Raw genomic sequence first — 40,830 nt, forward strand, 5'->3', positions numbered from 1 at the left:
CTTTAGATTATCTCTTTGAATCATGGAAAAGGGGTACTAAGGTCTTTTTCTTTTCTAGGATACAAGATGATATTGAGTACCTTAAGAAAAAAATTAAAGAATACATTGATGACATAGGAGAATCGGAAAGACTAGTATCAAAAACAGATATTTTTAACTTTTATTTTGGGTGCTCTAAAGAAATAGAAGAAGATTTTGAAATAGTTAATGGCGATAATTTAGAGTACTTTTGGGAAAAGTTGGAACACCTTGGAAGTATAGTCCCGTTTAATGCGGAGCAATATAGGGTAGAGCACATTAACGAAGAAGATATTATTGTAAAGGCTGGTGCAGGAACAGGCAAAACATATTTGCTGGTTTCGCGAATAGCTTATTTGTGTTGGAAAAAGAAGTATGACGAGAATGATATATTAAACAAATTAATTCTGATTACATTTACCAATGATGCTACAGATGAAATGAAGGCTAGATTGGAGGCATATTATAGCAAGCTTTTTGCGCTTACGTATAGCCCATTATATTTCAAATATGTTGAAAGCATTGAGAATATGCGGATTAGTACAATTGATTCATTAAGTCTGAGCATAATAAAATTATATGCGTATTATCTGGGATTGGGTACAGAATTATCTATATCAAATGCAACGCTTATAAAGAGAGATGCAATAAGAAAGCTTATTAATACTGTAATTGAGAAAAATGGCAGTACTAATTTATTAGATAGCTATCAATTACAGAAGATAATAAAAGACATCATAGATAAATTTGAGAATAGAAATGTTGACCTTAAAACTAATAGCAAAATATATTTTGGTGAAGATGTTTTAGGCGATAACGAGATTACAGATTACCTAATGGCAATACCGGAAACGGTTGAGAGTATTGAGGTAGAATGCGAAAAGCGAAACAAGATTACCACGGGCCATATTATTGTTTATTTGCATAGACTTGCATCAATGATGGATAGTGGTGTTATCACGCCTAAGAAGTCATTGGATGTTGAACATGTCTTCATCGATGAGTTTCAGGATACAGATGATACGCAGATCCAATTGGTTGCGCTATTTAAAAAGTTTTTTAAATTCGATCTTTTTGTTGTAGGAGATGTGAAACAAAGTATCTATAGGTTCAGAGGTGCAGATGATGATAAAGCATTTACCACTCTAGTAGAAAAATTGGGGTATACAATAAAAGAGTACCCTTTAAAGAAGAACTACCGCACAAATAGCCAATTGCTTGAATATATGGATGGTGTATTCGAGAAGATGTCAGCGAAAAAACTATTGAAGTATTCTGGGGACGATAAATTAGTAGGTGTAATCAATCCGCAAATTCCTGCCAGTGTTGTCGGTATAAACGTTGTTTCCGAAGAGGAAAGGGAACAAAAAATTATCGATGTGATAAGGAAATTTGAGCAGGAATATTCTCAAAAGGAAGGCCCAAAGGAAGAGGAAAAGAAAAAGGAAAAGAAATTAGGTATTCTTGTTAGAAGAAGATCTGAGATACTGAAGCTAAGAGAGATTTGCGCAAAAAATGGAATAAAGAATATTGATATTGATATTGGAGGAAAGCTATATAAATCTGAAGCTGCGATAGATTTATATAAATTGCTTTTGGCACTTCGTGATTGTGGTGATGAAGCATCCATTTATAATTTATATTCAACCAATTATGTTAAAGACTGTTTGGATAAAACAAAACTTATTGGTAAGCAAGGCGCTTTGATAAGCTTATTCTCTAATGACTTACCAAGCTCTTTGAGCAAATGGGGAGAATATCTGGAACGCTTAAAACTGGAGCCAATTCTTAAAGTTTTGAAGGAAGTAACAGAAGATGTTAAACCGTGGAACATATATGCCATCAAATCGGAAGCACCTGAAGAAGAGGTTGAGAAATATGCGCTTGATTATAAAGCGAACCTTGATAAGTTATTTGAAAAAATAGCCATTGAATTTGAAGGAGATTATTTGACTTTAAATTCTCTAATTGATTATCTGTCCATAATGATTAAAACGGAACAAGAGGAAGAAGAACGCTCAACTACAGAGGAATCAATGATCCAGTGTAGAACAGTTCATAGGGCCAAAGGTAAAGAGTATGATTGGGTATTTATGCCATTTAGTGATATACAGATTACTGGAGGTGGGAGCGGTAGTAAGTCGGATTATATTATTGATGAATACGGATTTGGTTACCGCATAGTTTTGAGTATGGACAAGGAAACACATAAAGTGGATTCCATTTCTAATTCTTTTTATGAGAATAGAAAGAAGATAGAAAGAAATGATCAAAGCTGTGAAGAGGCGAGGATACTTTATGTCGCTATTACTAGGGCAAAAGAAAGTATTATTTTTGTAAAGAAGATATCTGAAAAGAAATCTAAAGACTTAAAGTGGCAAGATTTGATGTGATGGAGGCAATGACAGCTTCATGGAAAGCGAAGTAATGTTTAATTGGAATAACCCACCAAGAGTAATTACATATTCTGATCCTAAGCGCATTTTTGACAAGGTAGACCGCTCTTTGATCAAGAAATATCCACATGTTTGCGCATCAGATACATTAATGCAAGGTCTTGAAGAAAAGTATGGAAGAGAATCATTTTCGATTATTGGTTCAGTGAGTCAGTTTATTTCTAGTATCTTCAGAGGTGGCCTCGATGATCCAAGTGACGACTTGCAATTGTATTTGAATGTTTCGAATGCAATTGATTCGATTGATGAACATGAATCACTGGCAGAACTGGGAGATTACTGTAAGAAAGCTTTCATTCATAATAAATCTCAGTTGATTGATGCAGTTAAATTGCTTGTGTTTGCTGGAGTTGATAAGGGTTTTGATAAGTACTGTCATAATGAGGAACAAGAAGTTTTTTATAATCAGGTATTTCTGGAAGTAAAAGAAGATTATGAGCGTACTATAGAAAAGGCGATAAAAAGCATCACAAAGAGTTCTATTAAGGACTCAATGACTGATGTGCTTTTGAGCGAAATAAATTATCAGCTAAACAAGAATTCTAAAGAACGAATCAAAACAAAGGAAGAAGCTTTAACATTTTTAAAGGCTCTTTGTGATGGGGATGATACAAAAATCTGGGATAAGAAAAAAGCTAATAATTTCATAAATGTACTGAATCAATTGGAAACATATGACTATGGTACATTTGTGTTCCATGGGATTTTGCGGTTTACGCCTGAGATAATAAAGACGCTAGAAGTATTAGATAGATTGGGAATTCATATTATCTTTTTGATCAACTATGTTGATAATCTAGATAGTATTTATGGAGTGTGGAAAAAGTCATATTCATGGATTACTAGTGATTTTGAAAATGTCGATTCACTTAATTTAGGAAAAGGATCAGATGTAGGAAGAAGGATTGCTGATGTATGCAGCGGCATTAGGATTAAAGACCAGTCTACTGCACAGTTTAGGGAATATCGTTATCTAACAGAATTTACTGATCGGATAAGAGATGAGTATTCTTCCGCACAGAAAAAAAATAAAAATAACACATTGGCTAGCATGGGAGTACAGTTCTATGCAGTTAAGCCAGACAATGTTAATGATATACTTAGAAATTATTTTCCAGATCAGTTCTCAGATAAACCGTTCATGGCATATCCAATTGGCCGTTTTATCAAGGGAATATATTCGATGTGGAATTTTGATGATTCCAAGATGGAAATTGATTTTAAAGAATTAAAAGAGTGTTCTGTTGTAGGGATTGGACATAATAACTCTAAGATGATTTCAGTAATTGATATGATTCAATTATATTTCAAAGGGTTAACGGATGTAGAGGCTATACTTGCGAGAGGTGAAGAGTTAAAAGCTAAGAATAAAATGATAGATGAGTGTCATGAAGAACAGTGGAGATATCTATCTTTTTATTCTTTACAAGATGCAGATATTGACGGCTTCCTTAAGTTTATATGTACGCTTAATGGCATCTCAAAAGATCTGTTTATGGGATTAGCTAAGCGAGATGTGGATTATAAAAAACATTTTAGCGATACTATGCAGCTGGTAAGTAGTGCGACAGCTGAGAATACTCTAATTAGTGAAAAAGAGTTGGAATTGATCAGCATGCTGTTGGATTGTTTGAGACTTACAGGGGACTCGGATGTCCATGGAGCATCAAGTGATCTTGAAGATGCGTTGCAATTTTATCTTTCGGCCAAGAGAAAAAAGAGCGGAAGCGATTGGATTGTTAGAGGCTTTGATCAATTAGATGGAGCACCTTTCTTGTGTGAGCGATCACATAAAACATATGAGTTTTCTTTGCTATCTATGAAAAACATGACAGCTAACGGTAATGATATTATTCCATGGCCACTTGATGAGGAAATGTTAAGCAACTGTCATGAATGTAGTATCTATCTTAGTCAAATGAAAAATATTGTGGATACAAAGAAAGACTACTTACTATTCTATCTGTTTTATGGGACCTTCTTTTCGAAAGCCGGTATTACATTTAGCTACGTTAAAGATGAAGATGATATTAAGCAACGTCCTTTTTTTGTAGTGGATATGATAAGACCAATAAAGCCGCTTAAAAGAAATGGGGAATTAGATGAAGGACAGACAGGACAGTTGGATTCTGCAGTGTCATCTCAAAATGAGAACTACAACTTAGTATTAGATAAGAGGGATGAACGATTATACTCTATTTGTTCATACAAATATTTTATTTCAAAGGTATTAGGTAGGGGTGTTAATTATCTTGATGAATACCATATCAAATATTTCATTGAGAATGAAGCTTGTTATTGGATAAGTGAAAAGTGTGAATACAGTAGAAAGAATATTGATAGAGAATTTAAGGCTTTGAGAGAAAGACTGCTGTATTGGTTTCCTTTTTTGGATGAAGCTGATTTATCTGATATTAAGAGGTTTGTTAGTGAAAAGTTTTATTTGTCTAAACCGCAGCTTGATTATATTCAGACAAAAAGAGACTTTTTGATAGCTAAATGGGAAGAAGATGGTGTAAATTACATGAACTTTAAGGCTGCTACCAAGGAGGATATCAGGAAATATCTTATGAGTAGTAGATTGGAAAATGATACTTTACCACATAAAAAGGTATGCCAGGAATGTAATTATAATCCTATTTGCATGAAGTATTACTATGATAAGGTGACAGAATAATGAAATTTCTATCTGTAGCTGTTGAAACTGGGAAAGACAGAGATTATTTATGGGGAATTGATTTGAAAACAAATCAATTTGTATATTGCGAATTGCGGGATTCTATAAAAGAAAAGCTTACGACAATAGGAGATGTTCTTGTTTTCAAAGAGGAGTATCTCAAAGGTTCACATGAGGTGAAAACCATTGATCAGATTGAAATAGAGAAAAGTAGTAGGGATACCATGATAAACATACTTAACAGCATGGCATCATATCCTGCCTGTGTTGAGCAAAACTTTGTAAAGAATAATGTATTGAAAATACGCAGGATAAATGGATTGGAAACAATTGGAAATCGTGTTGCCGCAAATGTGGATATTTGCGGTATAGAAGGACAATATAAAGCAATCATAAATGATGCTAAATGGGTGAATTTTTGGAAGAATGAATCTGATAATGATATTACCAATGAGGACCTCATTCTTGCTTTGAATGATATTAAGAATCGATTTCTGATTCTTGATTATAGGCAGCAGTTTTTTGGAAATGAATTAGTATTTTCTGGAATGGTTGTAGATTATGGCTAAGGTGAGTTTATACATTGAAAAAGACAATTATAAAGTCGTAAACGATAATACAGAGCGCTCCTACAAGGACCCATTGTTAAACAAAATTATAGTAGATTTGATTGATGGATATGTGGCGGATAATGTGATTGAAGTGAATGACATAGATCTCTTTTGGGATGATCTATCCAATTATAGATTTGAAATGTATGAAAACAGGATAGATAACGGGGTGCAGAACCCAGAGATAGCTACGCTTATGGGAACCTTTACAGAATATATAACTAATACATCTTTGGACGTCGGTTCAGCATCAAATAGAAAACTGATAACGGAAGAATTGGATGATAGAATTGCTAGGATTTTAGATGATCAGATATTTCCAGTTATGATGGCTAAAGTGCCTTCTAAAGATATTCAGCTATGTATAGAGGATAGCTTTGGAATTGTCGGGACGATAATGATAAAGCTCTTGCGGGAATATGGATACAAACTTGAAAAAATAGATAAGAAATCAGATGATCTATGCAAAAGTATAAAAGTAGAATACGAGAATAGCGTGGTTTTGGATATTAATAATGGTCAGGGAATAAGACGTGCAGTATGCAAAATCGAAAATGATGTACAACCGTTTATCTTATTCAAAGTTACCACAGTACATACAGAGTCTATAAAAGTCTTTTTCCCTTTCTTTAATGTAGGAGATCTCATTGAATTAACAGTTGAACAGGAAAATGAGTATTTTAAGTTACATGCTAAGAATGAGATGACGGGGATAAGAGTAACAAAAAAGATATGGAGTAATTAGCAAAAATGTTTTCTATTGGAATGTATGTAAAATTTAGAGCAGAGAATGCCAAAGGTGAGGAAAAGACAATCCTTGGACAGGTGGAGAAGGAATTATCTGATGTTGCGATTGTGCTTTGCTATGAAAGAAATAGCAATAGCATGATGATGAAAAGGACGCGAATCGCTCTAAAAGATTTAACGCATGCAAGGATAAAGAATGGTTCAGCGTGTTTGATAGATGGAAAAACAGTTAGAATTATTGAGAAGTCAAAAAAGGTAACAAAATCAGGATTATATGGATATTATTGCGAATTTTATGGAACGAAGACAGTTCGGTTGGTCAGTGAAGCTAAAATAATAGCAGATTATGAAAGTGCTGCGGTAACTACAGTTGATCTTGTAAAACAAGAGCTTATTAGCAATTATTCATTGTGGGAATCCAGAGAAAATATAAGCGATTATTATACTAATTCATCGTTAGTAATGGAGGGGTTCGACATAGCAATTAACAGCAAAATTGAAATGTATGAACACCAATTAGAAACTGTACGCAGTATAGTTTCAAGTAGGCCATATAGGGCAATGCTATCTGATGAAGTAGGACTTGGAAAGTCTATCGAAGCTCTGGTGGTTTTAAAATACGCTATAAGAAATGGTCTTGTAAATAGAGCTATTATTGTAGTTCCAAGCCAGCTCGTTCAGCAATGGAGGTTAGAAGCTACTAGCAAATTTGCATTAGATGCACAAGCTTTTATTTATCATTCTTATATTGTTCAGAGGAAAATCCCTCAGGTATTAATAATAGGATTTGATGATTACAAAAAATATGCGACTGATTATTTTGAGTATTCAAAGTGGGATTTTGCAATTATAGACGAAGCCCATAAAGTAATACGTGATGGGAAATTGTATGCTAGCATAATGAAAATTAGCAAAACAACTGAAAATTATCTTATGCTGAGTGCAACACCAATTTTGCAAAGAACAGAAGAATACTATAATTTATTGCGTTTATTATTCCCGAGCCATTATACATCCATTGGAATAAACAAATTTAATTCAGTAATGAAGCTTAGGGAACAAATCGTTAATGATGTTAATTATCTATCAGATAACCTAAGGTATTATAACGAATATAACTTATTTGAGGATTATGCTACTAGGTTGAAGGAGATAAATGCTGTAATAGAAGATGCTTATTTAGGGGAATTATTGGATCAGATGAGTGAACAGGAAGATAATTCATACAAAGTCGCATATACAGCAGTAAACTATTTGTCGGCAACCTATGAGATAGATTCAAAATTCATCAGGCATAGAAGGCAATCCGTGCTTGATCCAACTACTAAAAGAGTGTTATATGATGCTATTGCAATTGATACAGATCTTTTTGATTATGGTCTGGGTGAGCGAGATCTTAAGAATCAAGTTATCAGTGAATTAGATGAAAACATAGCCAGCGGATCAATTAAAGTAGATAAAGCTATGCAGATATGTAATGCTTTATTCAGCTCTATTGGTGCACTATATGGGGTGATAACTCGTAATAAATTGGAAAAATGTTTTAAATCAAGTTTTGGGGTTATCAGTAGAAATGCGGACAAAGAACAGTTTAGACTGGCAAATTCAAGGCTAAATACCATTGTTCCAGTATTGAAAGAACTAATCCAAACAGGCGATAAGATTATTGTTTTTTCTGATTATTTTGAGTCGGTGAGCTTAATATACGACAGATTAACTAAAGAATTTGGTGAAAAGAAAATTTCGAAATTCACAAGTGAATTAAGCCCTGCTGGAATGCAAATAGCTGTAAATAAGTTCAAACATGACAAGGCATGCCAGATTCTCGTATGTGATAAATCTGGGGGAGAAGGACGTAATTTCCAATTTGCGGAATACATTATTCATTATGATATGCCCTGGTCTCCTGCAGATGTTGAGCAGCGCATAGGAAGACTTGACAGAATAGGAAGACAACATAATCACAATGTTAAGAATATAGTCTTTTATGAAAAGGACACTGTTGAAGAGGATTTATTTAATCTCTATAATGATTCACTTAGAATTTTCGAAGAATCTTTATGCGGAATAGAAATCGTTTTTGAGGATATGAATGCTGCTATAAAAGAACATATCGAAAGAGGCGTAAAAATAGGGTTTGAAGATTTATCAGATACATTATGTGACCTGAAGCAAATAGCTGAAGATCAAATTAGTTGCGAAAACTTGTCTATAATGTTACAGCAGTCGGATGATTTATATAAAAACTTAGAAGAAGATGTTATGAAACACTTTAATGAGTCTTCAACTAAGAGGTTCCAAGATGCTATTGCTTCTTGGATAGATCTTCATGAAATAGGAGATTGTTCGTTTACTTCTAAGCCATATCGAAAAGCCAATATACATATATTTGAAAACGAAAGACATAACAATTGTGAAGTTGAGGGAACTTTTTTTGTTAAAGATGCGTTGGAATATGAGGATGTTGATTTCTTAACATGTCAGCATCCGATTATTAGAGAACTGTCAGAGGAGGTTATTGATAGCAATGATGGCAGATTTTCTGCTGTAAGGGTTACTGACGCAGGGGTGAATTGGAAAGGGCTTATTCTTTCGTGGAATCTTGACCTTAAAATCCCAGATTATTATTCAGGAGAATGGGATCAGGATCTGTTACCTCTTACAAATGAGTTCATCACCAATAATAGAGTGAAAATTGTTTATCCAATGAATGATTCCGAAGAGATGCTTCTTGAAGATATTATTAAGAACATCGAAATTGGAATGAGGGATGATTCATGTGAAGATTTATCGAGAGATGAAATTGAAGACTTGTTGGATTTTTCTGATTTGGAAGAGGATGTTAAGAAAGCAATTAAAGTAACCAAGAAAGAATATGCTGAACAAGAAAAGAGTAATTTTGTCCAGGCACTGCTAGATAAAAAAATAGAAGATATGGAATTTAAATGTCAACTAAATACTCAGATGAAAGTTAAGAATCCATATGAAGAAAAGAAATTGGAGCTATACCATGCGCTTAATAAAGCTATGATGGAGACAAATGGTGTTTTAGATAGCGTTTTGTTTGTGTGCTTGGAAGAATAATATGATGATTACAGAGATAGTAGAAAAGTATATCAATGGACAAGAAACAGCGCAGCAAAGTATTAGATTGCTGAATGCAAAGTATTCACAGGATACATCTTTAATATCTCCTGCTATAAGATTTATAAAGTGTATTGAGAATAAGGCGAATTATGATGCTATTGGCCATTTGAGACAGGTATTGATATATGAGAATACACATATAAGTTTGCCTCAAAACTTTTATGAGTATATAAGAAAGTTTGGCGAGGATTATGATTTTTATTATGACGACGCACAATGCTCGTTGACAGTTAAGCCGTGGTCATTAGCCGATGATCCTAACCTAAAGTATTCGTATTCATTTGAATATAGAAGGAATAATCAGGGATCATATCCTGATGGAGATTTGATGAACTACTTTGGGTATGATTCATATATAAGCCTTCAGCAAAAGATGATGATTCATTCGCTAAAAAAAATGAATCCTGGAGACTGTTTACTGGCATGTTTGCCAACTGGAAACGGAAAAAGTCTGCTTTGGCAATATGCTGTGGCTAGTGGCATTTTTAAGGGCTTGACTGTTGTAATAGTACCCACTGTTGCACTTATATCGGACCATTTAAAAAGCGATAAGAAAGTTTTTGGTAGGTTGCCGTGGATAACATCAATATCTTATTCAGCTAAAAAAAATGAAAGCTCAGAAAAATATATATCCGAATTATGTAATTACATTAAAGAGGCAAATCAGACCATATTATATATTTCTCCAGAAAGCTTAACCAATTATAACATTGTAAAGGCACTAGACTATTCTGCAGCTCATGGAAGATTGTCCGCAATAGTAGTAGATGAAGCGCACTTGATTGTTGATTGGGGAATGAATTTTAGACCGGAGTTTCAGTTTATACCCGCGCTCTGCGAAAAGTATAATAGACTTGAATCGAAGATTTACACCATATTAACGTCTGCGACAATTACTGAAAGTGATTCGGATACGTTAAAGCGTATTTTTAAATCGGGTAAGTTTGTTGAATATCGTGGTGACTCGTTAAGACCAGAAATAACATATTTTTCAAGCCATTGCTTAAACGAGAATGAAAGAAGAAGTAAACTCAAACGTCTAGTAATATCTGTTCCTAAACCGGTTATTATCTACGTTGGAACTAAAAAGCAAAGTGATGACTACTTTGAACTTGTCAAAAGTTTAGGTATAACTCGTGTGAAACAGTTTACTGGTGACACATCAGATAATGAACGTGAAAATTTAATTGAGCAATGGAGAAACGACGATATTGATGTTATGGTAGCGACTTCTGCGTTCGGAATGGGAGTTGATAAAGCGGATGTACGAACGGTCATCACGGCCTATATGCCAGAGAGCATTAGCCGCTTCTATCAAGAAGTTGGAAGAACAGGCAGAGATGGCAATTCATCATTGAGCTTTACATTGTTTTGTCCGGTTGTGGATAAAGGCTATGCTTCGGATATTACAGATAAACGTTTGTTGAGATCTGTAAATATTATTGATAGGTGGAATGATATTAAGACTCATGCTGTTGTTGGAGATGAGCCTGATTGTTATGTGATAGATTCTAGCATAGCACCAGATCATTTGAAGTATTCTAAAACTGGACAGAAGAATAGCGGCTGGAATCAAAACGTTTTGTTGTTTTTGATAAGATGCGGAATACTAGAAATATTAAGTGTTAAACGTTCATATTCAAGCGGATATAAGTCATATACTATTACGGTTCGCCAAAAACAGTTTTTTTATTCTAAAGATAATGAAGCTTTTGAACGAGCGGTTGAGGAACAAAGAGAAAACGAAAGACAATCAATATTGCACGCAAGAGAAGTTGTAGAGCAAATGTTATCAGATGAAAATGAAGATTGTTTTTCCTATTATTTCCAGATTGAGTTTCCATATACCGATGGAGGATGTAACGGATGCCCTGTTTGTAGAAGAAACGAGTATTCAAACTGGTTTTCAGAAGGAGGAATTCATCTTTTATACGATGGAGGGATAAAGGCCGCCAAAAAGTATCCATTTTCAAATAGTTGCTCTATGCATATGAAACTTAAGAGTAAGGGAATGTTCTATTTTGAGCAGAGCATGAACGAAAATGATCAGAATAAACTTATTGAGCATATGATTGCTTCTGGCGTAGATATCATAGTTAGTGAGCGCTTTTCAAAAAACTTGAAGAAAAAGTTAGTAAACTATATGACAAATGAATACCTATTGCTGAGTTACGATGAATTTGTGAAAATACCTTGTGATTATATTGTAGGTACTGTGGTGTTGTTTCTTGATCCTGGAAAAGAGCACAAGCAAATCAGAGCTGCAGAAAAGACTTACGGCGATGGTGTAGACTTAAACATTATTTATGTTTGTGAAAAGGATTTTTATTATGAAAAGGAAGAGCATTATTTTAAAGATTTGGTTGAATATGCTATTCCTATTTCTACAATACTATTGGAGGATATTGTATGTTAATACCGGATTCATTGAGACAAGAAAACATGCCAATGATGGTATATTATTTGTGCAAAGCAGTGGCATCTGGCAAATATAGCGAAGATGAAATAAAAGAAAACATTACTGCATTTAGGGATGATAAAACTAGTACTGATGCATATAATCGAGTTTTTAAGTTTTCTGAGAATGTATTCATATTTAAGGATAAAAAAACTAATGAGCTCTCTTGTGTGTTTGGCATGGATGAATTGGCTGATTATAGTTCTTTCTCAAGTGCACTTTTAGAGAAAATTGAACTCAATCAAACAAATAAGTTTAGCCAGATGTTGATGTGGTTGATAGGCTCTGAAAATCGTAAATTAGATAAATATCCAAGGGCAGAGGATTTTGTTCCGGCTATGGGAATTAATGGGATAGACCAAAATAATGTCCATGGATTTTTATTTTGGTGTGAGATGCTGGGATTGATTTCATTTAGCTCATATCGAAGTGGTAGAGTGGCATATTCACTGGATTCAGTACTGAGTAAATATCTCGAGAAACATGAAGAATTAAAGCAAGAAGGTTTTATTCCGGCCAAGAAGTTTTTTGATTACTTAGCGAAAGATATCTTTTTTATTAAGCTTTGCATTCATGATAATAACGTATCTTATCCCTTGTCACAGGCTATAAGGATGTTGGAGCAAGCAGAGCTAATCAAGCTTGAAACGATGAAGGATGTCGGAGATGTCTGGCATCTAAGCAAATCCGATGTAATGGTAAAGGGTAATAATTTTACAAATATAAAGGTGTGTTGATATGGCAAAAATATCAGAGCAAAGAATTGAAGAGGTAATTAATACTACGGCGACGGAGTGTAGCGAAGCTGATTTTATGCTTACTCACATGCCGTTTAATTCATTAGTTGACTATATAAAACCAATAGATAGTAGTACGCAGCATTTGTACATTGTTGATAGTGTTTATGAAAATGCAACTGTATTCAGCGAAAATGAATTATTAGATGATATGATGGCTAATACTAATAGTCATCAATTTATTATGATACAAGGTAAAAATGGATGTGGAAAATCTCACTTAGTCAGATGGCTGTACTATCAGTTTAAAAAGAACAATGATGAAAATGTTGAGAAAAGTATATTCATTCCCAGGTCAAAGAATACTTTAAAGGCTACCATTAAGACTATTTTAGATGCAGATATATTACCTGAAGATAGAAAAAAACACTATTTGGATCAGATTGATGCAGGCACAACTGATATGTCCGATGTGGAATTTAAGGACACGGTTTTTTCTGTATTGAAGGTTATTATTAAAAACTATGAAGGTGAAAATATTGATAAAATTCTCAAAGTAAAGTTGCATCACTATTTGTCAGATCCAGTCGTGGAAGAACAAATATTTATGTGTGATGATGGTCCAATAGATAAACTGTGCAAAAAGATAAATGGAAAGATTGTATTAAAGGATGGCGAAGAGATTTTTGAAGAGGAAGAAATCTTTTTTTCACCATCTGATATAAATAAGAATTTGTTCTCTTCGAGCCATAGAGCTGATAAGGAAACACTGGAATTAGCGAAGATTCTTGCTACACAAAAAAAAGAGCGAATCAAAGTTGCGCAATACCTTAATTCGCTTGTTGAAATAGTGATAAAGAGGACATTACCGTTTTCTGGAAGTGATTTAAGAGAAGTTTTTGATGAGATTAGAATTGAGTTAAAAAAACACGGACAGAAATTATCACTTTTTATAGAAGATATTAATATTTTTACTGGAATTGATAGCGAGATCATTGAGGTCCTAATTAATAAACATACTGATGTAGGTAATGATAAACTATGCCGTATTTTATCTGTAATTGGTTCCACGGATGCTTTCTTTGATAGATTTCATACTAGTTTACAAGAGCGTTTAACTAGAAATGTTGTTATTCTAGAGAAATCTTTGTTAAAGAAAGAGGACTGGATTATTGAATTTGCAGCAAAGTATATTAATGCCATAAATCTGTCTTCAGATGATAGTGAAAAATGGTATAGGAATGATGGAGAAAGCATTCCTGTTTGGAAATGTGCATATGATTTCTCGGATGTAATGGTTCATGGAAAGAAAATGTCCGTGTTCCCATTTAATAGAAATGCACTGATAAATCTATATAAACTTCTTCCAGAAAGTTCAAAGTCTCCTAGATGTTTTCTGAAAGATGTAATAAAGCATGTTGAGTTAAGATGGTTAATGTTTGGACCTAAAATTATCAGTGAAGAGAGGTATTTCTATAATTCCAGCATCGCCACACTTGGAAGGATGAGTGATAAAGATGAGGTGCTGAATGAGAGCTTTGAGCCTATAAGCGAACAGAAAGAGCGAGAAACTCTTATTAAAATATGGGGAAATGGAACATTCTCTCATGGAGAAAATGGGGAAATAGGAGACGTATCTCCAGCAGTATTTGAATTTTTTGGCTTACACTTGGGTAATGATAGCAATGTTGTATTACCTAGAAAGGAAGAGAAAAAGCCAGTTGATAAAACTACTGACCAGACAAGTAATCAGGGCTTTGAAGCTGGTTCGACCACAACAGAAGTAAAGTCAGAAATCAAGAAGGTTAAATCAAAAGAGGAAGAAAAACTAGAAGAAGATATTAGTGCTATAAAGAGATGGTATGAGAACCCGACAGAGACGTTGAAACTGGTACGTGAGCCGAAAGAGTATATCGGTTCATTTGTTCTTAATAATATTACCTGGGAGCATGAGGGATTAACCTACAGCCTGGCATCTAAGGTTTTGGGAGAACGCAGAAATATTTTTATTGAAGGACAGAGCGTTTCTGGTACTGGAATAATAAAAATAGATAGAAGCCTAGAAACGTACCAATTATTAAGAGCATTGTATTATTACTCATTCAATAAAGGATGGGATTTTGAGAATGGCGACGAGCAATATATTAGAGCAAAAGCGTGGTTAATTAAACATCGTCGTGAGTTGGTTGGTGTTATCAAAAACGAGGTGTTAGGTGAGCAGGATATAGATTATATTGCAGTGAAAGCTGCAATAGTATATTTACTTGTTAAGGGAAGAATAACAACGCTTGATGTAAAGACAATAATAAAAGAGTTGTTTGCTTTCAAAAAAACAAGTGGAGAATGTATAAAAAAAGAGCAGAAGTGGTTGGACGTTGAATCACGAATGGACGATGTTTGTGATGAGATATTTGATTTGATCAATATAAGGTTTAGGGCACTTGTTGGAAGTAGTAATGATGGTGCATACTTCTTTGTTGATGGAGAACGGCTAAATGCTGTGGTAAAAAAAGTATTAGATGATGGAATAGTGTCTGACTTAAAAATTAAGGGAACTCTACCAAATGATGCGTTGGCAGTAAATGCTCTTAAGCTATTGAATGTTTTTTCTGAAGCTAAAGATGAGCTGATTGATGAGGAACGTCAATTCACAAAAGATGCAAAGAAAAAACTAACAACGTGGCTAGGCGAGGATATTAACGAATCAATAATTAACAAAACAAATATGGAGATGATTCGTTATCTGAGATTTATAAAGGATGATTGTAATTTGCCATATGAGGACATTTCATTAAAGATTCTTTATGATGATCTCTTTACTAGCCATTTATTAGACTTGATCAATTCTTCTAATAGAGTAACTACGTCGAGCAGTATTGATGAAGTTTTTCTCCTCTTGGCTAAGTTAGATACAGAAGCTCTCGCAAAATATATAGAAGCGTTTGAAGCTTTTGGCAAATTGTTGACAGAAAAGAACAATTACTTTTCGTCCAATATTGATAAGTCATTGGAACAAAAGGCAACTAAGATAAAAGAAGTAATAAAGACTAGCCTAGATAGTGTTAGTAATATGTGAGGGATGACATGTTAATAGATGATATTGCATATTCAACAAAGCAAGGGAGAAAATTTCAGGATTCAAAAACTGCTAAAGATTATGTTGGAGATTTGGAAAGGATTCAGCTTTCATTAACCCCGCTTATAGCGGATGTTATCAAATTACATACTCAGAGACGATTGTTTGAAAAAATAGAAGATTTGGAAGAAGACAATATTAAATCAATAAAGTCGTGTATAACGAGTATAGAAAAAGATCTTGATTCCGATAAAATTGAGCAAGTGTTTGCCAGCTTATCTCAGCTTAATGCTAAAATATCGGATGAGAATAAGTATTTAGTACAAATATGGCGAAGCTATAAAAACGAAAAAATCAATTCTTATTCAAATCTGATAAAAGCATTGGCGAATATTATTGATGATGCCACTGTTTTAGATGACCTTGCGGCTTTGAAGATTCAGATTGATAAGGCTGAATTGGGAAATGATAAGGATATTAGTAGAATAGCTGAGTATGTAGACAAGAGTAAGAGCCTAATAAAATCACTTTCTCTAGATGATGATACTGAGAATTTCATTATAAGTATTACTAATGGTAATGAGGTGACATTGGCAGATGTTCAAGAGTCTACTATGAATTGGCTGAAAGATCACAATCTGTTAAAAAGAATAAAGCTTGGAATCTAATATTAATTGACAAGGGATACCCTACTTAAGTATACTACTTAAGTAGGGTATTTTTATGGAGGACACTATGAACTTTTGTTATAAATTTCCGGTGGTGAAAGGCTTACAGGCTGGCAAAGAATACTATATAGCAATGGTACCATTGAAAATGATTTCTGCATTATTTCCCAATGATGAAGAGTATGTATTGCCTGAACACAGAGCGCAGAGAAAACTAAATGAAGCGAGAATACCAGAAATAAAGCGCTATATGTTAGAGAATAGAGATTCTTATGTGTTCTCTGCATTGGCAGCAAGTATTGATGGTAAGTATAAATATGTACCATCAGAGCAGGAAGATTTAGGAATACTTGAAGTTTCTATGGATGCACATTTCTTAATAAATGATGGACAGCATCGTAAAGCTGCTATATTAGCTGCGGTTGATGAGGATCCATCAATAGGAGATGAGACTATTTCTGTGGTGTTTTATGAAGATCAAGGGCTAACACGAAGTCAACAGATGTTTACCGATCTTAATAAGCATGCTGTTAAGACCTCTAATTCAATTGCTGAGTTATATGATTCAAGAGACGAGCTTGCTGTTCACACTAGAGCGATAGTGAATGCTGTGCCATTTTTTGATGAGTACGTGGATAAAGAAAAGGATATTCTTGGTAAGTTTTCTTCATCTCTATTTACTCTGAATAATCTGTATATGGCAAACAAAAGGATTTTGAAGAGAAATCCATGCGATGATGTATTTGAAGACTTTTGCATTAAGTATTGGACTCTTGTTGCAGAGCATATGGTTCCATGGAGGGAAATGCAAGAAAGGACAATTAGTAAAACAGAATTAAGAGAGAAATACATAGCTGCACAAGCAGTGGTTTTATTGGCTTTAGGCCGGGTTGGAGGCTTCCTATTTGAGAATATAAGTGGGGAAGAAATTGATAAATATTTAGCTGGGTTAGAATCTATTGATTGGAAAAGAAATCATTCAGACTGGCAACAAAGGGTAATTAAGCCAAATGGCAGGATGATAAATAACGAGAAAGCAATTATTCTGGCAGCTAACCTCATTAAGAAAAAAATAGGCCTTCCGCTTTCTCCAGATGAAGAAGAAACAGAAAAAGAAATTAGTAGATAAGAGGTGTGATTTTTTTATGGAAGTAAATTCTAATAATTCAGAGCCAAGGAAAACAGCCACAATAACAAAAGATTCAATTGAAGGCTTAATGGATACAGTAAGAAATTTATATTTGTGTGACGATATTCCGTGGGTAATTGGTTATTCCGGAGGAAAGGACAGTACTGCAACAGTACAGCTCGTATGGTTGGCACTTAAGGGATTGCCAAGAAGTTTAAGAAAAAAGACAGTTCACATAATTAATACGGATACTTTGGTAGAATCTCCTGTGGTTTCAAAATGGGTAAAGAAATCGCTAGAGTGTATGGATGAAGCCGCTGATGAGCAGGGTATGCCTTTTGTGACGCATCAGTTAACTCCTTCAGCGGATAATACATTTTGGGTTAATTTCATAGGAAGGGGATATCCGTTTCCACGAAAAAAGTTACGATGGTGTACTGATCGATTGAAAATCCAGCCAATAAATACTTTTGTAAAAGATAAGATAGCTGAGCATGGCGAGATAATAATGGTAATTGGGACCCGTAAGGCTGAAAGTGCCAGACGTGCTAGGACAATGGCTTATTATGAGAAAAAGAGAGTTAGAGAACTATTAAGCCCAAATCAGTCTATGGCAAATGAACTGGTTTTCTCACCATTGGAAGATTGGACTGATGATGATGTCTGGGTATTTTTAATGCAATATGCTAATCCATGGGGGTATTCAAATAAGGAATTACTTACACTGTACAAGGGAGCAACAGCAGATAATGAGTGCCCTTTGATGGTGGATAAAGGATTACCAAGTTGCGGAAGAAGTCGTTTTGGATGTTGGGTATGCACCATGGTAGAAAAGGATAAGTCCATGGAAGCTATGATAGCAAACGACTCAGAAAAAGCATGGATGTCTGCTCTTTTGGAGTTCAGAAGTCGCTTTGGTGATGAAGAACACGATCGTGAAAGAAGAAGCTTCAGAAAGATGGCAGGTTATCTTCAAGGAAGCTATAAACAGTTATATCATGGCCCTTATACAAAAGAGTATAGAGAGATGTTCCTCCGAGACTTATTAGAGGTTCAGAAGGATATTAATGAGAATGGGCCTGAGGAGTTTTCGGACCTTAAGCTTATTACTATGCCTGAACTGCGAAATATTAGAAGAATATGGGTCAATGAAAAGCATGAGTTTGATGATTCTTTACCTAGAATATATGAGGAAGTAACTGGTAATGAGTTTGATGATCCGGAATGGATTGATATTCCAGCATTTAAAAGTGAAGAATGGAATATTCTAAAAGAAGTTGTTGAGGAGCTTTATCCGGACGAAGAGCTTGCCTTTGAAATGGTTTACAGTCTTGTGGATATTGAAAATAAATCCAGCGGATTAAATCAAAGAAAGGGAATCGCGGATGCTTTGGAAGGCGCTATAAAGCGTACTTTTTATAAAAACGAAGAAGATGCTAGACAGTTTTACTTAAGTCAGACAGAAAGAAAGAGGGACCTTGGAGGAAAGTATAATGCATTAGCATTAGACGATTCATATGATGAACCATATGTTACTGAAGGGGACGAGGAAACAGAGGAATGATCATAAAGAAACTTACGATGCATAATTTTGGAGTTTATGCTGATACAAATGTGATGGAATTTACTGGAAACAAGCCGGTAGTTCTTATTGGAGGAATGAATGGGCGAGGAAAGACTACAATACTTGAAGCTGTATTGCTCAGCCTTTATGGCTCCAATTCTTTTGCATATTCCGAGAGTAAATATCAATCATATGGACAGTATTTAAAGTCCTATGTGAATAAAAAAGATGGTACTTTAGAGTCATTTGTTGAAATACTGTTTTCAATGGATAGTTCCGAAGAGGAAGTATACCAGGTTCATCGTGAATGGGATGCTAAAGGACAGAGAGTGCATGAGAAAATATGGGTTAAAAAGAATGGAGAAGATAGCGCATTTCTGACAGAAAATTGGCCTATGTTTGTTGAAAGTATTCTTCCAAGTGCGCTTTCCAATTTCTTTTTCTTTGATGGAGAGAAGATAGCTGAATTAGCTGTAGAAGATACAAGTGTTCAGATGAAAGAATCGATAAAAGCAATGCTTGGTATATCTGTCCTTGATGTCCTTGATACAGATATAGGAAAGTTAGTATCGAAGATAGGTAAAAAAATATCAAACAATCAAGATTTGAGAAAGCTCGAGGAATTAAGAAATGAAAAAGAGGCAGCCATCGAAGAACTCAGAATGTTCGATGAGCAGATAGCTGAGCTTGAACAACAAAAGAATAGATTAACAGTTGAATTAGAAAAACTTAATTCTGAATATCAAGTTAAAGGTGGAGATATTGTAGAACAAAAGCATGAATTAATGCAGGAACGTTCCGAAAAGATTACTGCATTAGCAACTAATCAGGAAAGTAGATATGATGCTGCTGCTAGTGAATTGCCGTTGGCTTTGGTTACATCGCTTCTTGATGATATTAGGGTGGAAGGGAATATTGAACATGAAAGACTAATTTCATCCTTAGCATTGAATAAAATCAAGGATGCGTACGGAAAATATTATGTTAAGGATAAGAATACTGAAAAGTTTATTTCGTTCATGCAGGATATTGTGGAGCAGGATAAAAAAGAAAATGTATATAATTTGTCTGATGCCACACTATATAAAGTGGGATTCCTGTGTGACAAGGGGCTTAATGATGCAAAAAAGAATTTAAAAAAGCTCATCAAAAATGAACAGGCGTTTCAGACTAAAATTGATGAAATTGACGGGTATTTGTCCGTAGATATCAATGAGAAAGAATTAGGAGAGCTGTTTAAAGATATTAAGAGATCAGAGAAAGATCTTGCTAATTGTGATGTGGAATTAGAAGATTGTCATAGAAAACGTTCCAGTTTGAATAATAACGTTATGATGCTTTCTTCTGAGTTTAGCAGAATGGCTGAAAGAGTACTTTCATCGTTGGAGGCGGTCGATTCAGATGAGAGAGTAGTTAAATATGCGCATATGGCTCAAGATATCATTGAACAGTATCGAATTCGCCTACAGGCAAGAAAAACTAGTACATTGGCTCGGACAATGACTGAGTGCTATAAGAAATTGGCAAACAAGAAGAACTTGGTAAACTGTATTGAGATGGATCCTGAAACTTTGGATTTGACATACCTTAACAAAGAAGGGGATGTTGTTTCTAAGGAGCGATTATCCGCTGGTGAAAAGCAGCTAATGGTTATTTCACTTTTGTGGTCATTGGCTATTTGTTCAAAGAAAAAATTGCCGGTTATTATTGATACTCCATTGTCTAGGTTGGATTCAGCACATAGGGAATCACTTATTACTACATATTTCCCGCATGCTAGTGAACAAACAATTATTCTTTCTACAGATTCAGAAATTGATGAAAGATATTATGAACTTATGCAAGATAACGTTGGCGATAGATTTACGTTGGAATATGACGATAATGAAAAAACTACGTCATTAACAAAAACATATTTTGGATGGTAGTAAATATGATAGTTAAACAGATAAAACTCTCGAACGCTTCAAAAGAAAAATTGGGTAGATTAAAAGGCAAGACGGGTATAAAAAACTGGAATATTCTATGCAGATGGGCACTGTGTTTTTCTTTGGCAGAAAACACGATTCCGACAGATATACCTATTATTGCAGATAGTAATGTAGAAATGTCATGGTTTACTTTTGGGGGAGAATACAGTGATATTTATGATGCACTTATGATTGCATGGTGTAAGAAAATGGATCTTTCAACAGATGAGGAAACGCTTGCTAAGTATTTTAAGTTGCACTTAGAAAGAGGAATAGCTTATCTTTGTGGAACCAATTTTATAAAGAGTCTTGATGATCTTTTGAATCTTGCTATTGAGGAGTAAACTATGGGGATATATCTCGATTACAATGCGACTACACCAATAGATAAAAGAGTTTTAGATTATATGGTAGAGGTGTATTCTAATAACTTTGGTAATGCAGATAGTAGAACACATGATTATGGCGACAATGCTAGAAAAGTTGTAGAAGCAGCCAGACAGAGCGTTGCTGAGTTGCTTGGCATAGACAGAACAGAAGTCTTTTTTACTAGTGGCTCAACTGAAAGTAGTAACATTGCAATTAGGGGATTAATAGAGTATGGCAACACCTCAGGGAAAAAACATGTTATAACTTCAAGCATAGAGCATAAAGCAGTATTAGAAACAGTGAAAAACTTGAAAAATGAAGGCTTTATAGTAGACATAATTGATCCAGAACATGATGGAAGGATAAGTACAGAAAAAGTTCTTGGATTAGTTAGGGACGATACTTTACTGGTAAGTATCATGCATGCAAATAATGAAACCGGGGTAATACAACCTATAACTGAAATAGGCGATGTGTTATCTCAAAGAGGGGTACTTTTTCATGTTGATGCCACACAAAGCTGTGGCAAACTGGTTGATGAATTAAGAAATACAAAATATGATATGTTATCCCTTAGTGCGCACAAATTCAATGGTCCTCAGGGAGTGGGAGCTTTGATCTTGAGAAAAAAGAGATATAAGCTTCCTCCTGTAAAGGCTATTACTTTTGGAGGACAACAGGAGCATGGTATAAGACCAGGAACTATTCCGGTAGCACTTGTTGCGGGACTTGGTAAAGCAAGTGAAATTGCTGGTATGGAGTATGAGAAGAATTATGCTCATTGTATGGAAATAAAGAATGCAGTTACTAAGCTGATTGATGAGTCAGGGCTTCAATACGTAATTAATGGTAATCAGGAATTTTGCATGCCTAATACTCTAAATGTCAGTTTTATTGGTGTTGAGTCAGAAGCGTTGATGATTTCATCAAAACAATATTGCGGTATTTCTAATGGTTCAGCGTGTACTTCAAATGATTATAGTCCTAGTTATGTTTTGTCTTCGATGGGATTAGATAAAGACGTTTTATCATCAGCTATTAGAATGAGCTGGGGGGCGGATTCTGATGCTGTAGAGATATGTAATAATATAAAGAAATTGCTTGAAGTTGCAAAGGGATTAGCTATATAGAGGGTATTACATATTATTTGTACACAAAAATATGCTTTAACTGATTTTGATATTTTTTTATGGGAAGGATAATATGGAAAAACTTGATGGGTTACTTGGATTGCCATGGCAAGCGCTTTATGATAAAGCGCTTGTTCTTGGATTGGATCATAAGGAAGTTAAAGAATGTTCAAAAGAACAGCTTGCTCAAAAATTGGTGAAGCTGTTGGATCATACAGAAATACAAAACTTGATAGATGATTATGTGTACGGCGATAGGGTTACCTTTACATTGTGGAGTATAGCTTATGATAATCCTCTTACAAATAATGAGATAATCAAAAAGATAGAGTATAGTAGTGAAGAATTTATTACGGTAGCTGGTTTTAGAAAACTTAACGTTGTATCCGTGACTGAGTACGACGATAGAATTGAAATTGTATATACATATAGCAAGGAACATGCTTATATAGATGAAAGTGGGCATAATAGTTCCAATTGGGAAATGTCAAGAGGATGTGTATGGATTGGCACAAAAATAAGTTATATTGCAAGTATCGGTAAGCATGAAAAGATGGCATCATTCTTTATCTCTTATCTGGCATCAAAACTGCATTTATCAATTAAGCAGATTAAGCCACCCAAGAAGGCAATAGAAAGATGTACAAATAATGCTTTGATAAGTCGAGTTGTATTGCAGGGATTTACAGGAGAAAAAACTATAATCTCTAAATCTGATGGGTTAACACAAGATCAGATGGAAGAGATGCTTAGGATCAAAGTCGATAGAATTGATATTTCAGGTAGCTTACGCACAGAACTCATACAGGGAGTTTATGGCACAATAAGATATAACTTAAAAAAAGGTAGTATAGGAATTCATAAACATTTACCATCTAGTGTGTTGTTCTTGTGGACACAGGAAGCGATTAAAATAATATTTGAAGAGATAGATAATTTACGCGCTGAAGACGCTAGCAAAATCTTCCAAGAGTTAGGAATACAAGCAAAGTGGCCCAATACTCCGAGCAGGTACTATTCTTCACTAATGTGGATATTGTCAAAGGCTATATCTTCTACACATGCAAATAACACATTATGCTGTGGTATTCCGGATTTTGTTCGAGTTTGCTTAGAGGAAAGTGATTTATTCGCCATAATCCCACTTGTGTATTGTGATGAGTGTGAGTCTTTTGAAATCCCAATATGCGCTGACTGTGGAAATGTGATGAAAATAACTAGCAATGGTAGTTTGACATGCCAATGCGGGAATGAAAATAGAGTAACGTGTGGTGAAAATCATACAGGATGTAAAATTCAAAAAATATATTATCCAAATAGGAAATTGCAAGCTGCAATTGAGACTAACCTGAAAAAAATAAGTTTTGGGAATGATTATAGATGTCAACTATTTTTCTGTGATGATGAGTGTTGGATAATCGGAAATGTTGATTCCAATAAAGGGACTGAAATAAGATTTGACGATATTGATCTGTTTAATAGTGCTAGTACTAATGAAATTGAAGACAAAGCTTGTATTGAGAAATGTGCTGTTTGTCTTAATGAAAAATGTGGATCAACATGCTCTTACAGTAAAATAAATACGTGCATCCGGGATTCAAGTATGATGTGTCTTCCAAAGCTTTTTTATAATGTGATTCCGGGATATAGACCGCAGCCACATAGAAATGGTGAATATGGAGATGCTTCTGGTCAAATAAAGATTGGTAGTATTACATATGAAATGATATGTATTATAAAAAAGAATACTAAAAATACAAGAAATACAGATACTCAAAAGATGATAATAGAACCACTCAAGGCCACATCGAAAGCGGGTGAAGAAATTATACGTCAGTTTGTAGAGCAAGGGATTTCAGACAGTAGGGTAGAATTGATAGCGGTGATGGCACCACAATATTTTGATGCGGGATTAAAGGCTACCTTACGTTCTTTGGCAAAATTGGGCCGTAAGAAAATAATGTTTATAGAGTTGGATGCAGTCTGTAGATTATTGAATTACCAAAGGCTTATAAACCAGTGAGATACCTGGAGGATCAGTAGATGAATAAGAAAGATGTTCAAAGTATAACTGTTGAATATGGTGGCTTCTTTGGTGGTGAAGAAAAACGTGTCTTAAAACATGATGGCGACAAAATAGTTGTTGAGAGATTTTTCTACAATGGTGCTGCGGATGATGGTTTACTGCTTTATCAAGCTACATCATGGTCAGAACTACTTAAAAGCATATTTGGTCTTATAGAAAACTGGAAAGAAGAATATAATGATCCCGATGTGTTAGATGGTACTCAGTGGTCTTTGGATATTGATTGTGCAGACGGTGTGGAAAAACACTATTGGGGAAGTAATTTGTTTCCTGACAATTTCGATGATTTCCTAAAAGTTATAGAGATGGAGAGGTAGCGAATGGGAATATTTTCTCATAACAATAACAGCACTGGTGATATTGATTATGACAGACTCCGCAGAGATCTTGTGGACGAGTATGGCGCTCAGAGCGCAGCATTCTCAGGAGGTTTTGGCTTTCTTGAAATGTGCGATGCTGAGGAAGCTACAAATGAGCAGCTTCTTGAAATGGCACGCAGAGAAGGCTTTAATTTGACTAAATACAGGAAATAATAGAAATTCAATATTGCATTGGAAAAAGAAATATAAATATCTGGCCAAATGGTAAAAGGTGGAGGATTTACTGTATGAATCTAGGCACATGCCGTTTTGAGGGATTTGCTACAAAGATGAAGCTTGTTTCCTATAACAGGATAGATGGGAAGCCAACAAGAGCAATAGAGGAAACAGAGCAGCATTTCACATTAACAAGGGATGGCAGGATCTGGTTTTCAGGATACCGGAATGAGAATAATAGTCAGGAATAGCTCCGTCAATTTCAGGAGAAGATTTCACCTGAGGCGGCAAACTATTTCCTTGCCTGCATAGGATATGAATTATCACAGGCTGAAGTAGACTGGCCTGGTCCGAAGGACTCATACTGGGATCTTGAACTTTCTAATGAAAAAGGTGATACCTACAAGTATAGAGGTTTGTTGCCGACGACAGATAAGGTATTACGCGATATGTCTGATTGGATTAGAAATATGTTGGTCACAGATACTATCCATGCATTTGATGGAGAGGCAAGATTTGCTATAATAGCAAGACCTGAAGAGAAGATATTTGTTGCAGTAAAGTCCATAATAGATCCGAATGAAGAGCCATACTGGTATTTCTATGATGGCAATAATATAAATATCGGAGATCAGTTCCTGGCTCCTTTCAGAAATGGTCAGCGCTCCTATAATGTTGAGGTCGTGGATATAATCGTAGCAAAACCTGAGAATGGCCCGGTGCCATTAAGACAACAGAAAAGAATGATGAATCTGCAAGATAGTATGAGATCTCAGTTGCCAAATGAGTTTACTAATATGTTTAAGAAGATGAATGGATGGGACGTAGATAATACCTGAAAGAGGAGGCATATATAGTATGAGCTCCATAGAAATCAAGAAGATAGGAATAACAAAGTTAGATACAGAAGCAGTTGTAAATGCGGCTAACACAGGACTTTGGGAAGGCGGTGGAGTATGTGGCTTTATTTTTCGCGATGCCGGTTCAAAGGAAATGACGGCTGCTTGTCAAAAGATTGGCCATTGTGATGAAGGTTCTGCTGTCATTACGCCTGGGTTCAATCTTCCTGCGAAATATGTGATACATGCTGTGGGCCCGAGGTGGGCTGGTGGAGAGCATAATGAGCCTAAGCTCTTGTACAGTGCATATAAGCAATCACTTCTTCTTGCAAAAGAAAATAATCTGCATTCTATAGGATTTCCGTTGATATCTGCAGGAATATTTGGATATCCGGTTGATAAAGCGTGGCGAAAAGCTATCCGGGCATGCAATGACTTTATTCAGAAAAATCCTGAGTATGATATCAAGATCATCTTTGCAGTATTGGATGACAAGATCCTTGCAACCGGTGAGGAAACGCTTAAGGATATTATTGGAGACGAAAAGATAGAAGAGAGTGTGATTCGGTGGTGCCAGAAGTACTCTGTTCTTTTTCACTCGATATCTGAAGATGATGAATTGAGGACTTTTTTTGAGAAACACAGTGTTTATCAGCCGAACAAGGGCCATCACGGTCTTTATGATATTTTAGAAACCTGTTTCCATGAGGCTTATGACAGTAATGTGGTGATCACGGATTATGGACAGGTGATTGAGGACGGAAAACTGTTGGATCGGGATTTAGCTCAGCCAACGAAGGAGTGGTTGTATACACTCACAGCGAAACAGATCCTTGCGGTTATTGCATGGCACTTCAGGAGAGATCATTTCAGTGAAGGCAGCTGGATTGCTGATTCTGTGGCAGATGGACATATGGCAGTATTGGTTGACGAATTGTTGGATAGATGTAGATGAACAGGTAAAAAGGAGACAATCATGCAATTTCTTATAAGAGCATATGATGGCGAAGGAAAACTTGATAAGCGTATGGAGGTACGTCCTCGTCATCTGGAAGGAATGAAAAAGCTGAGCGAGCATATCATCAGTGCCGGTGGGCTGCTGGATGATAATGGAAAGATGAAAGGATCTGCCCTTATCATGGACTTCGAGAGCCGGAAGGAGCTTGATGATTATATTGCTAACGAACCTTATGTTGTTGAAGAGGTCTGGGAGAAGATAGAGCCAATAAATGTTGTTATTGCAAACAGCCTCGATAAATAAAGGAATTGTAACGAATATGAATAGTTCCAATAATATTTTTTCCTTAGGAGCAGATGGTTGTAATGGAGGATGGATCGTTGCTGTCCTTGGTATTGATCTCAGAATAGAAAGATTTTCTTCGATTGGTGAGATTCTGAAAGCATATCCGGATTACAGTGCGTTTTTGATAGATATGGTCATTGGGCTGCGTGATTCTGCGAAGCAACTAAGGCCTGATGATATTGCAAGAAAAGAGTTAAAGCCCAGAGGGGCTACACTTTTTCCTGTGCCTTCCAGAGAAGCAGTATATAAAGAAACTTATGAAGAGCAGAAGAAGGCAAATATCAAAACATTAGGAAAGAGTTTGCCAAAACAAGCTTCAGCTATCATACCTAAGATCCGGGAAGTCGATGAGTTTATGACAGCGCATCCTGAGTATAAGAACCGAATAGATGAGAGCCATCCGGAACTTGATTTTGCAAGACTGAATGGCTCTGTTTTACTTACTCGTAAGAAGGACGCTGCTGGTATTGAAGAGAGACTAAAGGTAATAAAGAAGTTTATACCGGGGATTTATATACCGGATCTTTATATTAAGGCAAAAAACTTAAGATGTAATGTTGATGATATAGCAGATGCTATCTGCCTTGCAGTGACAGCAAAGTTGAAATCAGAGGGCGTTTGTGAAACGATTCCGGAAAAACCTCAGATGGATAGTAATGGGCTGTATATGAAACTCACGGTGCCTAAGAGAGCTGTAAGCAATGAAATGGCAGAGATAAGCAGGCTGAAAAGTATAGTAGAGACGCTTCGAAGTGAAAACGGCTGCTCCTGGGATAAGGTGCAGACACATTCCAGCTTGAAAGCAGCGTGCATAGAGGAAGCAGCTGAAGTAGTTGGGGGAATCAACATTTTCGAAAAGACAGGGGATGCGGCAAACCTAAGGGAAGAACTTGGGGATCTGCTGTTGCAGGTAATGTTTCACTCCGTGATAGCGGAAGAAGAGGGCTTGTTTACTTTTGAAGATGTTGCAAAGACCATTTCGGATAAAATGGTCAGGAGACATCCACATGTTTTTGAAGGTGTGAAATATGCTTCCGAAGAAGAACTTCATGAAGCCTGGGCTGCGATAAAGAAGGAAGAGAAAAAAGGCAGAGAGTGGGAAGCAGATTACCTTGAAGGTGCTTTAAACGAGGCATCTGAGCTCATTGAAAAAGCTAAGGAACGTAAAGGATTTAAGAGCAAATGAGTAAACATAAGATGGTTGATGGCAAGCTCCTTCAGATGAATAAACGCTATAAGGATCTGAAGAACCGCCAGAAGGACAAGATTGCAGGCTGGATGTATGAGGCTTGCAGATATCCTTGGAACGACTGTTGAATATCTTGTCTGTGGAGTCATCAAGGCACCTGAGCTGGATGCCGATTCTGTTGAGCTTCTTAAGCTGTTTGAGGCTATGGACGAGAAGATCAGGCAGATCATGTTGGTACAGATGAGGGCTGTTGCCAGATTTTAATCATCTGGAGAGGTAAATGTGAGTGTGAAATGATAAAGTCAACTGTTTGAGATGGCTATTTAGAGATAAAATCTCTAAATAAGCAATTGAAATATTGAATTTCCCTAATTATCTAGATAGAAATTTCGTTTTTTTGCACCTGAGTATTATTTTGTGGTTTTTTTATATCTTTTTCATTTAAAAAGACTGAAAATCTTTCACTTAAACCATAAATCTGGTTTAGGTGAAAGATTTTGTGTTATAATATAGCTATGAAACAGTTCAAAAGGAGGTTGCCAGATGCTGATTAGCTTTAAATTCAATAACTTTTGCTCGTTCAATGTTGAGAGCGAATTTAGTATGGAGGCATCTAATAGCAAGGTTAAGACGAGATATCCTGACAACTATACTTCTACAGATGTGGATTACGATCTTCTAAAGACTGCAGTTATTGTCGGTGAGAATGCAGGTGGTAAATCCAATTTTATTGGGAGTCTTAAGTTTTTGAAATCTCTTGTAGACTTCAATTCCCAGGTACAGTCTGTTGGTGCATATGTTAATGCATCCAGTTTTCTTACGGAAAAAGATCCTGAACAGAGATTTGAGATATGCTTCATTTCAGAAAAGAAGCATATCTACAAGTATTGTTTGGGAATAGACTCTTATGGAATAACAAGTGAAGGACTTTATAAGCAGAGTAAGAGGAAAGGAACCTTCTCATGTCTCTTTTCTGTTATAAGGGATAAGTCCGGAAAATATGAAAAAAAGGAAGGAAAGGCTTCTGAGCTTGGAACTGCATTAAAGAACAGTAACAACAGCTATGGCCTTTTTATAAGCAAGCTTGCACTCCTTGGTAATGCGGATGCTATAGAGACTACAGGCTGGTTCAAAAATATTCTTCTCCCGGGTACGGTTCCGGAAGATCAGGATGGAAATCCTGCTGGAAGGGATGAGGACATCAAGATCATGAAGGATCCCCGATTTGTAGATATATTCCGCATGGTTGACTACAGTATATGCAGCATAGAAGTGGATAATGACAAGCCTTATGGGAAGTCATTGATAATTAGAAGAGACGCTGAGGGCAATGAAATCCGAAGAGAACTTCAGCAGGATTCAACCGGTGTAAGGGAGTTCTTTGCTTGGGCTGTGCAAATATTCAGGGTAGTATATGAGAACAGGGTTGTATTTGCAGATGAGATGGACAGAGTACTCAATCCAATTCTTTCAGACAGAGTTGTGGCGTTTGTTAATGGTGAGGAACATAAGGGACAGTTCATCTTCTCCACTCACAACGTGCTTCATCTGAACCTGAAGACCTACATGAAGGAACAGATCTATTTTGTGACAAAGAGTAAGGATAGTCTTACTTCTGAACTGTATTCACTTGCAGATTTCCCTGAGGTAAGATACGAGACGGCCAAGGTCTATGAGTTTTACATGAAGGGCATTTTGGGAGGTACAGCTTTTGAGTAGAAAAGAGAGGGTACTTAAGAAAAGGTACGCCATTTTCTGCGAGGGCGATACCGAGTATAACTATATCGATAAAATGCGCAAGAATCAGGGAGTTGAACTTGTACTTAAGCCAATAAACATGCATGGCGGAGGATATTCCAATTTTCTGAGACAGATCAAGAAAGAGGCTCAGTCCAACTATCTGGCTAAATTTATCATTGTGGATGCTGACAGAATCAAGACCATTCCAGGTGAGCAGGAGAATTTCATAAAGCTCCTGGAATACTGCAAGCTGCAGAATGATAAGGGAAATACACCACATTTTCTTATTGCAGATAATCCGGATTTCGAGTATGCTGCATGCCTGCATGATATCGAATATAAAGGACAGGACACGAAGAATTTCATAGTTAACGTCTGGAAATTTAAGGATATAGCAGCTTTTAAAAGCAATGAGGACGTTTATGAGTTCCTTAATTCCGGTAACAAATCATATGGTAATCTTCTTGATTTTATCAGAAAGCAGGATAAGCTGGTCTCTAACAAGTATGAGATCAAGAAAAAGACTTTTGATATCATCATCAAACAGACTGATTATGATCAGGATCGATTGTATCTTAGACAATATCGTGGCGATGATTCTCTCACTCAGGAACAGATGATAGACATTCTTATCCAGGGCAGAGCTACACCACAGACAAGAAAGAAGATAACCATTACAGAACGCAAACTTAACAAGTTCTTCCTGGCATATTACACACAGCCGGAGATAGAGCGGATTATAGTAGGACTTTTGGAACAGTGGAAACAGGAACATGAAAGTGAGGAACAGAGTAATGCTTGAATATTTTTACGGAGCACAGGCAAGGCAGTATGCCTCGGTGGAGATACCAAAGGAACTTCTGACGGGGAAGGACTTCTCTTCCCTGTCATCATCCTCAAAAGTACTGTACGCAGTATTGTTGGATAAGATGCATGAAGCAAGGAAGAATAACTGGTTTGATGAAGAGAACAGGGTTTATATCATTTATCCGCTAAGAAAAATTGAGGAAGATATCAGTTTTTCCAAGCATACCATTATAGACTGCATGAACGAACTGGAAGAGATGGGGCTCATATATAAGCTTCAGACAAAAGGAAAACCCAGCAGGATCTACGTTAAGAATTTCAACAAAAGACATAAGTTTCAACTCATAGGGTAGTGCAGAAACTGCACCACTGAGGGTAATAGAACGGAAATAAAAGTAGCAGTAATACTTATGCCACTTGGAATACTTCTTGGAATTGCAAAGGTACTTGTAACAAGGCTTGATCTGCTCAACTCCATAATGGCAGGAGCGGCGCCGGTGTTCATGGTGCGAAACATGGGACTTGATGCCAGGACCACATGGATCATATTTGGTGTGACTGCGCTTCTGGCATTTGTGCTGCAGCATATGTTCAGGATTGGGAAGATTGTCCTAGGAATATGGGGCTGTATAGCTGTGGGGATCCTTTGCTATCTCTTCAGGGACAGCAGCCCATATAATGCCAGACTCATGGCTGCAGGGATTGGCATGGGCATTGCAGCTGCCATGAATGCTGTGTTCTGGATGATGGAGGATTAAACGGAATCATGCTGAAATGAATTGTATGTCGCTTTTCTGTTGGATATAATAAAAGCTGGTGAAAAACGAAACAACAGGAGGCATCATGTATCCAGGCAGACAAGAAGCAGAAGATTTATTGTTGGAAGCAGGAAAATGTAATCCCGGGCAGTGGGAAAGTCATAGCAGGATAACTGCATATTGTGCAGAAAAGATAGCTGAACGTTCTGGGATGGATTTTGAAAAATCATATATTATTGGACTTCTGCATGATATAGGTCGCAAGTTCGGTGTGGGTCATTTAAGGCATGTTTCTGATGGCTATAAATACATGATGTCGATGGGATATGATGAAGTAGCCCGGATCTGTCTTACCCACTCTTTTAACAAGGACAAGATAGAGGCATATGTCGGAAACTTTGATGCATCAGAAGAAGATACAGAACTGATAAGGGAAAAGCTTAAAGAGGCTGTTCAGGACGATTATGATAAGCTGATACAGTTATGTGACTCAATTGCCGGTGCCGAGGGGATAATGGATATCATTGACAGGATGAATGATGTTAAGAGGCGCTACGGCTCATATGATCCTGAAAAATGGCAGACAAATCTTGACTTAAAAGCATACTTCGAAGCAAGAATGGGAATGGATATATATACTGCGGTTGGAAAGGATGATTATAAGATGGATCAGATCTGGGTAGATATGTACAACGCTGCAAAGGCTGTGCTTGGTGAAAGACGGATCTCTAATTACGTTACTGCCGGAGAGGTATCCGCTGCGGTTCGTTCAAAATCAGGGAAGATATATGTGGGTGTATGCATAGATACCTGCTCTACACTTGGCATCTGTGCAGAAAGAAATGCTATCTTCAATATGATCACAAATGGCGAACATGAGATAGACAGAGTTCTCTGCATACCTCCAAATGAAGGAAAAGGTGCTCCATGCGGCGCTTGTAGGGAGCTCATGGTACAGCTTATGCCAGGCAAATATAAGGACATAGATATCATGATCGATTACTCTCAGGGGCGTGTTATGAAGCTGGGAGAGTTAACACCGGAATGGTGGATTGATTGAAGGGATAAGATAATACATGTCAAAAGCACGCCAGCAAAGGCTGAAGGAAGCAAGGAAGTGGTTTCCTGAGCAGGGATTCACAGAGGACTCCCATATCGTAAAAGCATATCGAAAGAAGTTTAATGTAGACAGGACATGTGCCATGAAGGAGTTATGCCTGTTACATGTACTGAGTCCGGAGAAACAGGCTTCTTATGAAGCGCAGCTGAAAGCCAAGAAAGAAAAAAGACAGAGAAGAAAACAGCAAGTCGAGTTCCAGCCCTTTGATCAGGATGAGTATTTCTATTTTATAGCAGGGTATACATCCGGCGGTGCTCCATATGGAATCACATGGGAACAGGCCAGGGAGGATGGCTTGCTAGATCCGCCTGATGAAAGAGATCATGACGACTGGGATTTGCCCTTTGACTAAGGGTATTGGAGATACGATGGCAGAGAATAAGAAAGCAACCGGCATTCCGGAACCGCTTAAAGGAAAATACGAAAACATAGCAGGCATGATAGATGCCTTTTGTGAAGAACATCTGGACGGAGACTATCAGTACCTCTGCATACATGCTCTTCAGAAGCTCTGCAGGAAAAAGGATTCTCCCATGTATAAAGGACGTGATAACATGTGGGCTGCTGGGATAGTATATGCAATAGCCCAGGTTACGGAACTTGTAGGTAATCAGAGGGATCTTCTCAGGTGGCGTCCCAAGTATGAAATCTCAGCTGCCCAGGTAGCTGCGGCTTTTGGAGTTTCATCCGGAGCTATGCAGGGTAAAGCAAAAGAGATAAGAGAGGTGCTTAACATCACAAAGCAGCAGGAAGAATGGATGACTCCTGAGTGGCGAGATAATAAGTCCAGAAAAACATTTGAAGAATTCAGAAGATATTTAGGGATCAGATAGGAGCGGCAGTATCCAGGGTTATGGATAGCTGTCGCATTTTTGTTTACGGGACTATTCAACTGTCGCACTCTTGTCCAAGGGAACAGGATAACTGTCGCATTACTGTCCAAGAGAGTAGGATAACTGTCGCAGTTATGTAAAAGCAGGCTGAATTGGACAGCTTGTCCCCCTTTTGTCTCCCCTTTGTCCCCCTTTTGTCCCCCTCCTGTCCCTTGTGAGCCGTTTTGGGGCGTGATAATATTATAGTGGAAAGAGGAGCGGGCAAGAGCCAATCGCTTCTCTTCTTTTATGTGCACATATGAATATTGGTTATGAAGAGCGTCAGCTCATGATTTTGGAACGTGGTCATGAGTATGACGCTTTTTTCATGCCATGAACAGAAGGCTCAAATAAAAGAAAAGAGGAAAGATGATGGATTTTGAACAGTTCAAAGAGAATCTTACAAAGGATGTGAAAGCCTGCTTCGATGACAGGACAGGTGCCGATAGCAGCGTTGAGACCCACAAGGTCGATAAGATGAACTATTCCTACGAGGCTATGGTAGTTAAGCCTGAAGGCAGTGATGTGGGAGTGAGCATTGATGTGAACAATCTTTATGAAGCATATCAGAATGGTACTTCTTATGAGAAGATTGTTGCCGGTGCTACAGAGAGTGCTGAGCACTACCTTAATGATAAGCCCGATTTCAACATTGATGCTCTTAAGGATTACAGCCAGATGAAGGACAAGCTTTCCATGGATGTTGTTTCATCTGAGAGAAATGCAGAGCTCCTTGAGAAAGTGCCTCATAAGAACATTGAGGACATGGCTGTTGTTTACAGATTTGTTCTTGATGATGTCAAGGGCAGTGTTCTTGTGACAAACCAGATGCTTGAGAATTATAACGTCACTCCCGAACAGCTCCATGCTGATGCGATGGAGGTTGCACCTGAGATCAGACCGGCTGTCATCAAGGGAATGTCGGAAGTCCTGGCTGAATCCCTGGGCGTGGAGCAGGCAGAAATGCTTGGTATCGGACCTGTGGCTGATGAACCAATCTTTGTAGCATCTGTTGAGGACAATATCAGAGGTGCTGGAATCCTTGCATATCAGGATTTCATGGATCAGGCTGCTGACAGGCTTGGCGGCTCTTTTTATATTCTCCCTTCTTCTGTGCATGAAATATTGCTCGTGAAGGACAATGGTCAGTTCAATAAGGACTCTCTTGAGAAGATGGTTGTGGAAGTAAACGCAACTACAGTAAAGGGAGATAGCACTCAGGCAATTGGAATTACTTACAAAAATCTAAGCTATGTTCTGGATTTAAAAGTGCCTTTATCTGTGTTATCCTATAAAACAAAGCAGAAAGTTATAGCAAGGATTGAATACGTATGGATAATGTAAAACCAATACTGACTGTTGATGAGCAGATTCAGCATTTGAAGGATAAGGGTGTTAGATTTGAAATAATGGATGAAGATAGTGCCAAGGATTATCTAATCAAGCACAATAATTATTTTAAACTTACATCATATCGAAAAAACTATGTAAAACACCCAGATGGTGAAAATAAAGGTAAGTACATAGATCTTGATTTTGCGTATCTTGTAGATATTGCTGTAATAGATATGCTATTGAGATACATGATTGTTCCTATGGCATTGGATATAGAACATCATACCAAGTTGCAGATTCTTAGAAAGGTAGAAGAGGCTTCTGAGGATGGATATCAGATTGTTCAGGACTATATAGATTCTCTTAGCGAGCAGCAAAAATTAGTATATGAAGGTGAAATCAATCGTAACAGAGGCAATATATATTGTGGAGATATCATCAGTAAATATGATGGCAACTATCCAATATGGGCATTCCTTGAAATAATACCGTTCGGACGGCTTGTTTCTTTATACAGTTTTTGCGCAGATAGGTTTGCTGATAAAGAAATGAAGAACAATTTCTACCGGCTTTTGACCTGCAAGGAAATCAGAAATGCTTCAGCTCATAGTAACTGTATTCTCAATGATTTAAAAGCCAGAACAGCAAGTCATGACACTAATGCTGGAGTAACTAAGGCATTGATGAATATTAAAGGTATGAATACCAATTTTAGAAAGAACCGCATGAGTAATGCTAGGATTCAACAGATTGTAACGCTCCTATATATGCATAAGGAGATTGTCTCAAGCAGAGGTGTTCACACTAAGGAAGCTAAAGGACTTCATGAAGTTATGGACAGAGCCTACAAGAATAAGGATTATTATAAGAATAATCCTATGCTAAAGAGCACGTTTGATTTTCTGAAAATGGTGGTTGACAGTTGGTTTGCCCATGAGTAAAATATAGTCACAAAGAAAAAGTTTGACTTTTGCAGAGCGGCATTGCACATTGTGTGATGTTAGCTCTGTTTTTCGTTATATAGATATTTCTCGCCCCGGTTGGGGCTTTTTTCATGTTCGCATAATGCAAACGGTGTTTGCGCATTGCATCTCGATAGCTATTATATGCTGTTCTATGATTAAAGAGGCAAAAGTTGCTGAAACAAACGAAGCATCAAGAGGGATATTGGAAAAGATAGGTTTTTCTAAAGAGACAAAATTAAGAAACCGTTTTTATAATCGCAAAAGTAATAATAGAGAAAACGTTTTAGTTTATTCCATGACACGCGATGAGTATGAAAAAAATTGGGAGTGTGGTTAATGCAGGGATATAAAATATTTGAATACATGGAACAGTTTCAGGACGAACAAGATATGAGCACAAATCTTCTTCAATGTGACGCTGCAATAATTGATGAAAAGGATATGCCATCATTTGCTGATTTTGCTGATAAAATCAAAGAAATGTGTTGCTGCAGATGGGCTGTCCGTAGTTGATGATGTCGGTGGAATAGGTGGTTTTTGTGAAATGCTCGAGACACTTGCCGGTGATGATCCAGAAGAAAAGGAGAGTATGAAAACCTAGGCAAGCCACGAGCAATAGAGCTAAAAGCGCTGTAAATCAGCTGCTTACTATAAGGAACTGGGCAATAGGATATTATATAGTTGAGTTTGAGCAGAATGGGAAAAACAGAGCAGAGTATGGTTCAAATTTGTTGGAGGATATGGCGAAAGAACTGGGTATTAAAGGCCTTGATAGGACTGTTCTGAGTTTGTGCCGCCAGTTTTATGTAAAGTATCCTCAGATTTGTGAGACAGTGTCTCACAAATTAAAGGGGATTTCTGAAATAAAACAGATGCCTGATTTTTCTTTGAATATGGAGCTCATTAAAAAGAATGACATAGGAATTGAAAAAAATCGTGTGTCAGTGTCTCACGATTTCGAAACACCGGCAGAAGAACTTATTTCAAAGCTCTCATTTTCACATATCAGAGAAATAATGACTTTTCTCCGGCGCTGACTATAAAAGATACGTTTACATTTGAGTTTCTTGGAATAGATGACAGGCTTGCAGTTACAGAATCAGATATTGAAGAGGCCATGATCACACATCTTCAGACTTTTCTGCTTGAGCTTGGAAAAGGCTTTTGTTTCGAAGCGAGACAGAAGCGCATCCTGATCGACGGAGAGTACTTTTATCCCGACCTGATTTTTTATCACAGGTACCTGCATTGTAATGTGATATTTGAACTTAAGGATCACGATTTCAGACATGAGGATCTGGGACAACTCAATGCATATGTGGCCTACTACAAGAAAAATGAAATGGCTGAAGGAGATAATCCTCCAATCGGTGTGCTCCTGTGCACGGATAAAGGACCGCAGATGGTCGAGTATGCTCTTTCAGGAATGGACAACAACCTGTTTGTATCCACTTATATGCTACACCTTCCGGATAAAGAACAGCTGCGAGCATTTATGTTGAAGCAGATGGAAGAGGCAAATATAGAATAATAAATGAAGAGTTTATAGCAGTTACAGAGAAATCTGTAGCTGCTTTTTGTATGCTGCATCTTTGGGATTCACACTTTTAGTAATCCTCAGTGCAATCTGGGGCCAATACATAAAGCTCCGCTTCTCAGGAGATTTCTATGCTTCATATGATAAAGTTGGTATGGTAGTAGTTATGGTGGTAATGGCCTTGACTGCCATAGGATGCTTTGTGAGAGACAGACTTGAATTGGTCTAAACATAAATGAATTCGAGAGCCATCTGGCGGATAAAATACCGTCAGGTGGCTTTTTTTCTTTTATAAAAACAGATATAGTAGAAGATAAGTATTTTGAAAAAAGAGCCAATTTTGGACTAGAGTCAGACAATATGAGTCTTGGAGCTAACAGATGAAAATAATGGTCAGTGCCTGCTTGTTGGGGCAGAATTGCAAATATAATGGTGGCAACAATTACAGTGAAAAAGTTGCGGAGTACATAAAAGGGCATGAGGTCATCCCTGTATGCCCTGAAGTGGAAGGTGGCCTTCCGGTACCAAGGATCCCATGCGAAATAGTAAATGGCATAGTAACTAATAAGCAGGGAGAAAGCAAAGATAAAGAATTCAGATCTGGTGCTGAGAAATGTCTTCAAAAAGCCATTACAGAAAAAGTAGATCTGGTGATTCTCCAGTCAAGGAGCCCTTCCTGTGGGGTGAAGCAGGTATATGATGGTAGTTTTAGCGGTAAACTTATTGAAGGCAAGGGTATCTTTGCAGAACTCTTGGCTGAAAATGGTATTAAAACTATAGATTTGAGTGAATTGTTGGAGGGATAATGCCACACGTTGAAATAAAGTGTTTTACAGGAAGAACTGAAGAGCAGAAAAAAGAATGTGCTGAAAGAGTTGCGGAAATAATCGCTGAAACACTTGGATGCAAGACCACGAGCGTTTCTGTTGCAATTAAAGATATTCCGGAGGAAAACTGGAAAGAGCAAGTATGGGATAAGAGCATTGTTCCGGATGTTCAGTATTTATATAAAAGACCAGGATATACATGTGAATAAATATCTATGAGGTATTGAATTAATGATAGAGTATCGAAAGGCAGTAGAGAACGACAGAGCAAGTATTGAAGCTCTTTTCATAGAGATGTTGCAGACAATTTATCATACGGATGACGTAGAGGGTTATGAGGAAGGGTATCTCAACAGATACTTCTCTGATCATGAAGATGAGGTCATAGTCGCAGTGGATAATGGGCAGGTAGTAGCTTTTCTATCAGTTCAGGTTTTCCGCGGAGATAACTATATTTATCTTGACGATCTGTCTGTTACGGCAAGATACAGAGATCATGGGATTGGGAGTTGTCTAATCAAGAGCGCGGAGGACTATGCAAAAGTAATTGGTATCAGTGCAATTGTTTTCCATGTAGAGACTTCTAATGAAAGAGCACATGCCTTATACAAAAGGCTTGGTTACAAGAATGACCTAAATGATGGCAGTAGAATACGCATGGCTAAAGATGGTCTTAGCGAGGCATTCGAGAAATCCTGTGGTGCTATTGTTTACACAATTGAAGATGGCATAATCAAGTATCTTCTTGTTGAGGAAGCGAGCGGATTTCATAGTTTCCCTAAGGGCCATATGGAAAATGGGGAGACTGAAAAAGAGACAGCTATCCGCGAGATAAAAGAAGAGACAGATCTTGATGCCACGCTGATAAGTGATTTCAGAGTAAGTGAGCAATATCAGTTATCGGAGAAACCGGGTGTGACAAAGCAGGTTGTTTACTATCTGGCTAAATACATAGATGATAATCCGCGTGTTGTAAGGCCACAAGAGGTAAGAGCACTTCAGAGCTTAAGTCTTGAGGATGCACTGGCTGTTATAGAACATGATAATAAAAAAGAGTTATTGTTACAGGCTGATAAATACATAAAAGCGACTGATAAATAGGGACAGAACAGTGGAGGAGTAATGGTACGTAGAATTGAAACTGATAGACTTATTTTAAGAACAGTTACAGTAGATGATGCAGAAGATATATTTAAATGGGCATCTGATCCGGATGTGAACAAGTTTATGATCTATCCTCTTCACAAGGATATCGAGGTTACAAAAGAATGGCTTAGGTCGCGTGATATTGATGGTAACGATGAATTTGACCTTGGATTTGTATTGAAAGAAACAGGAGAATTGATAGGACAGGGTGGGATTTTCTATAAGGAAGACCTGGATGCCTGGGCTATTGGTTATAACCTTAGAAAAGAATATTGGGGACAGGGGCTCGTACCTGAGGCTATGAAAGTCATAATTGATTATGTTGACAAGGAGAAAGGCATTCGCGCTATAGTTGGCGAGTTTGCAAAAGATAATTCAAAGAGCAGGCGGGTTATGGAAAAACTTGGAATGACTTATTGGAAAGATTGCCAGTATTCCAAGTTTGATGGGAGCGCAACCTTTGATGCATATTTGTATAAGAGGGAGTTTTAAGTAAATGCATGGAGAGGTGTGTATGGGGGCATTTATCATTTGGCTTGTAGTAATGGTTCCTGTCAGTGCACTACTTACAGGACTTGGAATGGGAAGCTTTATAACATCCCAAGAAAGCTACAGCATATCCAGGCTCATAAAGCTGGATTGGATTTATAACTTTCTAGATAATGAAATAAGCAAATCGGGATTAGTGGAGTAGAACATGGATAAAAAAAGGGCTTTGTCTGGCGCCATAACATTTATAACCCTAATGGGAATCGTAAGTCTGTTTTCGGACATGACTCATGAAGGCGCCAGAAGCATATTGGGCGAATATCTGAACCTCGCAGGGGCATCCGCTGCAACCATCGGATTTGTGTCCGGTATAGGAGAATTGTGCGGGTATTCACTAAGGCTCATATCCGGATTTATAGCAGATAAAACGAAGAAATACTGGACATTTGTTATCACAGGCTATGTAATACAGGCTCTGGCGATTCCTGCACTGGCACTCGTACCTGAACATGGCTGGATTTGGG

At 37.0% G+C, this 40,830-nt stretch carries 42 protein-coding genes and 1 pseudogene (1 of these 43 running past the window's edge); all 43 read left to right on the top strand.

From position 1 onward, the window contains the following. A protein-coding gene (locus tag G603_RS0107030; RefSeq protein WP_026669762.1) for an ATP-dependent helicase crosses the window boundary here: on the top strand, positions 1–2,411 show its 3' portion. The gene continues 676 nt to the left of window position 1, outside the view; 2,411 of the gene's 3,087 nt are visible here — the last part of the coding sequence; the start codon falls outside the window, past its left edge; its stop codon occupies positions 2,409–2,411. Between the two features lie 19 nt (positions 2,412–2,430). Beyond that, positions 2,431–5,151, top strand: a complete 2,721-nt coding sequence (locus G603_RS0107035; protein ID WP_026669763.1) for a hypothetical protein — start codon at positions 2,431–2,433, stop codon at positions 5,149–5,151. Beyond that, positions 5,151–5,720, top strand: a complete 570-nt coding sequence (locus tag G603_RS0107040) for a hypothetical protein (RefSeq protein ID WP_026669764.1) — start codon at positions 5,151–5,153, stop codon at positions 5,718–5,720. Before G603_RS0107035 ends, G603_RS0107040 begins: the two co-directional genes overlap by 1 nt. Continuing rightward, positions 5,713–6,507: a hypothetical protein gene (locus G603_RS0107045; protein WP_026669765.1), complete on the top strand. Its 795-nt coding sequence runs from the start codon at positions 5,713–5,715 to the stop codon at positions 6,505–6,507. The genes G603_RS0107040 and G603_RS0107045 overlap by 8 nt, the downstream gene beginning before the upstream one ends. A gap of 5 nt (positions 6,508–6,512) precedes the next feature. Beyond that, positions 6,513–9,593, top strand: a complete 3,081-nt coding sequence (locus G603_RS0107050) for an SNF2-related protein (protein ID WP_026669766.1) — start codon at positions 6,513–6,515, stop codon at positions 9,591–9,593. A 1-nt stretch (position 9,594) separates the two neighbouring features. Next, on the top strand, positions 9,595–12,072 hold the full coding sequence (locus G603_RS0107055; RefSeq protein ID WP_026669767.1) for a helicase-related protein: 2,478 nt from the start codon (positions 9,595–9,597) through the stop codon (positions 12,070–12,072). Further along, positions 12,066–12,851, top strand: coding sequence for a hypothetical protein (locus G603_RS0107060; RefSeq protein ID WP_026669768.1), 786 nt, complete (start codon positions 12,066–12,068; stop codon positions 12,849–12,851). The genes G603_RS0107055 and G603_RS0107060 overlap by 7 nt, the downstream gene beginning before the upstream one ends. Position 12,852: 1 nt before the next feature. Beyond that, positions 12,853–15,927: a hypothetical protein gene (locus G603_RS0107065; protein WP_026669769.1), complete on the top strand. Its 3,075-nt coding sequence runs from the start codon at positions 12,853–12,855 to the stop codon at positions 15,925–15,927. An 8-nt stretch (positions 15,928–15,935) separates the two neighbouring features. Next, on the top strand, positions 15,936–16,595 hold the full coding sequence (locus G603_RS0107070; RefSeq protein ID WP_026669770.1) for a hypothetical protein: 660 nt from the start codon (positions 15,936–15,938) through the stop codon (positions 16,593–16,595). Between the two features lie 67 nt (positions 16,596–16,662). Beyond that, complete coding sequence (gene dndB / locus G603_RS0107075; protein WP_035792360.1) at positions 16,663–17,724, top strand: DNA sulfur modification protein DndB; 1,062 nt, start codon at positions 16,663–16,665, stop codon at positions 17,722–17,724. A 16-nt stretch (positions 17,725–17,740) separates the two neighbouring features. Next, on the top strand, positions 17,741–19,288 hold the full coding sequence (gene dndC, locus G603_RS0107080; RefSeq protein ID WP_026669772.1) for a DNA phosphorothioation system sulfurtransferase DndC: 1,548 nt from the start codon (positions 17,741–17,743) through the stop codon (positions 19,286–19,288). After that, on the top strand, positions 19,285–21,216 hold the full coding sequence (gene dndD, locus G603_RS0107085) for a DNA sulfur modification protein DndD (RefSeq protein ID WP_026669773.1): 1,932 nt from the start codon (positions 19,285–19,287) through the stop codon (positions 21,214–21,216). The genes dndC and dndD overlap by 4 nt, the downstream gene beginning before the upstream one ends. Positions 21,217–21,221: 5 nt before the next feature. Beyond that, complete coding sequence (gene dndE, locus G603_RS0107090) at positions 21,222–21,602, top strand: DNA sulfur modification protein DndE (RefSeq protein ID WP_026669774.1); 381 nt, start codon at positions 21,222–21,224, stop codon at positions 21,600–21,602. A gap of 3 nt (positions 21,603–21,605) precedes the next feature. Next, entirely contained in the window at positions 21,606–22,757 is a 1,152-nt protein-coding gene (locus G603_RS0107095; protein WP_026669775.1) for a cysteine desulfurase family protein, read from the top strand. Between the two features lie 73 nt (positions 22,758–22,830). Further along, positions 22,831–24,780: a hypothetical protein gene (locus G603_RS0107100; RefSeq protein WP_026669776.1), complete on the top strand. Its 1,950-nt coding sequence runs from the start codon at positions 22,831–22,833 to the stop codon at positions 24,778–24,780. Between the two features lie 20 nt (positions 24,781–24,800). Further along, on the top strand, positions 24,801–25,160 hold the full coding sequence (locus G603_RS0107105) for a hypothetical protein (RefSeq protein WP_026669777.1): 360 nt from the start codon (positions 24,801–24,803) through the stop codon (positions 25,158–25,160). A 3-nt stretch (positions 25,161–25,163) separates the two neighbouring features. Further along, positions 25,164–25,376 (top strand): hypothetical protein, encoded by a 213-nt coding sequence (locus G603_RS0107110; protein WP_026669778.1) that lies wholly within the window; start codon positions 25,164–25,166, stop codon positions 25,374–25,376. Positions 25,377–25,450: 74 nt separating this feature from the next. After that, positions 25,451–25,630, top strand: coding sequence for a hypothetical protein (locus tag G603_RS0107115; protein WP_026669779.1), 180 nt, complete (start codon positions 25,451–25,453; stop codon positions 25,628–25,630). A gap of 198 nt (positions 25,631–25,828) precedes the next feature. Next, on the top strand, positions 25,829–26,218 hold the full coding sequence (locus G603_RS0107120; protein ID WP_026669780.1) for a hypothetical protein: 390 nt from the start codon (positions 25,829–25,831) through the stop codon (positions 26,216–26,218). Positions 26,219–26,237: 19 nt separating this feature from the next. Further along, positions 26,238–27,173 (top strand): macro domain-containing protein, encoded by a 936-nt coding sequence (locus tag G603_RS21910; protein WP_081669853.1) that lies wholly within the window; start codon positions 26,238–26,240, stop codon positions 27,171–27,173. 21 nt (positions 27,174–27,194) lie between these two features. After that, positions 27,195–27,479, top strand: coding sequence for a YciI family protein (locus tag G603_RS0107130; protein WP_026669781.1), 285 nt, complete (start codon positions 27,195–27,197; stop codon positions 27,477–27,479). A 16-nt stretch (positions 27,480–27,495) separates the two neighbouring features. Beyond that, positions 27,496–28,707, top strand: coding sequence for a DUF429 domain-containing protein (locus tag G603_RS21915; RefSeq protein ID WP_196808048.1), 1,212 nt, complete (start codon positions 27,496–27,498; stop codon positions 28,705–28,707). Next, complete coding sequence (locus G603_RS23010) at positions 28,704–28,838, top strand: hypothetical protein (protein WP_255345657.1); 135 nt, start codon at positions 28,704–28,706, stop codon at positions 28,836–28,838. Before G603_RS21915 ends, G603_RS23010 begins: the two co-directional genes overlap by 4 nt. Further along, complete coding sequence (locus tag G603_RS22300) at positions 28,804–28,974, top strand: hypothetical protein (protein ID WP_155832634.1); 171 nt, start codon at positions 28,804–28,806, stop codon at positions 28,972–28,974. Before G603_RS23010 ends, G603_RS22300 begins: the two co-directional genes overlap by 35 nt. Positions 28,975–29,253: 279 nt before the next feature. After that, positions 29,254–30,429, top strand: a complete 1,176-nt coding sequence (locus G603_RS0107145) for an AAA family ATPase (RefSeq protein WP_026669783.1) — start codon at positions 29,254–29,256, stop codon at positions 30,427–30,429. Then, positions 30,422–31,252 (top strand): RloB domain-containing protein, encoded by an 831-nt coding sequence (locus G603_RS0107150; protein ID WP_026669784.1) that lies wholly within the window; start codon positions 30,422–30,424, stop codon positions 31,250–31,252. Before G603_RS0107145 ends, G603_RS0107150 begins: the two co-directional genes overlap by 8 nt. Beyond that, entirely contained in the window at positions 31,245–31,610 is a 366-nt protein-coding gene (locus G603_RS0107155; RefSeq protein ID WP_026669785.1) for a replication initiator protein A, read from the top strand. Before G603_RS0107150 ends, G603_RS0107155 begins: the two co-directional genes overlap by 8 nt. A 57-nt stretch (positions 31,611–31,667) precedes the next feature. Beyond that, positions 31,668–32,015 (top strand): hypothetical protein, encoded by a 348-nt coding sequence (locus G603_RS0107160; protein WP_026669786.1) that lies wholly within the window; start codon positions 31,668–31,670, stop codon positions 32,013–32,015. 85 nt (positions 32,016–32,100) lie between these two features. Continuing rightward, positions 32,101–33,075, top strand: coding sequence for an HD domain-containing protein (locus G603_RS23120; RefSeq protein WP_081669855.1), 975 nt, complete (start codon positions 32,101–32,103; stop codon positions 33,073–33,075). 16 nt (positions 33,076–33,091) lie between these two features. Next, the gene (locus tag G603_RS21405; RefSeq protein WP_051207583.1) at positions 33,092–33,487 is read left to right on the top strand and encodes a hypothetical protein; all 396 of its coding nucleotides are present in this window, start codon (positions 33,092–33,094) and stop codon (positions 33,485–33,487) included. Positions 33,488–33,503: 16 nt separating this feature from the next. Beyond that, positions 33,504–33,968, top strand: coding sequence for a DUF6398 domain-containing protein (locus G603_RS21410; RefSeq protein ID WP_051207585.1), 465 nt, complete (start codon positions 33,504–33,506; stop codon positions 33,966–33,968). A 408-nt stretch (positions 33,969–34,376) separates the two neighbouring features. Beyond that, positions 34,377–35,351, top strand: a complete 975-nt coding sequence (locus tag G603_RS19595; protein WP_155832635.1) for a DUF5688 family protein — start codon at positions 34,377–34,379, stop codon at positions 35,349–35,351. Then, entirely contained in the window at positions 35,339–36,283 is a 945-nt protein-coding gene (locus tag G603_RS0107190; protein ID WP_035792367.1) for an Abi family protein, read from the top strand. The genes G603_RS19595 and G603_RS0107190 overlap by 13 nt, the downstream gene beginning before the upstream one ends. A gap of 360 nt (positions 36,284–36,643) precedes the next feature. Next, entirely contained in the window at positions 36,644–36,820 is a 177-nt protein-coding gene (locus G603_RS22305) for a hypothetical protein (RefSeq protein ID WP_155832636.1), read from the top strand. Positions 36,821–36,972: 152 nt separating this feature from the next. Continuing rightward, positions 36,973–37,344, top strand: a complete 372-nt coding sequence (locus tag G603_RS22580) for a DUF1016 N-terminal domain-containing protein (protein ID WP_242834851.1) — start codon at positions 36,973–36,975, stop codon at positions 37,342–37,344. Positions 37,345–37,379: 35 nt separating this feature from the next. Continuing rightward, positions 37,380–37,838, top strand: coding sequence for a PDDEXK nuclease domain-containing protein (locus G603_RS22585; RefSeq protein ID WP_242834852.1), 459 nt, complete (start codon positions 37,380–37,382; stop codon positions 37,836–37,838). Between the two features lie 61 nt (positions 37,839–37,899). Then, entirely contained in the window at positions 37,900–38,073 is a 174-nt protein-coding gene (locus tag G603_RS22700) for a hypothetical protein (protein WP_155832637.1), read from the top strand. A gap of 151 nt (positions 38,074–38,224) precedes the next feature. Continuing rightward, on the top strand, positions 38,225–38,650 hold the full coding sequence (locus tag G603_RS0107215) for a DUF523 domain-containing protein (protein WP_026653335.1): 426 nt from the start codon (positions 38,225–38,227) through the stop codon (positions 38,648–38,650). Beyond that, positions 38,650–38,880 carry a tautomerase family protein gene (locus G603_RS0107220; protein ID WP_026669790.1) on the top strand — a complete coding sequence of 77 codons (231 nt, stop codon included), beginning with the start codon at positions 38,650–38,652 and terminating at the stop codon, positions 38,878–38,880. The genes G603_RS0107215 and G603_RS0107220 overlap by 1 nt, the downstream gene beginning before the upstream one ends. 22 nt (positions 38,881–38,902) lie before the next feature. Next, positions 38,903–39,772 (top strand): bifunctional GNAT family N-acetyltransferase/NUDIX hydrolase, encoded by an 870-nt coding sequence (locus G603_RS21425; RefSeq protein ID WP_051207592.1) that lies wholly within the window; start codon positions 38,903–38,905, stop codon positions 39,770–39,772. Positions 39,773–39,793: 21 nt separating this feature from the next. After that, positions 39,794–40,309 (top strand): GNAT family N-acetyltransferase, encoded by a 516-nt coding sequence (locus G603_RS19605; protein ID WP_051207593.1) that lies wholly within the window; start codon positions 39,794–39,796, stop codon positions 40,307–40,309. Positions 40,310–40,331: 22 nt separating this feature from the next. After that, on the top strand, positions 40,332–40,511 hold the full coding sequence (locus G603_RS0107235) for a hypothetical protein (protein WP_026669792.1): 180 nt from the start codon (positions 40,332–40,334) through the stop codon (positions 40,509–40,511). 3 nt (positions 40,512–40,514) lie between these two features. Beyond that, a pseudogene (locus G603_RS0107240) lies at positions 40,515–40,830 on the top strand (MFS transporter); the annotation flags it as partial.

The organism is Butyrivibrio sp. AE3006, from assembly GCF_000424165.1.
In the GTDB taxonomy this organism is placed as follows: domain Bacteria; phylum Bacillota; class Clostridia; order Lachnospirales; family Lachnospiraceae; genus Butyrivibrio.

Bases quoted from the DNA above. Each gene is read 5' to 3' on its own strand.
- G603_RS0107035 (WP_026669763.1), top strand. From the start codon at position 2,431: ATGGAAAGCGAAGTAATGTTTAATTGGAATAACCCACCAAGAGTAATT.
- G603_RS0107040 (WP_026669764.1), top strand. From the start codon at position 5,151: ATGAAATTTCTATCTGTAGCTGTTGAAACTGGGAAAGACAGAGATTAT.
- G603_RS0107045 (WP_026669765.1), top strand. From the start codon at position 5,713: ATGGCTAAGGTGAGTTTATACATTGAAAAAGACAATTATAAAGTCGTA.
- G603_RS0107050 (WP_026669766.1), top strand. From the start codon at position 6,513: ATGTTTTCTATTGGAATGTATGTAAAATTTAGAGCAGAGAATGCCAAA.
- G603_RS0107055 (WP_026669767.1), top strand. From the start codon at position 9,595: ATGATGATTACAGAGATAGTAGAAAAGTATATCAATGGACAAGAAACA.
- G603_RS0107060 (WP_026669768.1), top strand. From the start codon at position 12,066: ATGTTAATACCGGATTCATTGAGACAAGAAAACATGCCAATGATGGTA.
- G603_RS0107065 (WP_026669769.1), top strand. From the start codon at position 12,853: ATGGCAAAAATATCAGAGCAAAGAATTGAAGAGGTAATTAATACTACG.
- G603_RS0107070 (WP_026669770.1), top strand. From the start codon at position 15,936: ATGTTAATAGATGATATTGCATATTCAACAAAGCAAGGGAGAAAATTT.
- dndB (WP_035792360.1), top strand. From the start codon at position 16,663: ATGAACTTTTGTTATAAATTTCCGGTGGTGAAAGGCTTACAGGCTGGC.
- dndC (WP_026669772.1), top strand. From the start codon at position 17,741: ATGGAAGTAAATTCTAATAATTCAGAGCCAAGGAAAACAGCCACAATA.
- dndD (WP_026669773.1), top strand. From the start codon at position 19,285: ATGATCATAAAGAAACTTACGATGCATAATTTTGGAGTTTATGCTGAT.
- dndE (WP_026669774.1), top strand. From the start codon at position 21,222: ATGATAGTTAAACAGATAAAACTCTCGAACGCTTCAAAAGAAAAATTG.
- G603_RS0107095 (WP_026669775.1), top strand. From the start codon at position 21,606: ATGGGGATATATCTCGATTACAATGCGACTACACCAATAGATAAAAGA.
- G603_RS0107100 (WP_026669776.1), top strand. From the start codon at position 22,831: ATGGAAAAACTTGATGGGTTACTTGGATTGCCATGGCAAGCGCTTTAT.
- G603_RS0107105 (WP_026669777.1), top strand. From the start codon at position 24,801: ATGAATAAGAAAGATGTTCAAAGTATAACTGTTGAATATGGTGGCTTC.
- G603_RS0107110 (WP_026669778.1), top strand. From the start codon at position 25,164: ATGGGAATATTTTCTCATAACAATAACAGCACTGGTGATATTGATTAT.
- G603_RS0107115 (WP_026669779.1), top strand. From the start codon at position 25,451: ATGAATCTAGGCACATGCCGTTTTGAGGGATTTGCTACAAAGATGAAG.
- G603_RS0107120 (WP_026669780.1), top strand. From the start codon at position 25,829: ATGTCTGATTGGATTAGAAATATGTTGGTCACAGATACTATCCATGCA.
- G603_RS21910 (WP_081669853.1), top strand. From the start codon at position 26,238: ATGAGCTCCATAGAAATCAAGAAGATAGGAATAACAAAGTTAGATACA.
- G603_RS0107130 (WP_026669781.1), top strand. From the start codon at position 27,195: ATGCAATTTCTTATAAGAGCATATGATGGCGAAGGAAAACTTGATAAG.
- G603_RS21915 (WP_196808048.1), top strand. From the start codon at position 27,496: ATGAATAGTTCCAATAATATTTTTTCCTTAGGAGCAGATGGTTGTAAT.
- G603_RS23010 (WP_255345657.1), top strand. From the start codon at position 28,704: ATGAGTAAACATAAGATGGTTGATGGCAAGCTCCTTCAGATGAATAAA.
- G603_RS22300 (WP_155832634.1), top strand. From the start codon at position 28,804: ATGAGGCTTGCAGATATCCTTGGAACGACTGTTGAATATCTTGTCTGT.
- G603_RS0107145 (WP_026669783.1), top strand. From the start codon at position 29,254: ATGCTGATTAGCTTTAAATTCAATAACTTTTGCTCGTTCAATGTTGAG.
- G603_RS0107155 (WP_026669785.1), top strand. From the start codon at position 31,245: ATGCTTGAATATTTTTACGGAGCACAGGCAAGGCAGTATGCCTCGGTG.
- G603_RS0107160 (WP_026669786.1), top strand. From the start codon at position 31,668: ATGCCACTTGGAATACTTCTTGGAATTGCAAAGGTACTTGTAACAAGG.
- G603_RS23120 (WP_081669855.1), top strand. From the start codon at position 32,101: ATGTATCCAGGCAGACAAGAAGCAGAAGATTTATTGTTGGAAGCAGGA.
- G603_RS21405 (WP_051207583.1), top strand. From the start codon at position 33,092: ATGTCAAAAGCACGCCAGCAAAGGCTGAAGGAAGCAAGGAAGTGGTTT.
- G603_RS21410 (WP_051207585.1), top strand. From the start codon at position 33,504: ATGGCAGAGAATAAGAAAGCAACCGGCATTCCGGAACCGCTTAAAGGA.
- G603_RS19595 (WP_155832635.1), top strand. From the start codon at position 34,377: ATGATGGATTTTGAACAGTTCAAAGAGAATCTTACAAAGGATGTGAAA.
- G603_RS0107190 (WP_035792367.1), top strand. From the start codon at position 35,339: ATGGATAATGTAAAACCAATACTGACTGTTGATGAGCAGATTCAGCAT.
- G603_RS22305 (WP_155832636.1), top strand. From the start codon at position 36,644: ATGCAGGGATATAAAATATTTGAATACATGGAACAGTTTCAGGACGAA.
- G603_RS0107215 (WP_026653335.1), top strand. From the start codon at position 38,225: ATGAAAATAATGGTCAGTGCCTGCTTGTTGGGGCAGAATTGCAAATAT.
- G603_RS0107220 (WP_026669790.1), top strand. From the start codon at position 38,650: ATGCCACACGTTGAAATAAAGTGTTTTACAGGAAGAACTGAAGAGCAG.
- G603_RS21425 (WP_051207592.1), top strand. From the start codon at position 38,903: ATGATAGAGTATCGAAAGGCAGTAGAGAACGACAGAGCAAGTATTGAA.
- G603_RS19605 (WP_051207593.1), top strand. From the start codon at position 39,794: ATGGTACGTAGAATTGAAACTGATAGACTTATTTTAAGAACAGTTACA.
- G603_RS0107235 (WP_026669792.1), top strand. From the start codon at position 40,332: ATGGGGGCATTTATCATTTGGCTTGTAGTAATGGTTCCTGTCAGTGCA.